Source organism: Streptomyces flavofungini, from assembly GCF_030388665.1.
In the GTDB taxonomy this organism is placed as follows: Bacteria; Actinomycetota; Actinomycetes; order Streptomycetales; family Streptomycetaceae; genus Streptomyces; species Streptomyces flavofungini_A.
The window spans coordinates 7,180,581-7,236,746 of record NZ_CP128846.1; the positions used below are offsets into that span (position 1 = coordinate 7,180,581).

General features: G+C 73.1%; 53 protein-coding genes (2 of these 53 running past the window's edge). 29 read left to right on the plus strand and 24 right to left on the minus strand.

The window, feature by feature from the left end:
- From sufB to QUY26_RS30790, 14 genes are all read left to right on the plus strand, one after another.
- A protein-coding gene (gene sufB, locus QUY26_RS30725) for a Fe-S cluster assembly protein SufB (protein ID WP_289952409.1) crosses the window boundary here: on the plus strand, positions 1–826 show its 3' portion. Its footprint begins 596 nt before the window's first position; the window shows 826 of its 1,422 coding nt (coding positions 597–1,422); its start codon lies beyond the left edge, outside the window; the stop codon is at positions 824–826.
- 69 nt (positions 827–895) lie between these two features.
- Positions 896–2,128 carry a Fe-S cluster assembly protein SufD gene (sufD, locus tag QUY26_RS30730; RefSeq protein WP_289952410.1) on the plus strand — a complete coding sequence of 411 codons (1,233 nt, stop codon included), beginning with the start codon at positions 896–898 and terminating at the stop codon, positions 2,126–2,128.
- Entirely contained in the window at positions 2,125–2,454 is a 330-nt protein-coding gene (locus tag QUY26_RS30735; RefSeq protein WP_289952411.1) for a bifunctional 3-phenylpropionate/cinnamic acid dioxygenase ferredoxin subunit, read from the plus strand. The genes sufD and QUY26_RS30735 overlap by 4 nt, the downstream gene beginning before the upstream one ends.
- Positions 2,455–2,461: 7 nt before the next feature.
- A complete protein-coding gene (gene sufC / locus QUY26_RS30740) occupies positions 2,462–3,226 on the plus strand; it encodes a Fe-S cluster assembly ATPase SufC (RefSeq protein ID WP_289952414.1) in 765 nt (254 codons plus the stop codon).
- A complete protein-coding gene (locus QUY26_RS30745) occupies positions 3,223–4,479 on the plus strand; it encodes a cysteine desulfurase (RefSeq protein WP_289952416.1) in 1,257 nt (418 codons plus the stop codon). The genes sufC and QUY26_RS30745 overlap by 4 nt, the downstream gene beginning before the upstream one ends.
- 101 nt (positions 4,480–4,580) lie before the next feature.
- Complete coding sequence (sufU, locus tag QUY26_RS30750; protein WP_289952417.1) at positions 4,581–5,045, plus strand: Fe-S cluster assembly sulfur transfer protein SufU; 465 nt, start codon at positions 4,581–4,583, stop codon at positions 5,043–5,045.
- Entirely contained in the window at positions 5,042–5,380 is a 339-nt protein-coding gene (locus QUY26_RS30755; RefSeq protein WP_030358830.1) for a metal-sulfur cluster assembly factor, read from the plus strand. Before sufU ends, QUY26_RS30755 begins: the two co-directional genes overlap by 4 nt.
- A gap of 160 nt (positions 5,381–5,540) precedes the next feature.
- A complete protein-coding gene (locus QUY26_RS30760; protein ID WP_289952420.1) occupies positions 5,541–5,861 on the plus strand; it encodes a DMT family transporter in 321 nt (106 codons plus the stop codon).
- The gene (locus QUY26_RS30765) at positions 5,861–6,418 is read left to right on the plus strand and encodes a TetR/AcrR family transcriptional regulator (RefSeq protein ID WP_289952421.1); all 558 of its coding nucleotides are present in this window, start codon (positions 5,861–5,863) and stop codon (positions 6,416–6,418) included. Before QUY26_RS30760 ends, QUY26_RS30765 begins: the two co-directional genes overlap by 1 nt.
- 149 nt (positions 6,419–6,567) lie before the next feature.
- Positions 6,568–7,812 carry an MFS transporter gene (locus QUY26_RS30770; protein ID WP_289952422.1) on the plus strand — a complete coding sequence of 415 codons (1,245 nt, stop codon included), beginning with the start codon at positions 6,568–6,570 and terminating at the stop codon, positions 7,810–7,812.
- Between the two features lie 33 nt (positions 7,813–7,845).
- On the plus strand, positions 7,846–8,844 hold the full coding sequence (dapD, locus tag QUY26_RS30775) for a 2,3,4,5-tetrahydropyridine-2,6-dicarboxylate N-succinyltransferase (protein WP_289952423.1): 999 nt from the start codon (positions 7,846–7,848) through the stop codon (positions 8,842–8,844).
- A 100-nt stretch (positions 8,845–8,944) separates the two neighbouring features.
- Positions 8,945–9,541 (plus strand): hypothetical protein, encoded by a 597-nt coding sequence (locus QUY26_RS30780; protein WP_289952424.1) that lies wholly within the window; start codon positions 8,945–8,947, stop codon positions 9,539–9,541.
- A 115-nt stretch (positions 9,542–9,656) separates the two neighbouring features.
- Positions 9,657–10,211 carry a SigE family RNA polymerase sigma factor gene (locus QUY26_RS30785; protein WP_289952425.1) on the plus strand — a complete coding sequence of 185 codons (555 nt, stop codon included), beginning with the start codon at positions 9,657–9,659 and terminating at the stop codon, positions 10,209–10,211.
- Positions 10,208–11,431, plus strand: coding sequence for a WD40 repeat domain-containing protein (locus QUY26_RS30790; RefSeq protein WP_289952427.1), 1,224 nt, complete (start codon positions 10,208–10,210; stop codon positions 11,429–11,431). Before QUY26_RS30785 ends, QUY26_RS30790 begins: the two co-directional genes overlap by 4 nt.
- Here QUY26_RS30790 and dapA read toward each other — a convergent pair.
- The gene (dapA, locus tag QUY26_RS30795) at positions 11,392–12,375 is read right to left on the minus strand and encodes a 4-hydroxy-tetrahydrodipicolinate synthase (protein ID WP_289952430.1); all 984 of its coding nucleotides are present in this window, start codon (positions 12,373–12,375) and stop codon (positions 11,392–11,394) included. The genes QUY26_RS30790 and dapA overlap by 40 nt on opposite strands.
- A 232-nt stretch (positions 12,376–12,607) precedes the next feature.
- On the opposite strand from dapA, the gene QUY26_RS30800 reads away from it, so the two are divergent.
- From QUY26_RS30800 to QUY26_RS30810, 3 genes are all read left to right on the plus strand, one after another.
- A complete protein-coding gene (locus QUY26_RS30800) occupies positions 12,608–13,402 on the plus strand; it encodes an SGNH/GDSL hydrolase family protein (RefSeq protein ID WP_289952431.1) in 795 nt (264 codons plus the stop codon).
- 129 nt (positions 13,403–13,531) lie between these two features.
- Positions 13,532–14,230, plus strand: a complete 699-nt coding sequence (locus tag QUY26_RS30805) for an antibiotic biosynthesis monooxygenase (RefSeq protein ID WP_289952433.1) — start codon at positions 13,532–13,534, stop codon at positions 14,228–14,230.
- A gap of 107 nt (positions 14,231–14,337) precedes the next feature.
- Positions 14,338–15,216: an SRPBCC family protein gene (locus QUY26_RS30810; RefSeq protein ID WP_289952435.1), complete on the plus strand. Its 879-nt coding sequence runs from the start codon at positions 14,338–14,340 to the stop codon at positions 15,214–15,216.
- A 30-nt stretch (positions 15,217–15,246) separates the two neighbouring features.
- Here the strand turns inward: QUY26_RS30810 and QUY26_RS30815 are convergent, their stop codons facing one another.
- Positions 15,247–17,088, minus strand: a complete 1,842-nt coding sequence (locus QUY26_RS30815; RefSeq protein WP_289952437.1) for an endonuclease/exonuclease/phosphatase family protein — start codon at positions 17,086–17,088, stop codon at positions 15,247–15,249.
- Between the two features lie 392 nt (positions 17,089–17,480).
- On the opposite strand from QUY26_RS30815, the gene QUY26_RS30820 reads away from it, so the two are divergent.
- Positions 17,481–19,025: a hypothetical protein gene (locus tag QUY26_RS30820; protein WP_289952440.1), complete on the plus strand. Its 1,545-nt coding sequence runs from the start codon at positions 17,481–17,483 to the stop codon at positions 19,023–19,025.
- A 325-nt stretch (positions 19,026–19,350) separates the two neighbouring features.
- On the opposite strand, the gene QUY26_RS30825 is transcribed toward QUY26_RS30820, so the two are convergent.
- The 4 genes from QUY26_RS30825 to QUY26_RS30840 form a co-directional block, all read right to left on the minus strand.
- On the minus strand, positions 19,351–19,797 hold the full coding sequence (locus tag QUY26_RS30825; RefSeq protein WP_289952441.1) for a hypothetical protein: 447 nt from the start codon (positions 19,795–19,797) through the stop codon (positions 19,351–19,353).
- A gap of 28 nt (positions 19,798–19,825) precedes the next feature.
- Positions 19,826–20,983, minus strand: coding sequence for a hypothetical protein (locus tag QUY26_RS30830; protein ID WP_289952442.1), 1,158 nt, complete (start codon positions 20,981–20,983; stop codon positions 19,826–19,828).
- A 51-nt stretch (positions 20,984–21,034) separates the two neighbouring features.
- Entirely contained in the window at positions 21,035–21,229 is a 195-nt protein-coding gene (locus tag QUY26_RS30835; RefSeq protein ID WP_051811011.1) for a hypothetical protein, read from the minus strand.
- A 278-nt stretch (positions 21,230–21,507) separates the two neighbouring features.
- Positions 21,508–22,323, minus strand: a complete 816-nt coding sequence (locus QUY26_RS30840; protein WP_289952448.1) for an SDR family NAD(P)-dependent oxidoreductase — start codon at positions 22,321–22,323, stop codon at positions 21,508–21,510.
- Between the two features lie 133 nt (positions 22,324–22,456).
- Between QUY26_RS30840 and QUY26_RS30845 the strand changes: the two genes are divergently transcribed.
- Entirely contained in the window at positions 22,457–23,926 is a 1,470-nt protein-coding gene (locus QUY26_RS30845; protein WP_289952451.1) for an alkaline phosphatase PhoX, read from the plus strand.
- A 124-nt stretch (positions 23,927–24,050) separates the two neighbouring features.
- Here the strand turns inward: QUY26_RS30845 and QUY26_RS30850 are convergent, their stop codons facing one another.
- From QUY26_RS30850 to QUY26_RS30905, 12 genes are all read right to left on the minus strand, one after another.
- A complete protein-coding gene (locus tag QUY26_RS30850; protein WP_289952452.1) occupies positions 24,051–26,603 on the minus strand; it encodes a protein kinase domain-containing protein in 2,553 nt (850 codons plus the stop codon).
- The gene (locus QUY26_RS30855) at positions 26,600–26,851 is read right to left on the minus strand and encodes a hypothetical protein (protein WP_289952454.1); all 252 of its coding nucleotides are present in this window, start codon (positions 26,849–26,851) and stop codon (positions 26,600–26,602) included. Before QUY26_RS30855 ends, QUY26_RS30850 begins: the two co-directional genes overlap by 4 nt.
- A gap of 10 nt (positions 26,852–26,861) precedes the next feature.
- A complete protein-coding gene (locus QUY26_RS30860; RefSeq protein ID WP_289952455.1) occupies positions 26,862–29,243 on the minus strand; it encodes a protein kinase domain-containing protein in 2,382 nt (793 codons plus the stop codon).
- A gap of 229 nt (positions 29,244–29,472) precedes the next feature.
- Positions 29,473–30,705 carry a TerD family protein gene (locus QUY26_RS30865; RefSeq protein ID WP_289956193.1) on the minus strand — a complete coding sequence of 411 codons (1,233 nt, stop codon included), beginning with the start codon at positions 30,703–30,705 and terminating at the stop codon, positions 29,473–29,475.
- A gap of 108 nt (positions 30,706–30,813) precedes the next feature.
- Positions 30,814–31,035 carry a hypothetical protein gene (locus QUY26_RS30870; protein ID WP_289952456.1) on the minus strand — a complete coding sequence of 74 codons (222 nt, stop codon included), beginning with the start codon at positions 31,033–31,035 and terminating at the stop codon, positions 30,814–30,816.
- Between the two features lie 69 nt (positions 31,036–31,104).
- Positions 31,105–32,094, minus strand: a complete 990-nt coding sequence (locus QUY26_RS30875) for a zinc-dependent alcohol dehydrogenase family protein (protein WP_289952458.1) — start codon at positions 32,092–32,094, stop codon at positions 31,105–31,107.
- Positions 32,091–33,002 (minus strand): carbohydrate ABC transporter permease, encoded by a 912-nt coding sequence (locus QUY26_RS30880; protein ID WP_289952459.1) that lies wholly within the window; start codon positions 33,000–33,002, stop codon positions 32,091–32,093. Before QUY26_RS30880 ends, QUY26_RS30875 begins: the two co-directional genes overlap by 4 nt.
- The gene (locus QUY26_RS30885; RefSeq protein WP_289952460.1) at positions 32,999–33,949 is read right to left on the minus strand and encodes a carbohydrate ABC transporter permease; all 951 of its coding nucleotides are present in this window, start codon (positions 33,947–33,949) and stop codon (positions 32,999–33,001) included. Before QUY26_RS30885 ends, QUY26_RS30880 begins: the two co-directional genes overlap by 4 nt.
- Positions 33,946–35,316, minus strand: coding sequence for an ABC transporter substrate-binding protein (locus QUY26_RS30890; protein ID WP_289952461.1), 1,371 nt, complete (start codon positions 35,314–35,316; stop codon positions 33,946–33,948). Before QUY26_RS30890 ends, QUY26_RS30885 begins: the two co-directional genes overlap by 4 nt.
- A 182-nt stretch (positions 35,317–35,498) precedes the next feature.
- Positions 35,499–36,260, minus strand: coding sequence for a DeoR/GlpR family DNA-binding transcription regulator (locus QUY26_RS30895; protein WP_289952462.1), 762 nt, complete (start codon positions 36,258–36,260; stop codon positions 35,499–35,501).
- Between the two features lie 342 nt (positions 36,261–36,602).
- Positions 36,603–37,796 carry an alpha/beta hydrolase family protein gene (locus QUY26_RS30900; protein ID WP_289952464.1) on the minus strand — a complete coding sequence of 398 codons (1,194 nt, stop codon included), beginning with the start codon at positions 37,794–37,796 and terminating at the stop codon, positions 36,603–36,605.
- A 100-nt stretch (positions 37,797–37,896) separates the two neighbouring features.
- The gene (locus tag QUY26_RS30905; protein ID WP_289952465.1) at positions 37,897–38,706 is read right to left on the minus strand and encodes an NAD-dependent epimerase/dehydratase family protein; all 810 of its coding nucleotides are present in this window, start codon (positions 38,704–38,706) and stop codon (positions 37,897–37,899) included.
- 212 nt (positions 38,707–38,918) lie between these two features.
- Here QUY26_RS30905 and QUY26_RS30910 point away from each other — a divergent pair, with 212 nt between their 5' ends.
- The 3 genes from QUY26_RS30910 to QUY26_RS30920 all read left to right on the plus strand — a co-directional run bounded on the left by QUY26_RS30910 (position 38,919) and on the right by QUY26_RS30920 (position 42,481).
- Positions 38,919–39,860 carry a 5-dehydro-4-deoxyglucarate dehydratase gene (locus tag QUY26_RS30910; RefSeq protein WP_289952466.1) on the plus strand — a complete coding sequence of 314 codons (942 nt, stop codon included), beginning with the start codon at positions 38,919–38,921 and terminating at the stop codon, positions 39,858–39,860.
- On the plus strand, positions 39,857–41,023 hold the full coding sequence (locus QUY26_RS30915) for a hypothetical protein (RefSeq protein WP_289952471.1): 1,167 nt from the start codon (positions 39,857–39,859) through the stop codon (positions 41,021–41,023). Before QUY26_RS30910 ends, QUY26_RS30915 begins: the two co-directional genes overlap by 4 nt.
- A 102-nt stretch (positions 41,024–41,125) precedes the next feature.
- A complete protein-coding gene (locus QUY26_RS30920) occupies positions 41,126–42,481 on the plus strand; it encodes a S28 family serine protease (protein ID WP_289952472.1) in 1,356 nt (451 codons plus the stop codon).
- Here QUY26_RS30920 and QUY26_RS30925 read toward each other — a convergent pair.
- Positions 42,456–43,673: an MFS transporter gene (locus tag QUY26_RS30925; protein WP_289952473.1), complete on the minus strand. Its 1,218-nt coding sequence runs from the start codon at positions 43,671–43,673 to the stop codon at positions 42,456–42,458. The genes QUY26_RS30920 and QUY26_RS30925 overlap by 26 nt on opposite strands.
- A 140-nt stretch (positions 43,674–43,813) precedes the next feature.
- Here QUY26_RS30925 and QUY26_RS30930 point away from each other — a divergent pair, with 140 nt between their 5' ends.
- The 6 genes from QUY26_RS30930 (at position 43,814) to QUY26_RS30955 (ending at position 49,245) form a co-directional block, all read left to right on the plus strand.
- Positions 43,814–44,416, plus strand: coding sequence for a TIGR03086 family metal-binding protein (locus tag QUY26_RS30930; RefSeq protein ID WP_289952474.1), 603 nt, complete (start codon positions 43,814–43,816; stop codon positions 44,414–44,416).
- Positions 44,417–44,604: 188 nt separating this feature from the next.
- Positions 44,605–45,561 (plus strand): dihydrodipicolinate synthase family protein, encoded by a 957-nt coding sequence (locus QUY26_RS30935; protein WP_289952475.1) that lies wholly within the window; start codon positions 44,605–44,607, stop codon positions 45,559–45,561.
- Entirely contained in the window at positions 45,558–47,306 is a 1,749-nt protein-coding gene (araD, locus tag QUY26_RS30940; RefSeq protein ID WP_289952476.1) for an L-arabinonate dehydratase, read from the plus strand. The genes QUY26_RS30935 and araD overlap by 4 nt, the downstream gene beginning before the upstream one ends.
- 72 nt (positions 47,307–47,378) lie before the next feature.
- Positions 47,379–48,131 carry a CPBP family glutamic-type intramembrane protease gene (locus QUY26_RS30945; protein ID WP_289952477.1) on the plus strand — a complete coding sequence of 251 codons (753 nt, stop codon included), beginning with the start codon at positions 47,379–47,381 and terminating at the stop codon, positions 48,129–48,131.
- Entirely contained in the window at positions 48,128–48,466 is a 339-nt protein-coding gene (locus QUY26_RS30950; RefSeq protein WP_289952479.1) for a PadR family transcriptional regulator, read from the plus strand. The genes QUY26_RS30945 and QUY26_RS30950 overlap by 4 nt, the downstream gene beginning before the upstream one ends.
- On the plus strand, positions 48,463–49,245 hold the full coding sequence (locus QUY26_RS30955; RefSeq protein WP_289952480.1) for a hypothetical protein: 783 nt from the start codon (positions 48,463–48,465) through the stop codon (positions 49,243–49,245). Before QUY26_RS30950 ends, QUY26_RS30955 begins: the two co-directional genes overlap by 4 nt.
- 75 nt (positions 49,246–49,320) lie before the next feature.
- Here the strand turns inward: QUY26_RS30955 and QUY26_RS30960 are convergent, their stop codons facing one another.
- The 5 genes from QUY26_RS30960 to QUY26_RS30980 form a co-directional block, all read right to left on the minus strand.
- Positions 49,321–50,766, minus strand: a complete 1,446-nt coding sequence (locus QUY26_RS30960; protein WP_289952481.1) for a peptidoglycan D,D-transpeptidase FtsI family protein — start codon at positions 50,764–50,766, stop codon at positions 49,321–49,323.
- An 88-nt stretch (positions 50,767–50,854) separates the two neighbouring features.
- Positions 50,855–51,520: a response regulator transcription factor gene (locus QUY26_RS30965; protein WP_289952482.1), complete on the minus strand. Its 666-nt coding sequence runs from the start codon at positions 51,518–51,520 to the stop codon at positions 50,855–50,857.
- Positions 51,517–52,893 (minus strand): sensor histidine kinase, encoded by a 1,377-nt coding sequence (locus QUY26_RS30970; RefSeq protein ID WP_289952486.1) that lies wholly within the window; start codon positions 52,891–52,893, stop codon positions 51,517–51,519. Before QUY26_RS30970 ends, QUY26_RS30965 begins: the two co-directional genes overlap by 4 nt.
- Positions 52,890–53,954, minus strand: a complete 1,065-nt coding sequence (locus QUY26_RS30975) for a hypothetical protein (RefSeq protein ID WP_289952489.1) — start codon at positions 53,952–53,954, stop codon at positions 52,890–52,892. Before QUY26_RS30975 ends, QUY26_RS30970 begins: the two co-directional genes overlap by 4 nt.
- A 133-nt stretch (positions 53,955–54,087) precedes the next feature.
- The gene (locus QUY26_RS30980; protein WP_289952491.1) at positions 54,088–54,861 is read right to left on the minus strand and encodes an IclR family transcriptional regulator; all 774 of its coding nucleotides are present in this window, start codon (positions 54,859–54,861) and stop codon (positions 54,088–54,090) included.
- A gap of 185 nt (positions 54,862–55,046) precedes the next feature.
- Between QUY26_RS30980 and QUY26_RS30985 the strand changes: the two genes are divergently transcribed.
- Positions 55,047–56,166: the 5' portion of an aldehyde dehydrogenase (NADP(+)) gene (locus tag QUY26_RS30985; protein WP_289952492.1), read on the plus strand. It continues 422 nt past the right edge of the window; 1,120 of the gene's 1,542 nt are visible here — the first part of the coding sequence; the start codon lies at positions 55,047–55,049; its stop codon lies beyond the right edge, outside the window.

The window sequence follows — 56,166 nt, forward strand, 5'->3', positions numbered from 1 at the left end:
CGTGCACGTCGAGATCCCGCTCCAGGCCTACTTCCGCATCAACACGGAGAACATGGGCCAGTTCGAGCGGACGCTGATCATCGTCGACGAGGACGCCTACGTCCACTACGTCGAGGGCTGCACGGCGCCGATCTACAAGTCGGACTCGCTGCACTCCGCGGTCGTCGAGATCATCGTGAAGAAGGGCGCCCGCTGCCGCTACACGACGATCCAGAACTGGTCGAACAACGTCTACAACCTGGTCACCAAGCGCGCCGTGGCCTACGAGGGCGCGACCATGGAGTGGATCGACGGCAACATCGGCTCCAAGGTGACGATGAAGTACCCCGCCGTCTACCTGATGGGCGAGCACGCCAAGGGCGAGACCCTCTCGATCGCCTTCGCGGGCGAGGGCCAGCACCAGGACGCCGGCTCCAAGATGGTCCACATGGCGCCGAACACGTCCTCCAACATCGTGTCGAAGTCCGTGGCGCGAGGCGGCGGCCGCACCTCCTACCGCGGCCTGGTCGAGATCGGCGAGGGCGCGGCCGGATCGAAGTCCAACGTGCTGTGCGACGCGCTGCTCGTGGACACGATCTCCCGCTCCGACACGTACCCGTACGTGGACGTGCGCGAGGACGACGTCTCCATGGGGCACGAGGCGACCGTCTCCAAGGTCTCCGAGGACCAGCTCTTCTACCTGATGAGCCGCGGCCTCACCGAGTTCGAGGCGATGGCGATGATCGTGCGCGGCTTCGTCGAGCCCATCGCGAAGGAGCTGCCCATGGAGTACGCCCTGGAGCTGAACCGGCTGATCGAGCTGCAGATGGAAGGCGCGGTCGGCTAAGACCCGCCCTCTTGAGCAGTCGCCAGATTTCTTGACGTAGTGACGTAGGAAGAGAGCAGACCGACAGCCATGGCTGAGGCTCAGAACGCCCCCAAGTCCTCGACTTCGATCGGACAAGGGGGACCCCCCGCCGCGGGATCCACCACCGCGGGCCAGATCGCGGTGGCCGCCGAGTCCACCGTCGCCACCCGCATGAGCGCGCCCCCGTCCTTCGACGTGGCGGACTTCCCCGTGCCGCACGGCCGCGAGGAGGAGTGGCGGTTCACGCCGCTCGAGCGCCTGCGCGGGCTGCACGACGGCACCGCGGCCGCCACCGGCGACGGCGTGCGGATCGACATCGAGGCCCCCGAGGGCGTCGTCGTCGAGACCGTCGGCCGTGACGACGCGCGGCTCGGCAAGGCGGGCGTCCCCGTGGACCGCGTGGCCGCCCAGGCCTACTCCGCCTTCGAGAAGGCCGGTGTCGTCACCGTGCCCAAGGAGACGGTGCTCAGCGAGCCGATCCGCATCGCCGTGCACGGCGAGGGCGGTGTCGCCTACGGCCACCAGGTCATCGAGCTCGGCGCCTTCGCCGAGGCCGTCGTGGTCATCGACCACACCGGCGACGCGGTCCTCGCGGCCAACGTCGACTACGTCCTCGGCGACGGCGCCAAGCTCACCGTCGTCTCCGTCCAGGACTGGGACGACAAGGCGGTCCACGTCGGCCAGCACAACGCGCTGATCGGCCGTGACGCCACCTTCAAGTCGTTCGTCGTCACCTTCGGCGGCGACCTGGTGCGCCTGCACCCGCGCGTGACCTACGCGGGCACCGGCGGCGAGGCCGAGCTCTTCGGCCTGTACTTCACGGACGCCGGCCAGCACCAGGAGCACCGCCTCCTGGTCGACCACAACGTCCCGCACTGCAAGTCCAACGTCGTCTACAAGGGCGCGCTCCAGGGCGAGCAGGCCCACGCCGTCTGGATCGGCGACGTCCTCATCGAGGCCAAGGCCGAGGGCACGGACACCTACGAGATGAACCGCAACCTCGTCCTCACGGACGGCGCCCGCGTGGACTCCGTACCGAACCTGGAGATCGAGACCGGCGAGATCGTCGGCGCCGGTCACGCCTCCGCCACCGGCCGCTTCGACGACGAGCAGCTCTTCTACCTGATGGCCCGCGGCATCCCGGCCGACGAGGCCCGCCGTCTGGTGGTCCGCGGCTTCTTCGCCGAGCTGGTCCAGCAGATCGAGGTCGCCGACATCGAAGAGCGCCTCCTCGTGAAGATCGACGAGGAGCTGGAGACCGTGTCGGGAGCCGACCGATGACCTTCGCACGCGCCTGTGACCTGAGCGAGCTGGAGGAGGACACCCCGAAGCGGGTGGAACTCGACGGCACGCCGGTCTCGGTCGTCCACACCGAGGGCGAGGTGTTCGCGATCCACGACATCTGCTCGCACGCGAACGTCTCCCTCTCCGAGGGCGAGGTGGAGGACTGCCAGATCGAGTGCTGGCTGCACGGCTCCGCGTTCGACCTCCGCACCGGCAAGCCGTCCGGCCTTCCCGCGACGCGCCCCGTCCCCGTATACCCCGTAAAGATCGAAGGGGGCAGCGTCCTCGTGGACGTAAGCGCCTCCGTCACCCAGGAGTCCTGAGGCACCCATGGCAACGCTTGAAATCCGCGACCTGCACGTGACCGTCGAGGTCGAGAACGGCACCAAGGAAATCCTCAAGGGTGTCGACCTGACCGTGAAGCAGGGCGAGACGCACGCCATCATGGGCCCCAACGGCTCCGGCAAGTCGACCCTCGCCTACTCCATCGCGGGCCACCCCAAGTACACGATCACGCAGGGCACCGTGACCCTCGACGGCGAGGACGTCCTCGAGATGGAGGTCGACGAGCGTGCCCGCGCGGGCATGTTCCTCGCCATGCAGTACCCGGTCGAGGTCCCCGGCGTCTCCGTCTCCAACTTCCTGCGCACGTCGGCGACGGCGATCCGCGGCGAGGCCCCCAAGCTGCGCACCTGGGTGAAGGAGGTCAAGGAGTCCATGGCCGGCCTCCAGATGGACCCCTCCTTCGCCGAGCGCAACGTCAACGAGGGCTTCTCCGGCGGTGAGAAGAAGCGCCACGAGATCCTGCAGATGGAGCTCCTCAAGCCGAAGATCGCGATCCTCGACGAGACCGACTCCGGCCTGGACGTCGACGCCCTGCGCGTGGTCTCCGAGGGCGTCAACCGCGTCCGTGCCACGGGCGAGGTCGGCACCCTGCTGATCACGCACTACACGCGCATCCTGCGCTACATCAAGCCCGACTTCGTGCACGTGTTCGCGAACGGCAAGATCGCCGAGTCCGGTGGCGCCGAGCTCGCGGACAAGCTGGAGGCCGAGGGCTACGAGGCTTACGTGAAGGGAGGCGCATCCGCGTGACACAGCTGCCGGGTCTCCTCGACACCGAGGCGCTCCGCAAGGACTTCCCGATCCTGGAGCGCTCGCTCCACGACGGCAAGAAGCTCGTCTATCTGGACAACGCGGCGACGTCGCAGACGCCGCGCCAGGTCATCGACGTACTCAGCGAGTACTACGAGCAGCACAACGCCAACGTCCACCGCGGCGTGCACGTCCTCGCCGAGGAGGCCACGGCGCTGTACGAGGGCGCCCGTGACAAGGTCGCGGCGTTCATCAACGCGCCCAGCCGCGACGAGGTGATCTTCACCAAGAACGCCTCCGAGTCGCTGAACCTCGTGGCCAACATGCTCGGCTGGGCGGACGAGCCCTACCGCGTGGACCACGAGACCGAGATCGTCATCACGGAGATGGAGCACCACTCCAACATCGTGCCGTGGCAGCTGCTCTCGCAGCGCACGGGCGCGAAGCTGAAGTGGTTCGGCCTCACCGACGACGGCCGGCTCGACCTGTCGAACATCGACGAGGTCATCACCGAGAAGACGAAGATCGTCTCCTTCGTGCTCGTGTCCAACATCCTGGGCACGGTCAACCCGGTCGAGGCGATCGTGCGCCGCGCCCAGGAGGTCGGGGCCCTGGTCCTGATCGACGCCTCCCAGGCCGCCCCGCACATGCCGCTGGACGTGCAGGCCCTGCAGGCCGACTTCGTGGCCTTCACCGGCCACAAGATGTGCGGCCCGACGGGCATCGGCGTGCTGTGGGGCCGCCAGGAGCTCCTGGAGGACCTCCCGCCGTTCCTGGGCGGCGGCGAGATGATCGAGACGGTCTCGATGCACTCGTCGACGTACGCGCCCGCGCCGCACAAGTTCGAGGCGGGCACCCCGCCGGTCGCGCAGGCCGTGGGCCTCGGCGCGGCGGTGGACTACCTCACCTCGATCGGCATGGACAAGATCGCTCAGCACGAGCACGCGATCACCGAGTACGCGGTCAAGCGCCTCCTCGAGGTCCCCGACCTCAAGATCATCGGCCCGTCCACGGCCGAGGAGCGCGGCGCCGCGATCTCCTTCACGCTCGGTGACATCCACCCGCACGACGTGGGCCAGGTCCTCGACGAGCAGGGCATCGCGGTCCGGGTCGGCCACCACTGCGCCCGCCCGGTCTGCCTGCGGTACGGAATTCCCGCGACCACGCGAGCGTCGTTCTATCTGTACTCCACGCCCGGCGAGATCGACACGCTCGTCGAGGGCCTGGAGCACGTACGGAACTTCTTCGGCTGAGGGGCCTGGGACGTGCTGTGTTTTCCCGGGGGGCAACCCCCCGGACCCCCGGCCGGAAAGGCACGTGGCGCGAGGGTCGACAGAGACGCGAGGTTGAGGGCGTGAAGCTGGATTCGATGTACCAGGACGTGATCCTGGACCACTACAAGCATCCGCACGGGCGCGGTCTGCGCCCGGGCGACGCCGAGGTGCACCACGTCAACCCGACGTGCGGCGACGAGATCACGCTGCGCGTGAAGTACGACGGCTCGCGCATCGAGGACGTCAGCTACGAGGGCCAGGGCTGCTCCATCAGCCAGGCCAGCGCGTCCGTCCTGAACGACCTGCTCGTCGGCAAGGAACTGGCCGAGGCGCAGCACATCCAGGGCGTGTTCCTGGAGCTGATGCAGTCCAAGGGCAAGCTGGAGCCGGACGACGCGATGGAGGAGGTCCTGGAGGACGCGGTCGCGTTCGCCGGGGTCTCCAAGTACCCCGCGCGGGTGAAGTGTGCTCTGCTGAGCTGGATGGCGTGGAAGGACGCGACCGCCCAGGCCCTGGGCGAGAGCGTGGAGAGGAAGACGGCATGAGCGAGAACGAGACCCTGACCACGAAGCCCGCTTCGGAGGAAGAGGTCCGCGAGGCGCTGTACGACGTCGTCGACCCGGAACTGGGCATCGACGTCGTCAACCTGGGCCTGATCTACGGCGTGCACATCGACGACGCCAACATCGCCACCATCGACATGACGCTCACGTCCGCGGCCTGCCCGCTGACCGACGTCATCGAGGACCAGGCGAAGTCCGCGACGGAAGGCATCGTCAACGAGCTCAGGATCAACTGGGTCTGGATGCCGCCGTGGGGTCCGGACAAGATCACGGACGATGGGCGCGAGCAGCTTCGGGCGCTGGGCTTCAACGTCTGAGTCCTGCCGCCGCACACCTGTGAAGGGCCCGCACCGAACCGGTGCGGGCCCTTCGCCGTGCCTGCCTCCGAGCCCGCTCTTCCGCGCGCCCGGTACCCTCCGCATTTTTCATGCACGCGCATATGTACAGCCGTACCTATCGTTGTGTACGGTAGTACGCATGGGATACGGACTGCTGGCCGCGGCGATCGCGGCGGAGGTGGCCGGGACTACGGCCATGAAGTACAGCGAAGGGTTCAGCCGGCTGTGGCCGTCGCTGCTCACCGTCGCGGGATATCTGCTGGCCTTCACGCTGCTCGCGCAGACGCTGAAGACGCTGTCGGTCGGGACGGCCTACGCGATCTGGGCGGGGATCGGCACCGCCGCCGTCGCCGGGATCGGGATGCTGTTCCTGGGTGAGTCGGCGAGCCTGGTCAAGATCTCGGGCATCCTGCTCGTCATCGCGGGCGTCGTCGTCCTGAACCTCGGCGGGGCCCACTGATGGCTCGGCGTTACGACCCGGAGCGGCGCCAGCGCATCATCGAGGCGGCGCTGCGGGTCGCGGGCGAGAAGGGCATCGCGGGCCTCAGTCATCGGACCGTCGCCGCCGAGGCCGATGTGCCGCTCGGGTCGACGACGTACCACTTCAAGACCCTCGACGACCTGCTCGTGGCCGCGCTGCGCCAGTCCAACGAGGGGTTCGCGCAGATGGTGCGCGACCGCGGGAGCCTGCGGGACCCGGACGCCGACGTCCCCGCCGAGCTCGCGGCGCTGCTCGGCGAGTGGGCCTCCGGGCGGCGCGAGGCGGTCGAGCTGGAGTACGAGCTGTATCTGTCCGCCCTGCGCCGGCCCGCGCTGCGGCCGGTGGCCGCCGAGTGGTGCGAGGGGGTCGTCGAGGTCCTGCGGGAGCGGACCGACCCCGTCACCGCGCGCGGCCTGGTCGCGGTGATGGACGGGGTCTGCCTCCAGGTGCTGCTCACGGGGGCCGAGTACGACGAGACGTACACCCGGGACCTGCTCGGGCGGGTGTTCAACGCCGTTGCTTCCGCGGGGAGTTGACGCTCCCGGGGTGGCGTCCGCGCTCGCCGCGGTGAAGTCGGCGAGCCGGTCGCGGCGCGTGCGCGACTCCAGCGTGCGTTGACCCGGGGCCTCGTCGGCTGTCATAGTCCGTTCCCAAAAGGAACTCACTCGATGGCGGGGGCGTGACGATGAGCGGGGGAAGCCTGCGGCGCGGGCTGCGAGACGTGCCGAGGACCGTGTGGCTGCTGGCCGCGGGCCAGTTCTTCAACATGATCGTGGCCTTCACCTTCGTGTACTTCTTCGTGTACCTGACCCACGAGCGGGGCCTGTCCGTCGCCCAGGCCGGGGTGATCAGCGGCATCGGCGGCGCGGGGATGGTGGCGGGGAACTTCACCGGCGGCTGGTTCGGCGACCGCTACGGACACCGGCGCGTGCTCCTCGTCGGCTCGCTGGTCAGTGGTGTGGGCGTGCTGTCCCTGCCGGTGCTGCCGGAGACGCCGCTGTACGTCGTGCCGGGCTTGAGCCAGTACGCGGGCGGCTGCGTGCGCGCGGCCACCGGCGCGCTCGTCGCGGTGACCGTGCCGGAGGGGGTGCGGCGGCAGGGCTTCGCCGTCATGCGCTTCGCGGGCAACGCCGGGTTCACCGTGGGGCCGCCGCTGGGGGCACTGCTCATCGCCCAGTTCTCGTACGGCGTGCTGTTCGTCGTGGACGGCGTCGGCACGCTCGTCTTCGCCGCCTACGCCGCGCGCGTGCTGCCCGCGCGAGGTGTCGTCCACGAGGGCGTGGAGGACACCGCGGACGCGCCCGGAGTGTTCGCCGCGCTGCGGGCGCGGCCGACCGTCGTGATGCTCCTCGCCGCGATCCTCGTCACCGACCTCGTCTACCGGCAGCAGTACTCGACGCTGCCGACGGACCTCGCGCGGCACGGGCTCGGCACCGGGTTCTACGGGTGGCTCCTGGCGATCAACGGAGGGCTCATCCTGCTGCTCGAACTGCCGGTGACGCTGGCGCTGCGGGGGCGGCGGCCGTTGCGGATCGTCGGGGGCGGGGTGCTGCTCGTCGGGGCGGGGTACGGGGTGCTGGCGTTCGGGGTCGGCGCGGGGGCCGCCGTCGCGATGATGACGCTGCTCACCGCGGGGGAGATCCTCTACAAGACGCCCGCCACGGCGTTCGTCGCCGATCACGCGCCCGCGCACGCGCAAGGGCGGTTCCAGAGCCTGTACTCGGGGGTCTCGGTGAGCGGGGTCGTCCTGTCGGCGCCGCTCGGCGGGGCGCTGTACACGGCGGCGCCGACGGCGCTGTGGCCCGTCTGCGCGGCGCTGGCCGGTGGCGCCGGGGTGCTGCTCCTGGTGGCGGGGCGGGCGCGCCGGCCGGGGGTGCCCGGCACCGAGGTGGTGCGCCCGGTCCGTGAGACGGGCACCCGCACCGGTTAGCCTCCGTCGCCCCGGCCCGGTTAGGTTTCACTCATGACCGATACGCCTTCTGTTGACACCTCCCGTACGACCGGCGCCGTCGCCGCCGGGCTCGCCACCGTCGCCGCCGACGGCACCGTCCTCGACACCTGGTTCCCCGCCCCCGAGCTCGTCGCCGAGCCCGGCCCCGCCGGGTCCGAGCGGCTCTCCGCCGAGCGCGCCGTGGAACTGCTCGGCGAGGGCGCGGCGAAGGCCATCGGGCCCGACGCCCGCCGTGGCGTGGAGGTCGTCGCCGTCCGCACGGTCATCGCGTCCCTGGACGACAAGCCGCTGGACGCGCACGACGTCTACCTGCGCCTGCACCTGCTCAGCCACCGCCTGGTCAAGCCGCACGGCGCGAACCTCGACGGCATGTTCGGCTTCCTCGCCAACGTCGCCTGGACCTCGCTCGGCCCGGTCGCCGTCGACGACCTGGAGAAGGTCCGCCTGAACGCCCGCGCCGAGGGCCTGCACCTCGCGGTGACCTCGGTCGACAAGTTCCCGCGCATGACGGACTACGTCGCCCCCAAGGGCGTCCGCATCGGCGACGCCGACCGGGTGCGGCTCGGCGCGCACCTCGCGGCGGGCACCACCGTGATGCACGAGGGCTTCGTGAACTTCAACGCGGGCACGCTCGGCACCTCCATGGTCGAGGGCCGCATCTCCGCCGGTGTCGTCGTCGGCGACGGCTCCGACATCGGTGGCGGCGCCTCCACGATGGGCACCCTGTCCGGCGGCGGCAACGTCCGCATCGTCATCGGCGAACGCTGCCTGATCGGCGCCGAGGCCGGTGTGGGCATCGCGCTCGGCGACGAGTGCGTGGTCGAGGCCGGTCTGTACGTCACCGCGGGCACGCGCGTCACGATGCCCGACGGTGAGATCGTCAAGGCCCGCGACCTGTCCGGCGCCTCGAACATCCTCTTCCGCCGCAACTCGGTCACCGGCGCCGTCGAGGCCCGCCCGAACAACGCGGTCTGGGGCGGCCTGAACGACGTGCTGCACAGCCACAACTGACCCCACCGGAACCACCGAAGTGCCCTCCCGGCCCGCCGGGAGGGCACTTCGCGTGCGTATGCTGCGCGGGCACACCGCACATGAACTCGGGGAGGACTGGATGCGAAAGACAGCGGTCGGGTCGATGGTCACGGGCACGGTGGCCGTCGCGGTGCTCGTCGCCTGCGGGCAGAGCGTCGCGCGCAGCGGGGACGCGTCGGCGCACGCGGGGGCGAAGACGGGTGGCCACACCTACAAGCTCCAGCACTCCGACATCCACTGGAGCGGCTCCAAGACCCCCTTCGAGTCGCAGATCAAGCTTCCGGACGGCCGCCGGGTGGCCATGCACTACCTGGAGAAGAAGGGCCTGTACGTCCAGGACTACAGCCCCAAGGCGCGCGGCTGGTCCAAGCCGAAGAACGTCTACCGCACCAAGACCGACGCCTGCCAGGGCATCACGCTCAAGCACCGGGCCGGCACCGTCGCGGCGATCGCCGACTGGGCCACGTACTGCGCCGACGGCGAGCCCCCGCAGGAGTCCCTCGCCGCCGTCGCCACCGGCCGTCTGACCAAGTGGGACCGTCACCTCACCAAGGGCTTCGACGGCTGGGCCAAGGCCGACATCACGAAGAACGGCAAGCAGGTCACGTTCAAGTACCACTCCGACCGGCTGAAGTGGACCAAGGCGAAGGGCTTCCCCAAGAACCCGCTCGACTGACACGGACCACGCTCCGCCCCGGACCCGCGCCGCGCCACAGGCATAGCGGCGCGGGTCCGCGCACGTCATCCACAGCAGAGGGGGCAGCAGGGCCGCCGGAGAAGAGAAGGTGACGATGGATGCCGAGAGCCAGGACCGCTTCCGGGAGTTCGTGGAGAGCAGATCCGCCGCCTTGCTGAGGACCGCCGTGCTGCTGTGCGGCGGCGACCGGCACGCCGCCGAGGACCAGTTGCAGACCGCCCTGGTGAAGGTCGCGGGCCGGTGGAGCAGGGTCGGGGACCCGGAGGCATATGTCCGGCAGGTCCTCTACCGCCAGCAGGTCAGCCGGTGGCGCCTGAAGTGGCCGCGCCGCGAGGTGGCCGTCGCCGAACCGCCCGAGCGGGCCGACGACGGCGGGGAGGGCGCCGCCGAGCTGCGCGTCGTGATGCGGGGCGCGCTCGCCCGGCTCACCCCGCGCCAGCGTTCCGTGCTCGTCCTGCGCTACTTCGAGGATCTGCCGGAGGCCGACGTCGCCCGGATCCTCGGGTGCTCCGTCGGCACCGTCCGCAGCACCACGCACCGCTCCCTGGCCCGGCTGCGCACCCTCGCCCCCGAACTGGCCGGACTCGGCCCGGCCGTCGCCGAGGCCCCGCCGTCCCGTGACATCTCGCCTGTGGAGGTACGTCCGTGAACGTTGACCAGCTGGTGCGCGAGGCGCTCCAGGAACAGGCCGCCGAGCAGGGCGGACCGCGCGGGGACCTGGCGGGCCGGGTGCTCGCCACCAGGCGCCGCCGACGCGCCCGGACGATCGCCGGCGCCGCGCTCGGCACGGCCGCCGCCGTCGTCGTGGGCGTGACCGCCCTCGACTCCGGGAACGAGGACGCGCCCCCGGCGAGCGCGTCCCGCACGGCCGACGTGATCGCGCGCCCCGGCCAGTCGGTGCCCCGCGACTTCGTCGCCGCCGGGAAGACCGGCCTGGCCGGATACTCCGTCAGCCGCGACGTCCCGCAGCGCAACGGCGACCAACTCCTCGTCCGCTCCTACTTCCTGCTGAACCCCACGACCATGAAGTACGAGAAGGCCGACGCGAAGTGGGCCTGGGTCGCCGTCGCCCCCGGCATGCGGACCGCCGCCGTCCTGGAGGGCGAACTGCCCGCACGCCGCGTCGGGATGCTCGACCTGCGCACGGGCCGGGTGACGCGCTGGATCACCCTGGCGCACGGCGTCGCGGGCGTCGAGTGGTCGCCGGACGGCAAGCGTCTGGTGGCGACCGCGTACCGCAAGAACCCGGACCGGAAGGTCGCCGTGCCCGGCAACAGCTCCGTGGGCTGGCCGAAGCACCACGGCAGCCGCACCGGCTACGTCCTGATCGAGGCCGACTCGGGCAAGGTCGGCCCGTTCCGCGACGTGCCCCAGCCCGATCCGGACAAGGAGGGCATGTTCCCCGGCGTCTCGCGCCAGGACCTGCACTTCAACCAGGACGGCACCCGGCTCTACGTCCAGCAGTACGCGCGCCAGGGCAAGAAGGACTACCGCGACTGGTACACCCTGAGCGGCAGGCCGACCACCGCGCCGGCCGCCGAGAAGCACGCGGGTCGGCCCGAGGCCGGGCTCTCGCCCGACGGCAGGTACCTCGCCGACGACGGCAACGCCAAGGGCTCCGCGATCCGCGACCCGCGCACCGGCGAGCAGGTCGCGCGGGTGCCCAGCAGCGAACAGCTCGCCTGGGCCGACAGCAAGCGGCTCGTCGCCCTGGCCTGCGACCCCGCCCGGTGCACCGGCAAGGACGCGGACCGCAAGCGGCTCGTCCTCGTGACCGTCGGCAGCGAGAAGACCGTGCCGCTGACCGCGGTCCGCACCGCGCCCCAGGGCTACAAGCGGGTCTGGACCCCGATGCTCACGGCCCGCTGAACCGCCCCCGCGGGCAGTGCGCCGCCCAGCGCCTCGTACGCCGCGAGCAGCCCGTCGACCGCGTTCCGGTCGGCGGGCAGCAGCGGTGCCCGGACCGGGCCCGCGGGCAGGCCGAGCGCGTCGAGCAGCGCCTTCGCCGTGACCGTGCCGGGCAGCCCGGAGGCCATCATCAGCTCGATCAGCTCGGTGAGCTGCCGCTGCCCCCGTGCCGCGCGGGCCGTGTCGCCCGCGTCGAACGCGTCCACGATCGCCCGCAGGCTGCGCGGCGCCACGTTGGCGACGGTGCTGATGAAGCCCGCTCCGCCGAGCGCGTACAGCGGCAGCGCGAACTCGTCGCAGCCCGCGTAGTAGGCGAGGTCCGAGCCCGCCATCACCTTGGCGGAGCCCAGCAGGTCGTACGCGCAGTCCTTCACCGCCACGATCCGCGGGTGCTCCGCGAGGCGCAGCATCGTGTCCGGTTCGATGCGGGTGCCGGTGCGGCCCGGGATGTCGTAGAGGACCACCGGCAGGCCGGACACGTCCGCGACCGCGCGGAAGTGCGCCTCGACCGCTTCCTGGGGCGGCTTGCTGTAGTACGGCGTGACCACGAGCAGCCCGTCGGCGCCTGCCTTCTCGGCCTGCAGGGCCAGTTCGCCGGTGTGCGCGGTGTCGTTGCTCCCGACGCCCGCGACCAGCGTGGCCCGCCCGCCGACCGCCTCCCGGACGGCCCGCACGAGCGCGCTCTTCTCGGCGTCGGACGTCGTCGGGGACTCGCCCGTGGTGCCGGACAGGACCAGGCCCTCGCAGCCGTCCGTGACCAGCCGGTCGGCGAGGACCTGGGCGCCGTCGAGGTCGAGGGCGCCGGAGGCGGTGAAGGGCGTGACCATGGCGCACAGGGCGCGACCGAAGGGCGCGTGTGCGGAAGGGGTCGCGGGGGGCGTGGGGGGTGCGGAGGCTGCGGTCATAAGGGCAGTCTCGGCGGACCCGTCGTGAAGCTCCACTTAATTCTGCTACGAGATAATGCGCAGGAGTGCTACGAGGTTCGGGGCGTCCGCGCGGGGCTCGGGCCGCCGGTGCTCCGGCGCCGCACCCGTGGGCCGTTGCGCGGGAACACGCGTGGGACGCGGTGTGCAGGAGTGTGCCACGTGCCGCCGAGGCGTCGTTGACGGGCCGGGGCGGGCGCAGGACCCTCGGGCCATGACCACGCATCCGTACGAGCGTTACGTCGCCGTCGGAGACAGCCAGACCGAGGGGATCGGCGACGGCGACGAACGGCACGGCTACCGCGGCTGGGCCGACCGGCTCGCGGAGATCCTCGCCGCCGAGAGCCCCGACTTCGCGTACGCCAACCTGGCCGTGCGCGGCCGCCTGGCGGAGCAGGTCAGGGACGAGCAACTGGCCCCCGCCCTGGCGCTCAAACCGGACCTCGCGACCGTCGTCGCGGGCATGGGCGACCTGGTCAGGCCCGGCTACGACGCCGCCCGCACCGCCCGCGCCGTCGAGGAGATGTTCGCCGAACTCACCTCGGCGGGCGCCCGCGTGGTGACCGTGACCTTCCCCGACATCGGCCGCATCGCCCCGCTGGCCCGCCGCGCCCAGCCGCGCGTCGTGGAGCTCAACGCCCGGATCCGGGCCGCCGCCGACCGGCACGGTGTCGTGGTCCTCGACCTGTTCCCGCAGCGGATCACCGCCGACCCGCGGCTGTGGAGCCGCGACCGCACCCACGCGAGCCCCGTCGGCCACGCCCGCATCGCCGCCGGCGTCGCCGATCTGCTCGGCCTCCCCGGGCACGAGGACTGGGCGCGCCCGCTGCCGCCGCTCGCCCCGGTGTCGGCGCTCGGGGGCGCGGCCCAGGAGGTGCGCTGGCTCGTCGGGGCGATGGGGCCCTGGGCGCGGCGGCGGGTGCGGCGCGGCGGGGGCGCGGGCGGCGCGCACCGGGCGAAACGCCCCGGACTCGACGCGGTCACCCTGCCCGCACCCGAACGGGCTTGACCTGAACCTCACTTCAAGTCGGAGCGTAGAGGGCGTACGCACCGCACGAACAGCGCGTACACCATCACCGCCCCGCGCGCTCGCGGCCGCACCGACGGCCTCGTACGCCCATCGAACGTGGAGATCCCCATGACCCGCCGCGCCCCCGCCCACCCCGACCCGACCCGCTCCGACATCGGCCTCACCTTCTTCAGCACCTGGCACGTCGGCACCCCCGAGCGGCAGCGGGCGGCCGTGGCCGCCATCGCCCACGCCTGGGAGAGCCGCCCCTGGCCGCACGAGGGCCTGCTGGGCTACCACGTGTACGCCGGTGCGGACGGCGCGACCCTGATGCACCACTCGCAGTGGCGGGACGAGGAGTCCTACCAGGACTTCTTCGCGCACGGCCGGGACGCGCGCAACGACGAGATCGACGCGGCGGTGCCCGGCATCGAACGCCTCGGCCTGACCAAGTCCGAGCTGTACCGCAGCGTCACACCGGGCTCCGGGGGCCCCGCGCCCGAGGCGTTCGTGACCGTGCACGTCGACTTCGACGGGCCCGACGCCGGGCGGCAGCGGAAGTGGGTGGACACGGTCCTCGACGCCCTCGCCACCGGGCCCGTCCCCGGCCTGGTCTCGGCGCACTTCCACCTGAGCACCGACGGCACCCAGGTCGTCAACTACGCGGAGTGGGAGACCGCCGAGGCCCATCAGCGGGCGCTGGAGGCCCCGGGCGCCGGCATCGGCACGCTCTCGGAGGAGTGGCGCCGGGTGCGGGAGTTCCCGGGGATCGTGGAGGGGAGGGCGGTACGGCGCTGGCGGCGGGAGTTCGGGGTCGTGCCCGGCTAGTTCGCGCCCGGGGGCTTTACCCGGCGGGCCGTCCGTGGGGTCATGGAGGCGTGAGCGGGACCGGGGCCCGGCGGCCCCGGTCGTCCCGCTCGACCCGAGGAGTCGCCATGACCAAGGACAGCCGCAGGGGCAGGGCCAGGGGCGGCGGGAGCGGCAGGGGAGACGGCGGCGGCAGGCGCGGTGCCCGTGCCGGTGGCGGCACCACTGACTCCACTGCCGCCGCTGACACCACCGGCGCCCCCGGCAGCGGCGTGCGGGAGTTCGAGATCGTCCGGGAGTTCGAGGTCGGCTCGCCGCCGCAGCAGGTGTGGGACGCGTTCGCCACGGTCACCGGCACCAGCGGCTGGCTCTGGCCGATGGAGTACGAGCCGCGCGTGGGCGGCGCCGCGCCGCACGGCGCCGTCGTCACGGCCTGGGACCCGCCGCGCCGGCTCACGGTCCGCTCCGACGGCCCGGCCGTGCTCTTCGCGGAGCGGAGCACCAACCACCTGGAGCACCTGATCGAGCCCCGCGACGGCGGCCGCCGTTCCTGGGTGCGGCACGCGCACAGCGGGATCTTCACCCAGGACTGGGGGAACCAGTACGACGCGGCGGACAAGCACACCGACTTCTATCTGCACACCCTGCGCGAGTACCTGACGTACTTCGCGGGTCGCCCGGTCACCTACACCCACCTCGACGCCCCCGCCGCCACCACGGCCCACGACGCCTTCACCCGGCTCGCGCTCGAACTCGGCCTGCCCACCGACGCCTCGGAGGGCGCCCGCTTCCGGCTGAGCGCCGCCGGTGCCGACCTGGACGCCGTGCTCGACTTCCGCACGCCGTACTTCATCGGCCTGCGCACCGACGACGCGCTCTACCGCTTCTTCGGCCGCAACCACTTCGGCCGTCGGATCGGCGTCAGCGTCCACGACTTCGCGGCCGGCGCGGACGCCAAGAGCGCGGAGCCCGCGTGGCGGGACTGGCTGACGCGCCTCTACGGCTGACGCGGGCTCCGGCTCCGGTCTCGGCCGCGGCTACGGCCGGAAGCGCACCACCTGCGGGTCGTGGTCGCTGTTCTGCTCCGCGAACTCGGCGTTCACGTGCACGCTGTCGTAGTGGAAGCGGCCCACGCCCGGGCTGACCAGGATCTGGTCGAGGACCTGGGAGTTGCCCTGGAAGACGTACGAGTAGCGCTCGGAGCGCGGCAGCGACTTGATCCCGGCGCGCAGTGCGCCGCCCTGCTCAAGGGCCTTCGTCGTGGCGGAGAACTCGAAGTCGTTGATGTCGCCGACCACGAGCACGTCCGCGTCCCGCTGGGTGGCCCTGACCTGCCGGACGAAGGAGTTCACGACCTCGGCCTGACGCACCCGCTGGGTCTCCGAGGAGCGCGCCGGCGGCTGGTGGTGCGAGGTCAGGGACTCGTCGCCGCCCTTGGACGCGAAGTGGTTGGCGATCACTATCACCGGCTTGCCGCGGAAGGAGAACTCGCCGGCGAGCGGCTTGCGGCTGTTGGTCCACGCCGGGTCCGTCGGGGCGATGCGGCCCGGCGAGTGCGTGAGCGCGGCCCGCTTGCCGACGCGGACGACGCCCGTCGGGGTCGTCGCGTCACCGGCGGCGCGGTCGGTGAACGACACGCGCTCGGGGTTGAAGAGGAACACCTGCCGGATGTTGCCGCCCGGCTGGCCGCCGTCCTTGTTGTCCTCGGGGTCGACGGACCGCCACTCGTAGCGGGGGCCGCCCGCCGCGACGATCGCGTCCGTGAACTTCTTCAGGGTCGCAGCGGCGGACACCGTGCCGTCGTTCTTCGCGCCGTTGTCGTCCTGGATCTCCTCCAGGGCGACGATGTCGGGCGTGGCCAGGTTCGTGACCACACCGGCGGCGAGCGCGTCGAACTTCGACTGCGGGTCGCCCGGGTCGAGGTTCTCGACGTTGTACGTGGCCACGGCCAGCTCGCCCGAGCGCTGCGGCCGGGTCCGCTCCCGCTGCAGGCCCTTGCCGCCCTTGCCCTGCGGCACGACCTCGCCGAGCTCCCTGGCGGCCAGCGTGTACCCGCCGAACCGGTTGAAGTCCAGCGGCCCCTCAGTCGCGCCGGTCAGCCGGTCCCCGACGTTCGCCTTCGGGAACGGCTGCTCGGAGACCGGCGCCAGCTGCTGGATCTGGAGCCTGCCGGTGTTCTGGGAGTCGTACGAGCCGTACCGCGCGCCCCCGCGCCGGGTGGGGTTCTCGTGCGGCTTCACGGTCACCCAGAGCTCGTTGTACGGGTCGGTCGCGCCGACGACGCGGGAGGAGCCGACGCGTACGTTCATGCCCTCCAGGGACTCGTAGAGGTCCAGGGCGTAGGAACGGGGCTTCAGGGGCAGCCCGTTGACGCTGTTGCCCGCGGCCGGGTCCCCCTTGGGGGCGTACGCGGCGGGCACGGATCCGGCGCCGATGGTCACCGGGGCGGGCAGGGCGTTGCCGGAGGACTCGACGGTCACCGTCGGCTTGGTGATCTGGGTCAGCGACTGGTTGCCGGACGCGGCGCCCCCGGGCACGTACTCGGTGACGGTGCCGGAGACCCGGACCGCGTCGCCCGTCTTCACCGTCGGCGTCGAGGAGGTGTACACGAACACGCCCTCGCTGGTCGCGCGGTCGTCGTCCGGTCGCGCGTCCTGGATCCAGAAGCCCTTCGAGCCGTGGCCGCGCACGCCGGTGACGATGCCCGGCACGTCGCTGACCTGCTGTCCGGCCAGCGGGGACAGCCGCGTCGTGCCCTGGATGTCGTGCACCCGCACCTGGTCGGCGGACGCGGTGGAGGCGGTGGCGGTGAGCAGCCCGGCCGCGAGGGCGGTGGCGACGAGGGTGCTGACGGCGGCGGATCTCGGTATGTGGGGCATCGGGGCTCCGGAGTGAGGGTGGGGACGGACGCGCGGCCGGGGGAGTGGCGCTCTACGCGCGTCAATCTCTTGTGCGGGCGAGGGAGTTGTCAAGGTTCTTCGGGTGTGCGTGAGCTGTACGTCTCCTGACGGGAGGGTGAAGCCGGGCGGAGTCGGGGCGAGGCGGGCGAAGCCGGGCGGCCGTGCGGGGCCGGTGCGGCCGGTGGGCGGGGCGGTTCGGTACGGGCCCGTCCGGTGGACGGGAGCTGGTCCGGGCCAGTGCGTCCGACGGGCGGGCGGCAAACGGTCAAATCCGTCTAGGCTTCACGCAGCAGACCCGCACGCCCGTCAGGGCGGCAGACCGTACGCCCGCGAGGGCGGCAGACCCGCACGTTCGTCAGGAGAACCAGCCGATGTCCCAAAGCCCCGCCACCCTGCCGCCGGTGCTGCTGCACTCCGAAGCAGAGCTCGCGCGGGACGCGCTCGCCACGCCCCTGCTCGCCCGCGCCGTGCGGCTCGCCCGCTGGGCGGGCCCGGACACACGGGTGGGCGCGGGCGGCGAACTCGTCGACGAACAGCTGCCGGCAGCGGCGGCCGAGCTGGGGCTCACCGGGGGCGCGGACGGGCCCGAGGGGCTGGACGAGGGTGACGCGGCGGCGTACGCCAGCGAGGCGTGGCGGGTCGCCGTCGACACCGGCCTGGTCGAGATCCACGAGGGGCCGGAGGACGCCGAGGGCCCCGAGAGCTCTGAGGGCTCCGAGGGCTCCGAGGGTGCTGACGAAGCCGATGCCGACGACGCCGACGACGCCGACGGGACCGTCACCCCGGGCGAGGAGCTGGGGCTGCTCACCTCCGGGGCGCCGCAGGACGTCCTCGGCATCTGGCTCGCCGCCCTGGAGACCGTGTTCGCCGACGCGACGGTCCCCGACCTGGACGACCTCGTCGACGCCATCGAGGACGGCGGCGAGATCGACTTCGAGGCCCTTGGCTGGGACCCGCAGGGCGAGGCCGACTTCCTGGAGGGCGTCCTCGGCAACCTGTACCTGCTGACCGTCGGGGAAGGCGCCGCGGACGGCGCGGTGCCGCTGCCCGCGCTCGCCGCGTCGATGATCGTGCCCGACGACATGGGGGAGCCCACCGACGACATCCTGGAGCAGGTGTCGGACGCGATGATGCGGCTCGACGACCAGTTCCGGATGCTGGAGCCGATCGGGCTCGTCGAGTACCAGCCCGTCGACGAGGCCCTGATGGCCGACATCGACAGCGAGGAGCCGATGCCGCCCGTCGACGACGAGGACGTCACGCGGTACGGCATGGTGAGGCTGACGCCGCTCGGGCTCTACGGCATCCGGGCGCGGATGCTGGAGGCCGGGCTCGACGCGCCCGCCGTCGGCGACCTCGCCGACAAGGGCGCCGACACGCTCCTCGACGGCACCGCCGCCTTCCCGCAGGGGGCCGCGCAGGCCGAGATCGAGCAGTGGCTGGCCCGGCGGGAACCGCTCGACGCCGCAAGGGAGTTGCTGTCCGCGGCGCGGGGCGGCGACGAGGGGGCGCCTCTGCGGCGGCTCCGCTGCCAGCAGGCGCTGTCCCTCGTCGGGAACGAGGCCGAGCCCGCGCTGCGGGAGGTGCTCGACGACGCGGAGCTCGGCGGGCTCGCCCGGGTGTGGCTCGCCGAGCACGGTGCCGCCGACGTGCCGCCGCCGTCCGAGGGCATGGTCTTCTGGCTCACCATCGACACGGTCGCCGCGCAGCTCGCCGCCGAGGGCAACTCCGAGGAGCTCCAGGCTCTCGTCGAGGGGCTCGCCGCGCAGCACAGCGGGTTCTTCGCCGTCGCGTGGCGCGTGGGGCACCCCGCCACCGCGGACGTCCTGGAGGCGATGGGGCGCCTCCACCCCGACAAGAAGGTCGCGAAGGAGGCCCGCAAGGCCGCGTTCAAGGCCCGCTCCCAGCAGGCCTAGGCCGACGTCCCCTTCGGGTGGGACAGCCTCCCCCGAATCGGCGCTCCGCGCCTCGTCCTCAATCGCCGGACGGGCTTTTCCCCACCCACCCGCCCCTTCCTGCCCTCCGGGCGGGCTGAGAAGTGCCGGGGTGGGCCAGTAGGTCCAGTTCGGGCGGGCGGGTGGGAGAAAGCCCGTCCGGCGTTTGAGGACGAGGCGCGCAGCGCCGATTCGGGGGAGGCAGGGCGCACCCGCCGGTGACACCGGCCTGGAGAGCCCGTCCGGCGACTGAGGACGAGCCGGGCCGGAGGCCGCGACGTACGGCTCCCCGGCCCGGCCCGAGGGCTCAGCACTCGTAGCGCGTCGTGTGCTTGAACGACGAAGTCGCGCCGTCGAAGCCGTACGTGCCGCGGTAAGCGGGCGGGTTCTGGTACTCGCCGACGACGGTGATCCTCGTGGCGCAGGAACCCTGGCCGGCCCGCTTGGCGTCCAGGCGGATCGTCTCGCCGATGAAGCCGCCGGTGATGTCCCAGGGGGCGCCGCAGATGCCGGAGGTGATCTGGCCGCCGGTCACGACGTGCGGGTAGGTGTTGGGGTTGTACTTCACCTCGATGCCGAACGTGACCTGGCCGTTGTGGAGCGTGAGCTTGCAGACGGTGGAGACCGCCTCCGCCGAGACGTCCATCTGCGTGGCGAAGGCCTCGTCACGCGTCTTGACCTCGGCCCCCTGCGGGTTGTGGAAACGGTGCTCCGCGTGGGCCTGGCCCTTCTGCTTGCGTGCCTGTGTGGTCATGGAACCCTCCCTCCGGGAAGTCGTGCCGTCAGGCCAGCTGCTCGGCGATCTCGACGCGCAGCAGCGCGCGGACGTTCTCGATGTGGTTGACGACGGTGACGGTCGAGGAGCCCGCGAAGAGCAGGCCGAGCGCCACGTTGTCGTGCGAGGTCACCAGGGAACCGGAGTCGCCGCCCGCGGAGATGTTCGTGGTCAGGATCTGGTCCTTGAAGCGGGCGGTGCCCGCCGTGCCGTAGTTCACGTCGACCGTCGCGTCCACGGAGATGATCCGGCCGAAGCTGATGTTCGTGGTGCGGCCGGACTTCTTGACGAGGTCGCCGACGGCCACGTTGGCCTTGCGCCGCCAGGCGCGCGGTGCCCCGCTGAAGTACTGCTCGCGGGTCGCGTCCTGGAAGTCCACGGCGCCGAGCGCCGCGTCCACGACGTTGTTGTGCCGCTCCAGCGGGACCTGCGGAGCGAACTGGATCGTGATGAAGCGGTCCAGGGTCGCGATCCGGTCGGCGGGGTCCTGGCCGCCGTCGAAGACGCCGGGCTGCACGATGGCGCTGCCGAGCTGGGCCCGGTTGGAGTCGGCGAGGACGTGGTTGTTGGACAGGATGTAGAACTTCGCGGGTACGCCGAGTCCGGCGCCGGGCGGGTCCACGGACGCGCCGGGCAGGAAGTCGTACACCACGCTGCCGAGGGTGCCCGCGGTCACGCGGACGTTGCCGACCGAGAAGCCGGAGGGGCTCGGCCGCATCCGGCGCTTGAGGAGCTGCGGCTCGAACGCGCCGAGCCCGCCGAGCTCTTCGAGCCGGGGCTGGGACAGGCCGGCGAGCTGCTCGCTGACGCTGCCGTCGGGGTCGTACATCAGCGAGGAGCGGTCCTCGCCGCGCACGGACTTGCGCTGCTGGCGCTGCGCGGCCACATGGCCGACCGCCAGGACGTCGGTGGGGGTGCCGTCGTCCATCTGGTGCGGGATCACATCCCGTTCGGGGAGCAGTGATTCGGGCACCTTCTGGGTGACGAACACGAGCACGGCGGGCTCGCCGGTGGGCTGTCCGTCGCTCCACTTCACTCCGTGACCGAAGCCGACCACGTTCGCGAGCGGCTCTTCGCGGCGCATGAAGTCGGCCATCGCCTGCTGGCGGGAGCTGTCGCTGAGCGTGCCGCCGGTGGGTCCTCGCATCAATTCGGGCTGGCTCACGCCAGACCACCTCTTCCCCTTGTGGTGAAGTCCCGGGTCCCGGAGGACGTCTCAGGCGTCGCCCTGTGCGCCGACGTCGCCGATGGCGAGCACGCGCACGGGCACACCGTCGAGTACGTCCGGAACCACGTCCTCGTCCCGGAGCCGGTCACGGGGCACCCGGTGCGTGACGAAGACGACGATGACGTCAGCGCCCGAGTGCTCGTCCCTGCCCGTGCCCACTCCGGTGACGTTGGCCAGCCTCATCAGCCGGCCCTCATGGAGGCTGCGTGCCTGGTGTGCGTCCACTCCGGCTCGCCTCCCCGCGTGGGTGATGCGGTTCCGCAGGCGTACCTGCGGGATGCGGTACCTGGGTGTCTATTGCCGGGGCCACCGACGGTCAAGGTGTTCTGCGTGAAATCTTGCCTTTGCGGACGGTACGTGCCTGTTGACCTTGTTCACCAAGGCTCTTCCAGGAATGCGAAGTCCCTTCCGACCAGTGACGCGCACGCGACGTACGCCGCTTCACGTAGCCCGGGGCGGGCTCAGGTGCGCAGGTGGGACGCGCCGTTGAGATCCAGGACCGCGCCGGAGGCCCACTCGGCCATCGGCGAGGCCAGCCACACCACCGCCGCCGCGATCTCCTCGGCCGTGCCCGCCCGCCCGAACGGGCTCTGCGCCCGGATCGCCTCGCCCTCCGCCCCGCTCAGCCGGTGCGCGACCCGCTCCGTGGCGAAGAACCCGGGCGCCACCGACGCCACCGCGATCCCGTGCGGCGCGAGCGCCACCGCGAGCGACTGGCCGAGCGCGTGCACGGCCGCCTTCGTCGCCCCGTACGCCGGGTGGTCCGGCTCGCCCCGGAAGGCGCCGCGCGAGCCGATGTTGACGATGCGGCCGCCGGTGCCCTGGCCGATCATGCGGTGCGCCGCGAGATGGCTGAGGTTCGCGGTGGCGAGCAGGTTGACCGAGACGTGCCGCTGCCACAGCGCGGACCAGTCCTCGTACGAGGTGGTGGCGGGCGGGTGCGGCAGGTTCACGGCCGCGTTGTTCACCAGTACGTCGACGCCGCCGAGCGCCTCGGCCGCGCGGTCCGCGACGTCCTCGGCCCCGGCCGGGTCCGACAGGTCGCCGCCCACGAGGGCGTGCCCGGACCCTGACAGCGAGTCGAGCGTGGCCCGCGCCTCCTCCTCGCGCGAGCCGAAGTGCACCGCGACCCGGTCGCCGTTGTCCGCGAACGCCCGGGCCAGGGCGCGGCCGAGTCCCCGGGAGGCGCCGCTGACCAGGACGCGGCGGCCGGTGGCGGGAAAGGCGGGAACGGCGGTGTGCCTGCTCGCGTCGGTGGCCGTGTGCGCGTCGGTCATGGGAGCCTCCTGGCGGAATGTGAGCATCCGGAAAACGACCGCCGAAGTCGGCCTTCGTTCAACCGCCGTTTATACGTGAGCGGGAATCTGTCGCCGACAGCAGGCCCGGTCGCACGCGCCCCCAGGAGAAGACATGCCGTCGCTCACCCGCAGGGACTTCGCCAGACGATCAGCGATCACCGGGGCGGGCGTCGCCCTGGCGGGCAGCGTCGGCGCGCTCGCCACCGCGCCCGGCGCCCTCGCCGCGGAGGACCCCGAGGTGGCGGGGCCCGAAGGGCCCGAAGGCCAGGACGAGTACGGCCACGGCCACGGCGCGCCGGGCTACGGCCCGCTCCTGCCCGACCCGAAGGGCCTGCTCGCCCTCCCCGCCGGATTCTCGTACCGCGTCATCACCCACAGCGGCAGGACGAAGCTGGACACCGGGGAGTTCACGCCCTCGAACCACGACGGCACCGCCGCCTTCGAGGGCCCGCGCGGGGTGACCCTGCTCGTCAACAACCACGAACTGGGCGGCCCCCGCACCCGCGTGAAGTACCCGGTGCCGCTCACCGACGGCCTCGTCTACGACCCGGCGGCGGCCGGCGGCTGCACGGTCGTCGAGGTCCGGCGCGGCGGCGAGGTCGCCGAGTGGGTCGGCGTCGCGGGCACCGCCACCAACTGCGCGGGCGGCTCCACCCCGTGGGGCACCTGGCTCACCTGCGAGGAGACCGAGGACCGGGCCGGCCAGAACGGCATGACCAAGGACCACGGCTACGTCTTCGAGGTCGACCCCTGCGACCGGCGCGCCAACCGCGACCCGAAGCCCCTCAAGGCCCTCGGCCGCTACGCCCACGAAGCAGTCGTCGTCGACCCCAAGCGCGGCCACCTCTACCTCACCGAGGACGCCTCCGGCCCCAACGGCCTGCTCTACCGCTGGACCCCGCCGCACGGCTTCCGGCACGGCCGCGGCAAGCTGCGCGCGCTCGCCGACGACGCCGGTGTCCTCAAGGCCCTCAAGTGCTACGACTCCGGCGGCCGCTACGTCGACGACCTCGCCCGCGCCACGCGGATCGGCACCGTGTACGGCGTGGACTGGGTGGAGGTCGAGGACCGCGACGCGCGCGCCGTGCCGGTCCGCAAGCAGTTCGGCGCCGGTGCCGTCACCCGCGCCCGCAAGCTCGAAGGCATGTGGTGGGGCGACGGCGGCGCGTACATCGTGTCCTCGTACGCCCGCGCCGAGAGCCCCGAACAGCACGACGGGCAGGTGTGGTTCTACCACCCCGGCCGCCGCACCCTGACCCTGAAGGTGCTCATCGGCGTGAACCCCGACCCCGGCAAGGACGGCGCGTACGACGGCCCCGACAACATCACCGTCTCGCCCTACGGCGGCCTCGTCATCGCCGAGGACGGCGACGGCATCCAGCACCTGTTCGGCGCGACGGAGCGCGGGCGGACGTACCCCATCGCCCGCAACGAACTGAACGTGGGCACCCCGGAGAAGCCGTCCTACAGCGAGTTCGCGGGCGTGACCTTCTCGCCCGACGGCAGGACGCTGTACGCCAACATCCAGACGCCGGGCATCATGCTGGCGATCAGGGGGCCGTGGCGGCGCCAGCGCCCCTGACCGGCGGCAGCGTCCGTGCGATCGGGGGCGGTGTGTCCGTGCGACCGGGGGCAGTGCGTCCGTACGATCGGGGGCGGTGCGTCCGTGCGATCGGGGGCGGGCTCGCCCCTGCCTCACCCTCCGCTCACCGCGCGGGCGCGTTGACGGCGCGCGCGGACGTACCGTCGACGATCGCGTACCACCCGCCCGTGTCGGCGGCGAGCGCGGTGGCCGTGCCGTCCAGGCGCCACCGCGCCCGCCGCTCGCCGTCGCGCAGGCCGAGGGCGCGGACCTCGCGGCCCGCCGTGACGTAGACGGTGTCGCCGCCGACGGCGGGCGGCTGCTGGCCGGTCGCCTCGAACGACGCCGTCCACAGCGGTTCGCGGCCGTCGCGCACGTCGACGGCCGCGAGGGTGGTGGTGTCCGTCCAGTGCACCAGGACGCCGTCGGCCGCCACCGGCCCGCGCGCGCCGCCCGCCCGACGCGGCCAGCTCGCGTCGAGGCCCGCCGACGCGTGGCTCCACAGCCGCCCGCCGTCCCGGGGGTCGAAGCCGACGATCCTGCCGCCGCCGAGCACCAGGCCGACCCCGGCGGCCTGCCCCAGGGCGGTCGTGCCCCGCCCCGCCTCCAGGCCGAGCCGCCGCCGCGCCAGCCGCTCGCCGTCCCCGACGTCGACGAGGTGCAGCTCGGACTCCTCCGTGAGCAGCGCGAACCGCGCGCCGACAGAACCCTTCCGAGGAAGCGTCACGGGGGCCGCCACCGCCCGGTCGTCGCCGCTGGGATACCGGTACGTCCAGCGTGCGCCGCCGGTGCGCGCGTCCACGCAGGACGCCCCCTCCACCAGCTCCGCGGGCTCCGGCGCGAGCAGCAGCGACGACCCGAGGACGGCGGGGGCCTGCCAGGCGGGCACGTCCTTGTGGACTCCGGGAGCGGTGCCGTCGGGCAGCGTGCGCAGCCGCAGCTCCGGGTCGTTCGACGAGCCGGTCACGTGCAGCGTCACCAGCCGCCCTGCCGCGACCGCGAACCACCGGGTGGTCCCCGGCGACGGCCAGGCCTCCCGCACGGGCCACGGCTTTCCCGTGCGTACGTCGACCGCCTCCGCGAGGACGTCCGGCGCGATCAGGAGCCCGTCGGCCACGCCCCACAGCGCGGGCTCGGACCGCGTACCGCCATCCCGCCGCCACCGCTCGGTGCCGTCGGCCGCCCGCACGGCGTGGACGGTGCCGTCGCCGAGCGTGGTGCCGCGCTTCGGCCCGCGCACCAGCACGGTGGTGCCCGCGAGCAGCAGCGCGTCCAGGCCGCCGCCGACCGCGTCGTCCAGGGTCAGGGTCCACCGCGTGGCGCCGGGGGCGCGCTCGCCCTTCCGCAGGCGCAGCGCGTTCTCCGCCGCCGGGTCCCGCGGCCCGGAGCCGGGCGGCCCGGTGCTGATGGCCCAGCCCATCAGCGCGGCGAGGCCGCCGCCCGCGACGGTGAGGGCGGAGCGGCGGGCGAGGGTGCGGCGCCGGTGGGCCCGGTCGGGGGCGGGGCGGTCCTGGGCGGTGAGGAGGGTGGGCGGCTCTGAGCGGGCCGCCGCGCGGGTGGGCGCAGCGCTGGGGGCGACGTCACCTTCTGGACTCGCCGGACCCTGCGGATCTTCCTGCGCCTCCGGACCCTTCCGCGCCTCCGGACCCTTCCGCGCCTCCGGGCCTTCCTGCGCCTCCGGGCCTTTCTGCCAGTCTGGGCCTTTCTGCCCGTCTGGGCCCGCTGGAGCTTCCTGCCCCTCCGGCTCCGCTGGACCTTCCTGCTCGTCCGGATCCTCCAGCCCCTCCAGCCCCTCCGGCCGCACCGCGGCGGCGACGAGGGACCGCAGGGGCTCGTCCCGCCACCACAGCGGGCTGCCGGGCCGCGCGGTCCGGCGCAGGACGTCCCCGACCTCGGGCCGCTCGGAGGGATCACGCCGGAGGCAGGACGCGACGAGCGCGCGCAGCCCCGCCTCCTCCGGGACGCCCCCGAGGTCGGGGTCCTCGTGGGCCGCGCGGTACAGGAGGACGGCGACCGGGCCCGCGCCGAACGGCCCCGCGCCGGTCGCCGCGAAGGCGAGGACCGCGCCGAGGGCGAACACGTCGGTGGCCGGTCCCGTCGGGCCGCCGAGGATCTGCTCGGGCGCCATGTAGCCGGGCGTGCCGAGCATCGACCCCGTCGCGGTCAACGGACCGTTCCGCGCGTGCTCGCCCGTGGCCCGGGCGATGCCGAAGTCGATGACGCGGGGGCCGTCCGCGGTGACCAGGACGTTGGACGGCTTCAGGTCGCGGTGCACGATGCCCGCCGCGTGGATGCCGGCCAGTGCCTCGGCGAGGGCGGCGGCGAGCGCCCGGACGACCTCGCCGGTCAGCGGGCCGCCGGCGGCGACGGCCTGGCGCAGGGTGACCCCCGGCAGGTAGGCGGTGGCGAGCCACGGCTGGTCGGCGTCCGGGTCGGCGTCCACCACGGCGGCCGTGTGGGCACCGGTGACGGCCCGCGCGGCGGTCGCCTCCCGCCGGAAGCGCTCCCTGAACTTCGCGTCGGCGGCGAGGTGTTCGTGCACCGTCTTCACGGCGAGCAGCCGCCCGCCCGGGCTGCGGGCCAGATAGACCTGGCCCATGCCACCCGCGCCGAGCCGGGACAACAGCCGATGCCCGCCCAGGGTCCTGGGGTCCTCGGAGAGGAGCGGGGAGGTCATGCGGGGGCACCTTTCGAGGGGCGAGGGCTGGTGTTGGTGCTCGCATTGGTGCTGGTGCTGGTGCTGGTGCTGGTGCTGGTGCTGGTGTCGGTGTCGGTGTCGGTGCTCGTGGTTCGAGGGGCGCGGGGGCCCACGGGGGCAGCGGGGCTGATCCGATCGACGGCGCCGATCGGATCAACGGCCCCGATCCGGCCGGGGGCGCCGATCCGGCCGGGGGCGGTCCTCGTGCTGCCGACGGCGGTCCTCACGCTCGCTCCCTCACGTCCGCTCCGGGGGTGCTATCGCCACGACCGTCCCGTCCGCGTACACGTGGACCACGTCCGGCGCCGCGGCGGCCGCCTTCACCGTCCTGAGGCCCTCGGAGCGTGCCGCCCAGGCCGTGCGGCCGGTGCGGACGTCCAGGGCGTGCAGGCCCCAGCCGGGCTCGCCGGTCGTGCCCGGCTGGGGCCCCACGACGTACGCATGGCCGTCCGCAGTCAGCAACGAGCCGTCGGCGGCGGTGAGTTCCTCGACGTCCGTGCGGGTCCACCGCGGCTCGCCGCCGGATTCGGCCGCGTACCCGCTGAGGCCGTCGGACGTCGCGGCGAGCAGCATGCCGTGCGTCGGCACCGGTGTGACGGCCGTCGGCGAGTCCAGGCGGCGGGTCCAGCGGACGCGGCCCGTGGTGAGGTCGACGGCGTGGATCGCGGTGCGGCTTTCGTAGCACGCGATGCCCTTCGCGCCGGGGTGGGCGCGGGGGTATCGCGCCCCGCCGCGCACCGTTCGCTCCACCTTGCCGTCCGTCGCGCGCAGGACGACCAGGGGGTCCCGGCGCGCGTAGTCGTCCGTGCCGCTCATGCCGGGGTTCGGGGACACGGCCACGGCGATGCGTCCGCCCGCCCCGTCGACGCCGATCACCCCGGCGGCAGTGCCCTCGTGGAACCACAGGGCCTCGCGCGTCCGCGCGTCGAACCCGTACGCCCGCCAGCGCCGACCCCAGGAGCTGCGCCGCGCCCACATGGTGTCGTACGGGGCGTACGTCAGGAAGCACAGCACGTCCCCCGCCAGCACGAACGTCCCCTGGTTGCCTTCGAGCGCGCTGCTGCCCGCGTCGAAGGAGGGCAGGCCCGCGGCGCGGCGCTCGGGGTTGAGGCGCGGGGACGGGGACGTCCACACCTTGCGGCCGGTGGCGGCGGTCAGCGCGTGCATCTCGGGTTCGAAGAGGTCGTCGCGGAGGACGTAGACCGTGTCGCGGTGGCGGTCCACGTTCTGCAACCGCTCCGCGGAGTACACCCAGCGCTCGGTGTTGGAGCGGGCTTCGAGGCAGGTGAGGGAGCCGGAGGCGAGCAGGTAGAGGTCGTCGCCCCGGCGCACCAGGCCGTCGGCCCGGAGCTCCCCGACGTCCCGGCTCCACAGCACCCGCCCCCGGGCCGTCGCGTCCGGCGACCGCTTCCGCGAGCCCGCGCCTTCCTCGCCCGCGCCCCGGCCCCCGTCCCGGAGAGCGATGGCCGCACCGGTGACGCCCGCGGCGGCGGCGAGGGCACCACCGCCCCAGAGGAGCAGCTTGCGGCGGGAGGGACGTCGGTCGGCAGGGGGCGCGGTGGGGGGTGTGTCGGTAGGGGCAGGGGTGTCGAGGGGAGGGACGGCGGTGGGAAGGGCGTCGGCGGGAGGGACGTCGACGGGAAGGGCGCGGGTGGTTGAGGCACCGGTGGGAGGGGCGTCGGTGGCAGAGACCCCGGTGGGAGGGGCGTCGGTGGTCGTAGGCTCCAACAGCCGCGCCAGATCATCCTCATGACGCTCTATCAGCTCGGCGACGCCTCCCCGCTCCCACCACGGTGACCCGGCCGCTCTCGCCGCGCACCAGGACAGGACCTGTTCGACCGTGGGGCGGTCGGCCGGGTCGCGGGTGAGGCAGCGGGCGAGGAAGGCGCGCAGGGCGGGGTCCGGTACGCCGTCGAGGTCCGGTTCCTCGTGGAGGGTGCGGTACAGGACGCGGGCCGCGCCGTCCGCCCCGAAGGGGGCGCGCCCGGTGACCGCGAGGGCGAGGAGGGCGCCGAGGGCGAACACGTCGGCGGGCGGTCCGGGCCGGGCGTCGTCGGTGCCGCGCGCGAGTTGCTCGGGGGCGATGAAGCCGGGGGAGCCGATGGCTTCGTCGGTGGCGGTGAGGCTGTCGTCGGCGGCGCTCTTGGCGATGCCGAAGTCGAGGACTCTGGGGCCGTCGCGGGTGACGACGACGTTGGACGGCTTGAGGTCGCGGTGGACGAGGCCCGCCGCGTGCACGGCGGCGAGGGCTTCGGCGAGGGAGGCGCCGAGCGCGGCGAGGTCGGCGGTGGAGAGGGAGCCGTGCGCGCAGACGGCGTCCGTGAGGACGGGGCCCGCACAGAACTCGGTGGCGAGCCAGGGCTGTTCGGCGTCCGGGTCGGCGTCGAGCACGGCGGCGGTGTACGGGCCGGTGACGGCGCGGGCGGCCGCGGTCTCGCGTCGGAAGCGCTCGCGGAACTCCGGTTCGGCGGCGAGGTGCGGGTGCACGGTCTTCACGGCGACGGGGCGCCCGGACGCGGAGCGCGCCAGCTGCACCTGCCCCATGCCGCCCGCCCCGAGCCGGGCCACGATCCGATACCCGCCGACCTCGACGCCCACTCCACGCCCGGCCCCAGCCATGCCCCGCGCACCCCCCTCACCCCACCGGCCCGCCCGGCCCCCGCACCCGGCCGAACTCTGCGACGCCTGCGGGGCATCGTACGGTTGCGCGAGCCACGGAACCGGCGCCTCACCGCCTCACGAAGGGCCCCGCCTCCCCCTCGCACGCCAGCGGCCCCCGCGGCACTCAAGCTGCGGGGGCCGCTGTTCGGCGTCGGGCGGGGGAGAGCCGGTCGAGGCGCGCCGCCCGTTACAGCGCCTGGGCCGCGGGCTTCACCATGCCCCGCACCGTGCGGGACTTCACGAAGTCGCCCATCGCCGTCATGTCCCACTCGCCCGTGAACTGGCGGATCAGCTTGGCCATCATCACGCCCGTCTGGGCCTCGGCGTTCGTCAGGTCGAAGCGGACCAGCTCCTCGCCCGTGGCGCCGTCGATCAGGCGGCAGTAGGCCTTCGCGACCTCGGTGAACTTCTGGCCGGAGAAGGAGTTGACGGTGAAGACCAGGCCGGTGACCTCCTGCGGGAGGGCGCCGAGGTCGACCGTGATGACCTCGTCGTCGCCGCCGCCCTCACCCGTCAGGTTGTCGCCGGAGTGCCTGACGGCGCCCTTGAGGATCTTCAGCTTGCCGAAGTAGCAGCTGTCGATGTGGTTGCGCTGCGGGCCGTACGCGATGACCGACGCGTCCAGGTCGATGTCCTTGCCGCGGAACGCGGGCTCCCAGCCGAGGCCCATCTTGACCTGGGAGAGGAGCGGGCGGCCGCCCTTGACCAACGACACCGTCTGGTTCTTCTGGAGGCTCACCCGGCCCTTGTCCAGGTTGATCTTCCCGGCGCCGGGGGCGGGGGCCGCCGGGGCGGCGGGCGCGGGCGGGGTCGGGGGCTGCTGGGCGAGGCGCGGGTCAGCCGCCGGGGGCGGCGGCATCTGCACCGGGGGGCCGGCCGGCGGGGCCATGGGGGCGGCGGGCTGCGCGGGGGCGGGGGCCGGGGCGGGCTCCTCCACCGTCACGCCGAAGTCCGTCGCGATGCCCGCGAGGCCGTTGGAGTAGCCCTGGCCGACCGCTCGGGCCTTCCAGGCGCCGTTGCGCAGGTAGACCTCGACGATCACCAGCGCCGTCTCCGCGCCCAGCTGGGGCGGGGTGAACGTCGCCAGGACCGCGCCGTCGTCCGCGTTGCGGATGGTGGCCGTGGGCTCGATGCCCTGGAAGGACTGGCCCGCCGCGTCCGGGCTCGCCGTCACGACGATCTTCTCGATGCCCGGGGGGACGGCCGACGTGTCGACCGTGATCGCGTCGGGGGACGTGCCGCCGCCCGAGCGGTACGTCACGCCCGGGCCCGCGGGCTGGTTGTAGAAGATGAAGTCGTCGTCGGAGCGCACCTTGCCGTCGGCGGTGAGCAGCAGGCCCGATACGTCAAGACGCACGGGGGCGGTGACGTCCACCGTCACGCGGGCCGCGGTCAGGGGGATGTTCGAGCCAGGGGTCATAGCTGTCATGCCTGGGGTAACGAGCGGGGGGACTTTGCCGTTCCCTTACCGGGGGAAAATTCGGTGGCCGAGGGTAGGCACGGGACGGCCGGCCCTGGATGCGGGTGCTCAGCGTGCGTTCCGCGGATGTCCCCGCGACGCCCTCTCATTGCCCCGCTTGTAGTTCCCCGTCCAGCGCGCCATCACCAGTTGGGCGTCGCCGGACTGGGTCTCCGCAAGGAACTGTTCGGCGCGGGGGCCGCGCAGGGTCGCCGCGGTGCGGGTGCCGTGGGTGATCACGACGGTGCCGTCGGCGCGCTGCTCGTACTGGAATCCATGGGGTCGAGGCATGACCGGGATGGTAGATCCTGGTCATGCCCCGGCGGTACGGATTTTGGGGCGGGCCGGTACGGGCTCAGCTCACGGCACCACGACGATCTTGCGGCCCTCGCCCGCCGCGAACTTGCCGAGGGCCTCGGGGTACGCGGACAGGGGCAGGCGGTCGCTGATGAAGACGTCGGGGTCGAGGACACCGGCGGCGAAGAGGTCGGCGGCGCGTTCGAAGCTGTGCAGGACGGCCATGGAGCCGGTGATGGTGATTTCCTGGTTGTAGATGCGGTACGGGTCGATGGTGACGCGGGTGGCGTAGTCGGCGACGCCGAACTGGAGGAACGTGCCCGCCTTGGCGACGCGGTCGAGGCCGTCCTGGATGGCGGCGGCGTTTCCGGTGGCGTCGACGACGATGTCCCAGCCGCGCGGGCGGTCCAGCTCGTCCGGGCTCGCGCCGGACCCGCTCACGCCGAGGCGCACGGCGGTGGCGAGCCGGTCGGGGTTGAGGTCGACGACGTCGACGCTCGCGGCGCCGGTGCGCTTGGCCAGCTCCAGCATCATCAGGCCCATGGTCCCGGAGCCGTAGATCAGGACGCGGGCGCCGAGCCGGGCACGCAGCACGTCGTAGCCGCGGACCGCGCAGGACAGCGGCTCGATGAGGGCGGCGTCCTGGGGGCGGATGTGCTCGGGCAGCCGTACGCAGTTGGCGACCGGCGCCACCGCGTACTGCGCCGCGCCGCCCGCCGTGGTCACGCCGATGGCGGCCCACCGCTCGCACAGGTTGTTGTGGCCCTCGCGGCAGTAGCGGCATTCGTGGCAGTACAGGGAGGGGTCCACGGCGACCTGGTCCCCGATCGACACCTCGATGACGTCCCTGCCCACGCCGACCACCTGGCCGGCGAACTCGTGCCCCGGCACCACCGGCAGCGTCGGCGCGAACTCGCCCTGCAGAATGTGCAGATCGGTGCCGCACAGGCCGCACGCGGCGACCTCCACGACCACGTCGCGCGGCCCGGGCGTGGGGTCGGGGACCTCGCCGACCACGGCCTTGCCGACGGACTCGATGATGGCGGCTTTCACTTGACGGCTCCCAACGACAGGCCCTGGACCAGTTTGTCCTGGGCGGCGAACCCCGCGGCGAGCACCGGCAGGGAGATGACGAGCGACGCGGCGCACACCTTGGCCAGGAACAGGCCCTGACTGGTGATGAAGCCGGTCAGGAAGACGGGTGCCGTCTGGGCGACCACGCCCGTCAGGACCCGGGCGAAGAGCAGTTCGTTCCAGGAGAAGATGAAGCAGATCAGGGACGTCGCGGCGATGCCGGGCAGGGCGATGGGAGCGACGACCCGGGCGAGGATCGTCGGCAGCCTCGCCCCGTCGATCTGCGCCGCCTCGATGATCGCCACCGGCACCTCGGACAGGAACGACTGCATCATCCAGACGGCGATCGGCAGGTTCATCGACGTGTAGAGGATGACCAGGAGCCAGATGTTGTCCAGGAAGTCGGTGTTCTTCGCGAACAGGTAGATGGGCAGGAGACCCGCGACGACCGGCAGCATCTTCGTGGAGAGGAAGAAGAAGAGGACGTCCGTCCACTTCTTCACCGGGCGGATCGACAGGGCGTACGCCGCGGGCAGCGCCAGGACCAGGACGAGCAGCGTCGAGGCCGTGGACGCCACGAACGAGTTGATGAGCGAGGGCCAGGGGCTCGCGCCGCCGCCCGCGCCGAAGAACTCCCGGTAGCCGTCCAGGGTGAGGGACGCCGCCACCGAGGGCGGGTTCGTCGCCGCGTCCTCCTCGGAGTGGAAGGACGTCAGGGCCATCCAGGCGATGGGCAGGAAGAACAGCAGCCCGGCGAGCCAGGCGGCGAGCGTCAGGCCCGCGCCCCGGGTCCGTACCCGGAGCACCTTCGGCGGCCTGGCGCCGGGCCGGGAGCCGTTCACGGGTGCGGGGCCCGTACGGATGTCGTGCACGCGGGCGTCGCTCATGCGCGGGACACCTCCTCACGGAAGAGGGACGACACCACGCGCAGCGCGAAGGTCGCGATGATGATCGAGCCGATGACGACGAGGACACCGGCGGCGGACGCCAGGCCGTTCTCGTGGGCCTGGTAGAAGCTCTGGTAGACGGTGTAGGGCAGGTTCGCGGTGCCGAGGCCGCCCGAGGTGATCGTGAAGACCGCGTCGAAGTTCTGCACGATGTAGATCGAGCCGAGCAGCGCGCCCAGCTCCAGATAGCGGCGCAGGTGCGGGAGCGTGAGGTGGCGGAACACCTGCCAGTTGTTCGCGCCGTCCATGCGGGCCGCCTCGATCAGCTCGGTGTCGCGGCTCTGCAGCCCGGCCAGCAGGATCAGCATCATGAACGGCGTCCACTGCCAGATCAGGGACAGCTCGATGGCGAGCAGCGGCGTGTTGGAGATCCAGTCGGGCTGGCTCGCGCCGTCCCCGCCGACCCAGTGCAGGACGCCGTTGAACAGGCCGTACTCGGGGTTGTAGAGCACGTGCTTCCACAGCAGCGCCGCGGCCACGGGCACGAGGAGGAACGGCGCGATGAGCAGGGTGCGCACCACGCCCCGGCCGCGGAACCTCCGGTCGAGCAGCAGCGCGAGGCCGAGGCCGATGACGAGGCTCGCGAGGACGACCGTCGCGGTCAGCAGGATCGTCGTCCACACCGACTTGCGCAGGTCGGCGTCCGTGAGGACCTCGTGGTAGTTGGAGAGGCCGGTGAAGCTGCGGGCGTCCGGGTAGAGCGCGTTCCAGTCGAAGAAGGAGATCACCAGGGTCGCCACGAACGGCAGTTGCGTCACGGCGATCATGAAGATCAGGGCGGGCAGGAGCGGGGCCCGGGTGGCCCAGGCGCGCAGCCGTCCCGGGGGACGTGGCGCGGAGGTCCGTTCGGCCGCGCGCGGGAGCGGGGTGCTGGTCGTGGCGGTCATCGTCCCTCGTACTCCTCGGAGATCTTCTCGGCGAGATCCTGGGACTTGTCCAGCGCCGACCCGACGGACTGGCGTCCGGCGATGGCCGCGCTGATCTCCTGGGAGACCCGGGTGCCGAGGTCGGTGAACTCGGGGATGCCGACGAACTGGATGCCCGGCGCGGGCCGGGGCTGCACCCCGGGGTCGCGCGGGCGCGCGTCGGCGATGGCGGCGCGCATGACGCCCTGGAAGGCGGCCGCCTCCTCGCGGTAGCGCGGGTTCTCGTACGTCGAGGACCGCTTGCCCGCGGGCACGTTGGACCAGCCGATCTTCTCGCCGACCAGCTCCTCGTACTCCTTGCCGGACGCCCAGGAGATGAACTTCCAGGCCTTGTCGGGGTTCCGCGAGGACTTCTGCAGGCCCCACGCCCAGGTGTAGAGCCAGCCGGAGCTCGCCGTCTTCTCCACCGGCGCGGCCACGTAGCCGATCTTGCCCTTGACCGGGGACTTGGCGGCCTCCAGGGAACCCGCCGCGGCCGTGGCGTCGTACCACATGGCGGTCTTGCCCTGGGTGAGGTTGTTCAGGCACTCCGCGTACCCGGACTGGGCCGCGCCGGACTCGCCGTGCTTGCGTACGAGGTCCACGTAGAAGCGGGTCGCCTTCTCGAACTCGGGGGAGTCGAGGCGCGCCTTCCAGTCCTTGTCGAACCAGGTGCCTCCGAAGGTGTTGACGACCGTCGTCAGCGGCGCCATCACCTCGCCCCAGCCGGGCAGGCCGCGCAGACAGATGCCCTTCATGCCCTTCTCGGCGCCGTCCACCTTCGCCGCGAGGTCCGCGACCTGCTGCCAGGTGGGCTTCTTCGGCATGCGCAGGCCCGCCTTCGCGAAGACGTCCTTGCGGTACATCAGGAACGACGACTCGCCGTAGAAGGGCTCTCCGTAGAGCTTGCCGTCCTCGCCGGTGAGGGACTGGCGCATCGGCGGCAGGATGTCGTCCTGGTCGAAGGCGCGGTCCTTGCGGGCGTACGGGCCGAGCTCGCGCAGCCAGCCGTTCTTGGCGTAGATCGGGATCTCGTAGTTGCTGAGCGTCGCCACGTCGTACTGGCCCGCCTGGTTGGCGAAGTCCTGGCTGATCTTGTCGCGGACGTCGTTCTCGGGCAGCACGGTGAAGTTCACCTCGATGCCCGTCTCCTTGGTGAAGTGGGCGGCGGTGAGCTTCTGCAACTCCACCATCTGCGGGTTGTTCACCATCAGTACGTTGATGGAGTCGCCGCCGGAACCGGACCCGCCCGCCCCGGCCCAGCAGCCGGAGAGCAGCGGGGTGAGCAGCGTCCCTGCGGCGGTCGCGGCGAGCAGCCGCCGCGACCGCCATCGGCTCTGGGTTCGCATGAATCGCTCCTGAACGAAGGGGAGAGGGGGGAGAGGGGAGGGAGGGGAGGGAGGGGAGGGAGGGAAGGGGCCAGCGGGGTGGTCCGGCGTTTTCGGGTGTGCGGTGCCGCACCGGCGGCCCTGTGTCCGCCGGTGCGCGGGAGCGGGAGATCAGTTGTCGGGCTGTGGCCCGGGGCGGGCGGTCAGGCGCGGATGACCTGCGGCCCGCGCAGGGAGTAGCGGTGCGCCTCGGAAGCGGGCAACTGCACGCTGGTGACGATGGACTCCAGGTCGCCCACGCTCGCGAACCGGCAGAAGCTCGCCGCCCCGAACTTGGTGTGCACGCCCGCGAACACGGTGCGCCGGGAGGCCCGCATGGCCTGCGCCTTCACCTCGCTGACCGCGGGGTCGGGGGTGGTCAGACCGTGTTCGCGGGAGATGCCGTTGGCGCCGATGTACGCCAGGTCGATCACGAAGCCCGCGAGCATCCGGGTCGTCCAGTGGTCGACGGTGGCGAGTGTCCCGGACCGGACCCGGCCGCCGAGCAGCAGGACGGTCACGTGCTCGGACGCGGCGAGCGCGCCCGCCGTCGAGAGCGAGGCGGTGATCACGGTCAGCGGGCGGTTCTTGGGCAGCGCCTCGGCGATGAGCTGCGGGGTGAAGCCCTCGTCGATGAAGACGGTCTCGGCGTCGCCGAGCTGCGCGGCCGCCGCGGCCGCGATCCGCCGCTTCTCGGGCACGTGCATGGTCGTACGGAAGGCGAGGGTCGTCTCGAAGCCGGCGCTCTCCACCGGGTAGGCACCGCCGTGGGTGCGGCGGACCAGGCCGTGGTCCTCCAGGGCGCGCAGATCGCGGCGCACGGTCTCCTTGGCGACGCCGAGCTCGGCCGCGAGCACGGACACGTCGACGGATCCGGAGCGGCGTGCCGCGCGCACGATCTGCCGCTGACGTTCCTCCGCCGACATGGGTGCCACCTCTTCCCACAGACTCCACTGCGATGTTCTGCCCGTTCGGGCCCTGTGGGGAAGTTCTACAGCGGGGGGAAGTCGGTGACCAGGCGCGCAACGACCAGGATGATGCCCGAATCCGCCCGTTCACCCGGGCGATGTCCTGCGCGGCAAGGCGATCATGTGCCCGTTGATCGGCTCACGGTGCCCGTTTCCCGCCCGTTTCGCGTGCGGGCGGAGGGCGGGGCGAGGCCGGACGGCTGGAAATGAACGCTCGGAAAGGGACGGCCGTGGGCCTGCCGTCGGCCGGGACCGCCCGGGGCGGGACCGGGGCGGGGCGGCGGCTGGCCCACGGCCGCGTCAGGGCCGGTGGAAGCCGACCTCGGGGTGGGCGGGCGTCGGCCCGTCGAGCAGCGGCTGCCCGGTCCCGCGCAGGTGCCGGTCGTAGAACGCGGCGACGTAGGCGCGGGTGATCTGCTCGGACCGCCGCCCCGAGAGCGGCACCGCCGGGTCGTGCTCGCCGAGCCGGCCGAGGACGACCGGTGTGTCGGTGAACGTGAAGTGCCCGGCCCCGGTGACCGTCAGCCAGCGCTTCCAGCCCTTCAGGCGCGGCCAGGCGGCGCCCCAGTCGTAGGGGTCGCCGGCCTGGACCGTGGTCGTGGTGCCGAGCAGCAGGAAGGGCCGGGCCACGCCGGCGGGCGTGGTGTGGAAGCCGCCGTCCATGTTCACGCCCGCGCGCACCCGCGGGTCGGTGTCCATCAGGGCGGCCGTGGCGGCGCCGCCGATGGAGTGTCCGCCCATCCCGATCCTGCGGGCGTCGATCATCCCGGAGTGCCGCCAGGTGGCCTTGCCCGACCTGCCGCCGACGAGCCGGTCCAGGACGTACGACAGGTCCTCGGCCCGGCCCGCGGTGATCCGCGGACCCGAGTCGCCCCCGCCGTCCACGCAGCCGACGCAGGGCGGCACGCGCCCGCCGTCGAACTCCGCTCCGGCCGCCTCGTGGGCGTGGTCGACCGTCGCGACCACGTACCCCCGGCTCGCCAGGTCCTCGGCGAGGTGCGTCAGCGTCGAGCGCGGCGCGGTGAAGCCGGGGGAGAGCACGACCAGCGGGAACCTGCCCCGCGCGGGATGTGCCCCGGTGCGGGCGTGGGTGCGCGTGGAGCCGTAGTCGGCGGCGGAGACGCGCCCGTCGAGCTCGTTGTACGCGAGCAGTTCCTGGGCCGCCTTCTCGGAGGTGTACGCGGTGGGCCGCCCGCCCGTGCCGCGCGCCGGGTAGTACAGCGACAGCATCAGCTCCCGCGCCTCGGTCGGCACCCAGGGGTCCTTGCGGCTCTCGTCGACCAGGTGCAGGGTGTCGCGGCCGACGGTGAACCGGCCGGTGGGGCGCGGGAGTTCGGGCCGGGTCGTGGGCGCATCGGCGGCGACGGAGGCGGGCGCGGTGTCGGTGGCGGGTGCGGCCTGGGCGCTCGCCGTGGCCGCGAGGGGCACGGCGAGCGCCAGCGCGAGCACGGTGGCGACGGCGCGCCCGCGCGGGGTGTTCAGGGTGCGAGTCATGACAACTCACGCTAGCCAGCGGCGTGTTGTCGCACGTCGCCCCGCGGGCTGACCCGTACCGGACCGCAGGCGTACGGAACCGTCAGCTCCAAGGACGACCTCAATACGGCCACACTGGCGGGTTCGTGCAGAAGTGGCCGCCCAGGTGCGCGTGGTCGGGGTTGGCGGGGTCGAGCTCGCCGTGCTCGGCGATCAGCTTCTCCGCGTACTGCTCGGAGTCGTCCTGCGGCTCGTACCCGAGCGCCCGCGCGGGCCCGAGGTCCCACCACAGGCGGGTGTTGGCCGACGAGCCGTACACGACGGTGTGCTTGACGTGCGGCGCGGTCAGCGCCGCGTGGAAAAGGCGGGCGCCGTCGCCGGGCGACATCCACACCGACAGCATCCGGACGTTCGCGGGCTCCAGGAAGCAGGAACCGATCCGCACGGACACCGTCTCGATGCCGTGCTTGTCCCAGTAGAACTGCGCCAGGTCCTCGCCGAAGGACTTCGAGAGGCCGTAGAAGGTGTCGGGCCTGCGCGGGGTGTCGACGGGGATCAGCGGGTCGTCGCCGACGGGGCGCGGGGTGAAGCCCACCGCGTGGTTGGAGGAGGCGAAGACGACCCGCGGGACGCCCTCCTCGCGCACGGCCTCGTAGAGGTTGTGCACGCCTTCGATGTTCGCCTTGAGGATCTTGTCGAAGGTGGACTCCAGGGAGATCCCGGCGAGGTGCAGGACGGCGTCGACGCCGCGCACCGCCTCGCGCAGGGCCGCCCGGTCGGCGAGGTCCACCGTGAGGGCGTCGGGCTCGCCGTCGACGGGACGCAGGTCGAGCAGCCTCAGGTCGTATCCGTACGCGGGCAGGAGCCCCCGCATCAGGGTGCCGAGGCCACCGGCGGCGCCGGTCAGCAGGACGGTGCGGGGAGCGGGCATGCGGTGATCTCCTCGTACGCGTTCATGTATGAGATTCACATTCGTGGACACGCTAGGGAGCGTGGCGTGCGACGTCAAGTGGGGCGCGGAGTCCGTGAATCCGGTCCTGAGTTGCGGGTTCGCGCGCTTGACCGGCCCGGCTTCGCGGCTTAGCGTGGGCGCGTTCAGGGATATGGATGTGAATCATAAACGTGTACGCTAAGGGAGAGCCCGTGACGTCAGCCCCCCTCGCCGCCAGGCTCCGCGTTCCCAGCGGGCCGCTGTTCTTCCCGGTCACGCCGTACGCGGCCGACGGCTCCGTCGACATCGAGGCCTTCCGCACGCATGTGCGCGGGGGCGTGGAGGCGGGCGCCGCCGCGGTGTTCGCGTGCTGCGGCACGGGTGAGTTCCACGCGCTCACCCCCGAGGAGTTCCAGCTGCTCGTCACGGCCGCCGTCGAGGAGACCGCGGGCCGCGTCCCGGTGGTCGCGGGCGCCGGGTACGGCACCGCGCTCGCCGTCAGGTACGCGCGCATCGCCGAGGCGGCGGGCGCCGACGGGCTCCTCGCCATGCCGCCGTACCTGGTGGTCGCCGCCCAGGAGGGCCTGCTGCGGCACTACACCGAACTGGCCGCCGCCACCTCCCTGGACGTCATCGTCTACCAGCGCGACAACGCCGTCTTCACCCCCGAGACGGTCGTCGAGTTCGCCCGCGCGGACGGCATCATCGGCTTCAAGGACGGCCTCGGGGACCTCGACCTGATGCAGCGCGTCGTCAGCGCCGTGCGCGCCGAGGCCCCCGGCGACTTCCTCTACTTCAACGGCCTGCCCACCGCCGAGCTGACCGGCCTCGCCTACCGCGGCATCGGCGTCAGCCTCTACTCCTCGGCCGTCTTCTGCTTCGCGCCCGACCTCGCGCTCGCCTTCCACAAGGCCCTGAACTCCGGCGACGACGAGACCGCGGAGCGCCTCATCGACGGCTTCTACCGGCCCTTCGTCGAACTGCGCAAGGAGGGCCGCGGCTACGCGGTCTCCCTCGTCAAGGCCGGGGTCCGCCTCGCCGGGCTCGACGTCGGCGGGGTGCGCCCGCCGCTGCACGAGCCCTCCGACGAGCACGTCAAGCGGCTCGCCGAACTCGTCGAGCGCGGCCGGGCACTGCTGCGGGAGGGCACGTGAGAGCGTCCGCGTTCCTCTACCCCTGGGACGTCGTCGGCGACCCGCGGGCCGCCGCGCGGATCGCGGACCTCGGCGTCGCACAGGTCACCCTCGCCGCCGCCTACCACTCCACCCGCGCCCTCACCCCCCGCCACCCCCGCCACCGCGTCGTCACCGCCGAGCACGCCGCGGTCCTGTACGAGCCGGACGACCGCTGGGCGGCCCGCGCCCTGCGCCCCCGCCCGGCCGGAGCCTGGGCCCCGGGCGACACCTACCAGGAGGCCGCCGACGCGCTGGCCGCCGCCGGGCTGGACGTGCACACCTGGGTGGTCCTCGCGCACAACTCCCGTCTGGGCGCCGAGCACCCGGACACCTCCGTCGTGAACGCCTACGGCGACCGCTACCCGTGGGCGCCCTGTATCGCGCAGCCCGCCACCCGCGCCTACCTGGTCGACCTCGCCGCGGAAGCCGCCACGAGGCCCTGCGCGGGCGGCACCGAACTGGAGTCGTGCGGCTGGTACGGCCTCGCGCACCTGCACGCCCACGACAAGATCGCGGGCGTGGGCCTCGGCGAGGCCGGGCAGTACCTGATGTCGCTGTGCTTCTGCGGGGGCTGCCGCGCCGGGTACGCCGGGCACGGCCACGACCCCGACGAACTGGCCGCCGCCGTGCGCCTCGCCCTGGAGCCGGTGTGGCGGGGCGCGGCCACCGACCCCGGCTGGACCGGCGTGGAGAAGCTCCTCGGCGCCGAGGCGGCGGCGGTCACCCGGGCCTGGCGCGAGGGGTGCGCCCGCGCGCTCCAGGAGGCGGCGGTCGGCGCGGTGCGCGCGGCGGCTCCCGACGGCTTCCGGGTGCTGCTGCACGCCGACCCGGTGGCCCACCACTGCGGGGCCAACGCCGGAGTCGACCCGCGGCACGTCCTGTCCGTCGCCGACGGCGTGGTCGTGCCCTGCGCCTCCGGCCCCGGCCTGCTCGCGCCGTTCGCCGCGCACGCCGGTCCCGACACCGTCCTCGCGGCCAACCTCACGGTCGTGGCGGGCATGGGCGGCAGCCCCGCCACACTCACCGCCGACGCCCGCGCCGCGGCCCGCCACGGCGCCACTGAACTGCGGCTTTACCACGCCGGGTTGGCATCGGACGACGATCTGGCGCTGGTCGGGGCGGCCCTGTCGCAGATCGACTGACAACGGCTACGATCCGCGCACCACACGCCGCGAACAGGCGAGAACAGGGTGAACCCACCCGCTCGCCCCGCGGCGGGACTCATCGTCAGACGAGGAGACAAGGTGCGCAACAAGGGGATATCCGCGCTGGTCTGTGCCGGCCTCACGGCGGGCGCGGCGGTGCTCGCGACCACGGCGCCCGCGGCCGCGCAGACCGCGCAGACCGGCCCCCGCCCCACCGGCACGGCCGACATCCGCGAACAGCTCGAGAACATCCCGGGCATGACGGTCGTCTCCGTCACGGAGAAGGAGGGCCACCCCCTCTACTCCCTGACGTACCGCCAGCCCGTCGACCACCACCGCCCCACAGCCTCCGGGACCTTCACCCAGCGCCTGACTCTCTGGCACAAGGCCACCGACAAGCCGACCGTCCTCTACACCGGCGGCTACACCCTCGCCTCCGGCACCACCGCCCTCACCAAGCTGATCGACGCCAACCAGGTCAGCCTGGAGCACCGCTACTTCGAGCAGTCCCGCCCCGCCGGCGCCGCGGGCAAGGACTGGTCCAAGATGACCGTCCAGCAGGAGGCGGCCGACGAGCATCGCATCACCAAGGCCCTGCGCACCGTCGAGAAGGGCAAGTGGCTCGGCACGGGCGCCAGCAAGGGCGGCATGACCGCCACGTACCACGAGCGCTTCTACCCGGGCGACCTGGACGCCGTCGTCGCCTTCGTGGCCCCCAACGACGCGAACAACAAGGACGACAGCACCTACGAGCGCTTCTTCAGGACCGTCGGCACCAAGGAGTGCCGCACCGCCCTGAACGCCGTGCAGCGCGAGATGCTGGTGCGCCGCGACGCGCTCCTGCCCAAGTTCGAGGCGGACGCCAAGGCCAACGGCCAGACCTTCCACGAGACGCTCGGCACCACCGACCGGGCGTACGAGTTCGCCGTCCTCGACCAGGTGTGGAACTTCTGGCAGTCCGGCACCGCCGCCGACTGCCCGACCGTGCCCGACGCGAAGAAGGCCAGTGACGACGAGCTCTACGACTGGTCGAAGAAGCACGGCCTGAGCGTCTACCACGACGCCGAGCTCGGCGAGAACGGCACCGGCCCCTACTACCGCCAGGCCGCCACCCAACTCGGCTGGGCCGACCTGAAGTTCAAGCACCTCAAGGACGTGCGCCACTACCCGGACATCTACCAGCCGAACTCGGTGCTCCCGCCCGCCATGCGCGGCTCGTACGACAACAGCACCATCGCCGACGTCGACCGCTGGGTGAAGACCCGCGGGCAGCGGATGATGTTCGTCTACGGCGAGAACGACCCGTGGAGCGCGGAGCGGTTCACGCCGAGCCACCGCGACTCGTACCTGTACGAGGTGCCGGGCGCCAACCACGGCGCGAGCATCGCGAAGCTGCCCGAGCCGCAGCAGTCGCGGGCCGTCGCCACCATCAAGCGCTGGGCCGGCGTGCGGTAGCGCGCCCGGCCACGGACCGGAGCAGGGGCGTGGCGATCAGCAGCCGCGCCCCCGCGAGGGCGTACAACGGCAGCCGGTGGTCGACGAGTTCGACGAGCGCCGCGCCCAGGGCGATGCCCGCCGCCGTCGGCGCGAACATCAGCGTGCCCGCGGTCGCCGCGACCCGCCCCACCAGCTCCTGCGGCGCCTCGCGCTGCACGGCCGTCAGCGCGGCCACGAGCACGCACGGCAGCCCCACCCCGTTCGCGAGGCTCCCCGTGAGCACCAGCGCGTCCCACGGCAGAGCGAGGAGCACCGCCGACACCGCGGTCAGCGCGATCCCGCCGCCCGCGAACCGCCGCTCGCCCACGCGCCGCATCAGGGCGCCCGAGGCGATCCCGACGGCGACGGACCCGGCGCCCTGCGCGACGTACAGCGCGCCCGTGTACGCGGGGGAGTGGCCGAGCGCCTCGACGATCGCGTAGACGAGCGCGCCGCTGACGCCCGACGACAGCATGGTGAGCCCGCCCGCGACCACCAGCGGCCGCAGCCGCCCGTCGCCCCACAGCAGCCGGGCGCCCCGCGCGGTGCCCGCCCGCCACCCCTCCGGGTCCGGCGCCGGGCGTGCCTCCGCCACCCGGAGCAGCGCGAAGAGACCACCGGCAAGGACGAACGTGACGGCGTCGAGCAGCGCCACCCGCGGTCCGCCCCAGGCGGCGAACACCGCGGCCCCGGCCAGCGGCGCCACCAGCTTCATGCCCTCGTTCGCGGACATCCGCAGCCCGTTGAGGTCCCCGAGCAGGTCCTTGCCGACGGCCCCCGCGACCAGGGCGGCCTCCGCCGCGTCCGTGACCACCCCGCACGCCCCGTACACCACGAGCACGGCGAACAGCAGCCACAGCCCCGCCGCACCGCCCACGCGGTCCACCCACAGCAGGGACAGCAGCAGCACCCCGAGGCCCACGTTCACGGCGACCAGCAGGGGCCGGCGCCGGGTGCGGTCGGCGAGGGTGCCGAGCAGGGGGCCGAGGAGCAGCGGGGCCCAGAGGGCGAGCGTGCACAGGGCCGCCAGGCCGTCGGAGCCGGTCAGCTCCTTCACCCAGATGCCCGACACCAGCGTCATCGCGGAACTCCCGAACCCGGAGACCACGACCGCCGTCAGGTACAGGCCCGCGTTGCGGTCCCGCAGGACACGTCCGATCGTCGTTGCCATGTGCCCGAGGCTGGTTCTGAGGCCGCGCGCAGGGCATCGGGCAGATGCCCTACGCGGCGGCGATGAGTTCGGCGCGCCCGGGGAGTCGACCTGAGGAGAAGGCCTTACCAGGGCCTCGTACGCGGACGAAGGAGAACCCCATGCCGGACGACACCGAGGCCCTGCTGCCGGACTTCGGCCCGCAGACACAACTCGTGGCGCGGCTCGCCGGAGCCGTCAAGGACGACCAGCTCGACGGGCCCACGCCCTGCCCCGACTACGCGGTGCGCCACCTCCTCGGCCACGTCGTCTTCCTGACCCTCGCCTTCACCGAGGCCGGCCGCAAAGAGCTCGGGGAGATCACGGGCACCGACCCGGGCAGCGCCCTGCCGGACCTCGCCGAGGGCTGGCGGGAGGCACTGCCGGGGCAGCTCGCCCTGCTCGCCGAGGCGTGGCGGGACCCGGCGGCGTGGACCGGGGACACCCGGGCGGCCGACGTCGACCTGCCCGGCGACATCGCGGGCACCATCGCCATGAACGAACTCGTCCTGCACGGCTGGGACCTGGCGCGCGCCACGGGCCAGGAGTACGCCCCCGACGAGGCCGGCCTCGCCGTCTCCTACGCCATGGTGTCCGCCACGGCGGCGGAGCCGCCCGAGGCCCGGGGAAACCTCTTCGGGCCGCCGCTGCCGGTCCCCGAGGGCGCCTCGCTCCTGGACCAGGTGGTGGCCCTGAGCGGGCGCGACCCGGCGTGGCGGCCCTGACCCGGGATGACCGGGCTGACCCGGTGCGACCGGGCGACCGGGAGCGACAGGTGCGCCCGGGAGTGACGGGGCGGCGCAACGACCGGTCGTCGCACAGCCGTTGACGCGGCCCGTGCGGCGCGCCTAGCTTCATCGCGTCGTACTTCATGCGTCATATATGAGACGCGATACGCGAGAGGCGCGCGCCCATGACTCCAGCGACCTCAGGAACCTCGGCCTCAGGGACGGCGGAGCCCCCGTGGGACGCATCGGACCCGCGCCGCGCCGCCCTCGCCGACGTCGTGGCCATCCCCGTCACCCCGTTCGCCGCGGACGGCTCCCTCGACCGCGCGGCCCACCGCGCCCTGCTGCGCCGCCTGCTCGACACGGGCGTCCGCACGCTCACGCCGAACGGCAACACCGGCGAGTTCTACGCCCTGAGCCCCGAGGAGCGGCGCGCCGTCACCGAGCTGACCGTCGCCGAGGCCGGGGAGCGGGCCGCCGTCGTCGTCGGCGTCGGGCACGACCTGGCGACCGCGACGGCCGACGCCCGGCACGCCGCCGAGACGGGCGCGCGCCTGGTGATGGTCCACCAGCCCGCGCACCCGTACGTCTCCGGCGCCGGCTGGGTCGCCTACCACCGGGCCGTCGCCGAGGCCGTGCCCGGTCTCGGTGTCGTGCCCTACGTACGCGACGCGGCCCTGCCGGGAGCCCGGCTCGCCGAACTGGCCGACGCCTGCCCGAACGTCACCGGTGTGAAGTACGCGGTGCCGGACGCGGCACGCTTCGCGGCGTTCGCGCGGGACGCGGGCGCCGAGCGGTTCGTGTGGGTGGCGGGCCTCGCGGAGCCGTACGCGCCCGCGTACTTCTCGGCCGGGGCGACCGGCTTCACCTCGGGCCTGGTCAACGTGGCGCCGCTGCTCTCGTTCGCGATGCTGGGGGCGCTGCGGGAGGGCGACCACGGCACGGCGATGGCGGTGTGGGAGCGGATCCGCCGCTTCGAGGAACTGCGGGCCGCCGACGGCTCGGCGGCCAACGTGTCCGTGGTGAAGGAGGCGCTCGCGGTCCTCGGCCTGTGCCGCCGCGACGTACGCCCGCCGAGCAGCGTGCTGCCGGAGCCGGTGCGCGCGGAGGTCGCGCAGATCGTGGCGGGGTGGGGCCGGTGAGCGGCGGGGGCATACCGGAGGGCACGCCCGGCCTGCGCAGCCACCAGTGGTACGGGTCCGGCGTCTCGGCCGGCCTGCGGTCCTTCTCGCACCGCGCCCGCACCCGCCAGCTCGGCTACCTCCCCGAGGAGCACCTGGGCAAGCCCGTCGTGGCGATCCTCAACACCTGGTCGGACATCAACCCCTGCCACGTCCACCTGCGCGAGCGCGCCCAGGCGGTCAAGCGCGGGGTCTGGCAGGCGGGCGGCTTCCCCCTGGAGTTCCCCGTCTCGACGCTCAGCGAGACGTTCCAGAAGCCCACGCCCATGCTCTACCGCAACCTCCTCTCCATGGAGACCGAGGAGCTGCTCCGCTCCTACCCCGTGGACGGCGCGGTGCTGCTCGGCGGCTGCGACAAGTCGACGCCCGCGCTCCTGATGGGCGCCGCCTCCGTCGACCTGCCGACCGTCTTCGTGCCCGCCGGGCCGATGCTGCCGGGCCACTGGCGGGGCGAGGTCCTCGGCTCCGGCACGGACATGTGGAAGTACTGGGACGAGCGCCGGGCCGGTCTGATCGGCGACTGCGAACTGGCCGAGCTGGAGAGCGGCCTGGCGCGCTCCCCGGGCCACTGCATGACGATGGGCACCGCCTCCACGCTCACCGCCGCCGCCGAGGTCCTCGGCGTGACCCTGCCCGGCGCCTCGTCGATCCCGGCCGTCGACTCCGCGCACGAGCGCATGGCCGCCGCGTCCGGCCTGCGCGTCGTCGAACTCGTCCGCACGGGACGCACGTTGTCGCACCTGCTCACCCCCGACGCCTTCCAGGACGCGGTGACGACCGTCCTCGGTCTCGGCGGCTCCACGAACGCCGTCATCCACCTGATCGCGATGGCCGCCCGCGCCGGGGTCCGCCTCACCCTCGACGACTTCGACCGCACGGCACGCCGGGTGCCGGTGCTCGCCGACGTGCGGCCGGGCGGCTCGACGCACCTCATGGAGGACTTCCACTTCGCGGGCGGCCTGCCCGGCTTCCTCACCCGCATCCCCGACCTGCTGCACCTGGACCGCCCCACCGTCGCCCACGACACCCTGCGCGAACAGCTCAAGTCCGCCCGGGTCCACAACGACGACGTCATCCGCACCCGTGACGACCCCGTGGCCCCCGAGGGCGGCGTCGCCGTCCTGCGCGGCAACCTCTGCCCCGACGGCGCCGTCATCAAGCACATCGCCGCCGAGCCCCGGCTGCTGCGGCACACCGGCCCCGCCGTGGTCTTCGACGACTACCGCACCCTGCAGCGCACCATCGACGACCCGTCCCTCGGCATCACCGCCGACCACGTCCTGGTGCTGCGCGGCAGCGGCCCCCTGGGCGGTCCGGGCATGCCCGAGTACGGCATGCTACCGATCCCCGAGCGGCTCCTGAAGCAGGGCGTGCGCGACATGGTGCGGATCTCCGACGCCCGGATGAGCGGCACCTCGTACGGCACCTGCGTGCTGCACGTCGCGCCCGAGTCGCACGTCGGCGGCCCGCTCGCCCTGGTCCGCACCGGCGACTCGATCACCCTCGACGTGCCCGCCCGTACCCTCCGACTCGACGTCCCCGAAGAGGAGTTGACGCGCCGCCGCGCCGCCTGGACCCCGCCCCCCGTCCGCCACGAACGCGGCTACGGAGCCCTGTACGCCGCCCACGTCACCCAGGCGGACACCGGCTGCGACTTCGACTTCCTGGCCAGGCCGGGAGCCGTGCCCGACCCCTACGCAGGATGACTGGCTAGGTTGCATTCCTAACTAGGTCGTTCTACGGTCTGGGCAGTTCACAAGACCGGGGGGCGCACGACCATGTCATCCATCCTCACGCCGGACTTTGCACCGGAGTTCTCCGGCGCCGCCACGGCCCTCGCGGGCGCGCTCGGCGCCTACCTGCTGCTCGTCGAGCCGTGGCTCGGCCGCCGCATGTACGCCTCGCTGGCGCGCCGCCGCGCGAGCGAACCACGCGCGCTCGTGCGCTACTTCACCCTCTCCATCAGCCTCTGGTGGGCGTTCGCCGCACTGGCGGTGACGACCCTGCTGCTCTCGCCGGACGCGAGGGCGACGGACTTCGGCATGGCTCTGCCCGAGGACCCGCTCTTCTTCGTCCCCGTGGTCCTCCTCTTCGCCGCGATCGCCGTCGCGTCCGGGCGGGCCTTCCGGGACATGGCCAAGGAGGGCAAGCACATCCCGGGCCGCGCCGCGATCGAGGCGATGCTGCCGCGCACCGGCGCGGAGCGGCGGCTCGCGATCGCCGCGGCGGTGACCGACGGCATCTGCGCGGAGCTGGTCTACCGCGGCCTGCTCATCGCCTTCGGCGTCGGCGCCCTCGGCCTCGACCCCTACCTGGCGGCGGCGCTCGCGCTCGCCGTGTACGCGCTCGCGGGCTGGTACCAGGGCGGTGCCGGCATCGTCGTCCTCGCCCTCTTCGGCGCGCTGCTCACCGGCCTGTACCTGGCCACCGGCAGCCTGCTCCTGCCCATCGCCGTGCACGCCATGATCAGCGTGCGCGACCTGCTGATCCCCGCGCCCGAACTGCCCCGGACCCAGGGCGGCACGGCATGACCGCGGACCGGCGCGCCAGCTGGTTCAAGGGCGTGCTCGACCTCCTGGTCCTCGCCTCCCTCACCGACGGCGAGAGCTACGGCTACGAGATCGCCAAGCAGCTCGGCGCGGCGGGCTTCGGGCAGATCAAGGGCGGCACGCTGTACCCCGTCCTCAACCGCCTGGAGGAGGCGGGCCTGGTGGCGGCGGAGTTCCGCGCGACGGAGAAGGGGCCGGGCAGGCGCTATTACACCCTCACCGCCGGGGGCCGCGAAGTCCTCTCCTCCCAGGGGGCGTTGTGGCTGGCCTTCGACGGTTCGGTACGTGAGGTCCTGGCGAAGGCGGGAGTGCGATGAACTCGGCGGACACGGCTGCTTCGTACCTGGACGGACTCGGTGCGAGGCTGCGGGAGCAGGGGCTGCCCGCCGAGCACGTCCGGGTGACCGTCGCGGACCTCGCGGCGCACCTGGCGGAGTGCGGGGGCACGGCGGAGGAGGAGTTCGGGCCGGTCGAGGAGTTCGCTCGCGAGCTGGCACCCGGGGCGATGGGGGTCCCCCCTGCTCGAGCGAAGCCGAGAGCTTGGGGGAGGGAGGCCCCGCCCCGGGCAGAGGGGGACTCCCGGACCGAGGTCTGGCGGTGGACCGCCGACACGTTCGTCGACGAGGAGCTCATCGGCCGGTTCGGCGACGAGGGCTGGGAGATGCGGCGGGTCGACGCGGTCGGCCGGTTCGTCTGCCACCGGGACCTCGACCGCCCCCAGCGGTGGGAGTACCGGCGGGAGCTGGTCACACGCGGCCGCGAGGGCCTTGACGAGCGGCTGGCGCCCGAGGGCTGGGAGGCCTGCGGCGACTGGGTGGTGTACGCGTGGTTCAAGCGCCCGCGCGCGGCGAGCCTCGGCCCCGCCGCGGAACTGTCCACGATCCCCGCACCCCCCACCCGCCGCACCTACTTCAGCCCCCGCTTCTACGCTCTGCTGGGCCTGTTGGTGATCGCCCTTGCCGCGTCCGGCGTGACCATCGCACTCCGGGACGGGGAGGCGTCCTCCGGCCTGGGCTATGTGGCGGGCCTCCTGGCCGGGGCGGCGGTGCCGGTGGCCCTGTTCGTGGCCTGGCGCAGGTGGCGCAACCGTACGTGAAGGGCACGGCTCGGCCGGGGCGTGGCGCCGCGGGGGCGGGGCGACGGCGCGCAGCGCCGGGACAGAGAGTCCCGGCTAGCGCAGAGCCGCTCGCATCATCGCCGAAGCCACCGGCGCGGCCAGCCCGTTCCCGCTGACCTCGGACCGCGCGGCGTCCGACGACTCCACGATCACGGCGACAGCGACCTCCTTGCCGCCCGCGCCCTTGGCGTACGAGGTGAACCAGGCGTACGGCGTCTTGGAGTTGTTCTCGCCGTGCTGAGCGGTACCGGTCTTGCCGCCGACGACGGCTCCGTCGATCTTCGCGTTGGTGCCGGTGCCCTCCTCGACGACCGTCCGCATGGCGGACTGCAAGCCCTCGGCGGTCCCGGCACTCATGACCCGCTTCGAGCCCCCGTCGCCGTAGTCCCGCAGCACGTTGCCGTCCGCGTCGGTCACCTTCGACACCATGTGCGGCGAGGCCAGCTCCCCGCCGTTGGCGATGGCGGCGGACACGAGGGCCATCTGCAGCGGGGTGGCCGTCACGTCGAACTGCCCGATGCCGGTGAGCGCGGTCTGCGCCTTGTCCATGCCGGAGGGGTAGGAGCTCTTCGCCGCCCGCACGGGCACGTCCAGCTTGTCGGCGTTGAAGCCGAACTTCTCGGCCTGGGCCTTGACCTTGTCCTGCCCGAGGTCGACGGCCATCTTGGCGAAGACGTTGTTGCAGGAGTAGCGCAGGGCCGTGCGGATGGTGGCGTCCGCGCAGGGCGCGGAGGCGTTCTCGTTCTTGAGGACGGTGCGCGTCCCGGGCAGCGTGTACGGGTCGGGGCTCGCGGTCTTCTCGTCGACCGACCCGTAGAGCCCGCTCTCCAGCGCCGCCGCCGCGACGACCAGCTTGAACGTCGAACCGGGCGGCAGCGGCTGGCGCAGCGCGCGGTTCACCATCGGCTTGTCCTCGTCGGAGGTGAGGGCCTTCCACGCGTCGCCGTCGGTGGAACCGCTGATCTTCGACGGGTCGTAGGACGGCGTGGAGACCATGCCGAGGATCTTCCCGGTCTTCGGGTCGACGGCGACGGCCGCGCCCTTCTTGTCGCCGAGCGCCTTGTACGCGGCCTTCTGCACGGCCGGGTCGATGGTCGTGAGGACGTCACCGGGGTCGGCACGCTTGTTGGTGAGCGTGTCGAGGGGGTTCTTGAGGCGGTTGTCGGTGCCGTCGAGGACGTCCTTGTAGATGCCCTCCAGCTGGGTGGCCCCGTACACCTGTGAGCTGTAGCCGGTGACGGCGGAGTACAGCGGGCCGTCCTTGTAGGTGCGTTTGTACGCCAGGTCACCGCCCTTCGTGCGCTTCGAGCCGGTGACGGCGTCCCCGGCCACGATGATGTCGCCCAGCGGGTACGCGTACTGCTCGATCACGTTGCGCCGGTTCAGCTTGTCGTCCGCGAGTGCCTTGGAGTCGTGGAACTGCACCCAGGTCGCCCGCACAAGCAGGGCGAGCACCAGGAGCAGCACGAACACCGAGGTGTGCCTGATCGTCTTGTTCATCTCACGGGAGGACGAGCACGCCACCGCCTCGCGTTCCCCACTTGCGCCGATGTGTCCGTTTTCTCAGGAACTCCTCATGAACCCGGCCTCACGCATTCCGCATGAACCCGGCCTCGTACGCCGCGATCACCGCCTGCGTCCGGTCCCGCGCCCCCGTCTTCGCGAGGACCGCCGCCACGTGCGTCTTCACCGTCGCGGGGCCGACCTCCATCCGCTCGGCGATCTCCGCGTTGGTGAGACCGCCCGCCATGTGCCGCAGCACCTCGCTCTCGCGTGTGGTGAGCCGCGCCACCCAGGGCGCCTGCGCGGTCTCGGCGCGCGCGTGCTCGGCGGCGAGGGCGCGTACGGCCGCGGGGAACAGCAGCGAGTCGCTGCGCGCCACGAGCCGCACCGCCTGCACCAGCGCCTCCGCCTCGGCCCGCTTCAGCAGGAAGCCGGACGCCCCGGCGCGCAGCGCCTCGTACACGTACGCGTCGTTCTCGAAGGTGGTGACGACGACGATGCGGGGCGGCTCGGGCATCGTCTGGAGGATCTGCTCGGTGGCGCGGATGCCGTCGATCTCCGGCATGCGTACGTCCATGAGCACCACGTCGGGCTTCAGCTCGCGCACCACGGACACCGCCTCGGCGCCGGTCGCCGCCTCACCGACGATCTCCAGGTCGGGCTCGGCGGCGAGGATGGCGCGCAGCGCGGTGCGCACCATCCGCTCGTCGTCGGCGAGGACGATGCGCAGCGGGGCGGCGGGGTCGGTCATGGGTGTCCCTTCAGGGGCAGTCGTACGTGGAGTCGCCAGGTGGTGGCGGCCGGGGCTGTGGGCGTGCCGTCGGCCGGGGCGGCGGCATCGGGCGGGCCGTCGACGGGTCCGGCCCGGGCCGTGCCGCCGAGGAGGCGGGCCCGGTCGGCGATGCCGCGCAGGCCGTGGCCGCCGCCCGTGCGGGTGGGCGCCGCCCCGCTCCCGCCGGCGGGCAGCGTGTTCTCGGCGACGATCTCGAGGCCGGAGCCGTCGAGGGCGACGCGCAGCGTCACGACGGTGTCCGCCCCCGCGTGCTTGAGCGCGTTGCTGAGGGCTTCCTGCACGATGCGGTAGCCCTCGCGGGACACCATCGGCGGCAGCGCGTCCGCGTACGCGGCCCCGGGCCCTGAGGTGCCGAGGACCTCCGGGTCGATGTCCGCGTCGACGCGCAGGCCGCCCGCCCGGGTGCGGTCGATCAGCCCGGCGAGGTCGCCGCCGAGCGTGGGTGCCGGTGCGGTGGAGCCGCGCTCGCCGCCCTCGCGCAGCACACCGAGGACGGCGTCCAGCTCACCGACGGTCCGCCGGGTGGTGTCCTCGATGGCGGCCAGGGCCTCGCGGACGAACTCGGGGTCCCGGTCGAGGACTTTGCGGGCCGCGCTCGCCTGGAGCGTGACGGCGCTCAGCGCGTGGCCCACCGAGTCGTGCAGCTCGCGGGCGAGCCGGTTGCGCACGGCCAGGTCGGCGGCGCGGCGCTCGGCGTCGGCGAGGCGGTCGGCGGGCGTGGGCCCGAGCAGCAGCGGTGCCCAGCGCGCGAGGAGGGCACCCGCACCCGCCACGCACCCGGCGAGCGCGGCGAGGAACAGGGTGCCCGTGACCGGCGCGAGCGCGAGCACCCAGGGTTCCCGCAGGTTCTCGGGGAGCCCCAGCCAGGAGTCCCCGAGGACCACGAAGACCGGCAGGAGGAGCTGGAAGGTCGCGAACGGCACGAGTCCGAGCGTCATCCCGCTGATGATCCCGCCGAAGCCGAGGTGCAGCGTGAACCAGGCGACGGTCCGCCCGCGCGCGGCCCGCGACCGCGGCGGCCCGTCGGCGAGCGACGCGTCGGGGACCTGGCACAGCGCCCGCACCGCCGCCACCGACATCGGCCGGGTCAGCGGGAACAGCGCGGTGATCGCTGCCAGCGGCAGCCCGAACGCGAACGACAGGAGCTGGGAGGTGAACGAACCGAACATCATCTTCTCGCCGAGCAGCGGCCCGGCCATCGTCGACCCGACGAAGACGTACGGCATCGCGAGCGCGCCGCCGAGGATCAGATGGATCCACCGCCGCCGCGTCCGCCGCCCGACGAGGACCGTGGCGAGCCGCCGCGCACCACCCGAGGACGGTCGTCTCACGCGGACTGCCGTGGGCTCTGCGGGGCGACCCGGGGGGTGGTGGGCGTGCCCCTGGTGCGCGCCGCCGCCCGCTCCCCGAGGAAGCGCACCCCCGTGGCGGCCACGAGCGTTCCGATGATCATCTGCACAGCGTAGGACAGGACCATCGCGGACGTGGGCTGCTCGGCCACGTCCCCGGAGCCCGCGAGCGTCGCCGCGAACAGCCACCCGCCCCAGCACGCCACCGCGCCGGACCCGCCCCAGGCGAGCGCGAGCGGCACCTTCACGGGCAGCGCGGGCAGCCGCCGGAAGGCGAGGACCAGGGCGCCGACCACGGCCGCGGCGAGGTAGCCGAACTCCAGGGCCGACAGGACGTGGAAGTCGAAGGTGCGCTCGGCGACACGTGCCTCGTTCAGGCCGGACGTCGAACCGCCCGCCCACAGCAGCCGCAGCCCGGCCGGGTACAGGGCGAGCACCGCGGCCGCCACCGCGCACACCCGCGCCGCCCGCCCGCCCGGGCCCGCCTTCGGCAGGTCCCACATCCGGCCCCGCCACAGGTGCCCCCACCGGTCGCGGGCGTACAGGACGAACAGGAGCCCCAGGCTGAGCCCTTGGAGGATGAACCCGCCGTACACCACCCCGAACACCCACTCGTCGAGGAACGCCTCGCGGCCGGTCCCCCCGGCGTTGTTCACCGACCCGCCGAACGCCCGCACCGCGAGCTGCGCCGGGAACCCGCCCATGATCGGGAGCAGAAGGCCGGTCGCGGCCCACATGGGCAGGCCGAGCAGCCAGGCCGGTACGCGCCGCCCCCAGGGCCGGGTCAGGAGCAGGGCGAGGACGATGACGGCGCCGTCCATGAGGACGGTGACGCTGTTGGCGACGGCCATCAGACCGCGGTGGTCCAGGAGGGAGCTGCCGTCCGGGATGCCGATGCGGCTCCCGGCGATCCAGGCGACCTTCAGGGAGAGGTAGGGGAGGCAGGCGGCGACGGCGACGGCGCGCAGCAGCGGCCGGAGCCTGCCGGTGAAGGGGCGCGCGCCGCGGTCGGCGGCCGGGGCGAGGACGGGAGTCTGGCTCATGCCCCCCACGCTCCCGCCGTGGCCCCGCCCGCCGCCTCCTGCCTGTCGGTGAACCGCCTCCGCCGCACGGGGGAGGGAGCACCGGCCCGCGAGGAGGGGCACGGGGGAGCCGCGCGGCGGGTGCGGGTGGGCCTCAGAGCCGCCGGGTGGCCAGGGTGAGCCGGTCCCGGGCGTCGAACAGCGCGTCCTTGACCATCTGCTCGTGGGCGGGCGTGAGCCGGGCCACCGGCACCGAGCAGCTGATGGCGTCGCGCGCGGGGGTGCGGTAGGGGATGGCCACGCCGAAGCAGCGCAGGCCGAGGGTGTTCTCCTCGCGGTCCACGGCGAAGCCCTGCTCGCGCACCGCGTGCAGCTCCTCGATGAGCTTCTCGCGGTCGGTGATCGTGTTCTCGGTCAGCGACGGCAGTGTCTCGGGGAGCATCTTGCGGACCTGCTCGTCGGTGTGGGAGGCGAGCAGCGCCTTGCCGAGCGACGTGGAGTGGGCGGGCAGGCGCCGGCCCACGCGCGTGAAGGGGCGCAGGTAGTGCTGGGACTGGCGGGTGGCCAGGTACACCACGTTGGTGCCGTCGAGGCGGGCGAGGTGGATGGTCTCCGTGGTGTCGTCCGAGAGCCGGTCCAGCGTCGGGCGGGCCGCGGCGACGACCTCGTCGCCGTCGATGTACGACGTGCCGACGAGCAGCGCCCGCACCCCGATGCCGTACCGCGTACCGGTCGCGTCCGTCTCGATCCAGCCCAGCTCCACGAGGGTGCGAAGCAGCATGTAGAGGCTGGACTTCGGGTACCCGACGGCCTCCTGGACCTCGGCGAGGGCGTGCATCCCGGGCCGCCCCGCGAAGAACTCCAGCAACTCCACCGTCCGCACCGCGGACTTGACCTGCGCGCCCCCGCCCGTCTCCCCAGCCGACATCGCCCTTGACCCCTCACGTCCGACAGGAAATAGTCTCCACTGTCCCCCACGATTCATCATCGGGGACGGCGTTCAGCATATCGAACGCCCCTGGTGAGTGGCAGCAGATCCGACGCACGGTGAGCGGCTCGTGACATCCGGGCCGCGGACACCGGCTTCGCACGGCAACCCTGGAGGAACCCGCGGTGGCAGCAGCACCAGTCTGGAGTGTGGACCCCCGAACCGGGAAGCGGCGCGCACAGGTCGCCGCCGAGGCCACCGCGCAGGACGTGGACCGGGCCGTCACGGCCGCGCACGCGGCGCGCGCCGCGCTGGCCGACCGCACCGTCCGCGCGGCCTTCCTGCGCACCGCGGCCGACCTCCTGGAGGCCGCCGAGGACGACCTCGTCGCGACCGCGGACGCCGAGACGGCCCTCGGCACCGCCCGCCTGACCGGCGAACTGGCCCGCACCCGCTACCAGTTGCGGGCCTTCGCGGACCTCGTCGACGAGGGCGCCTACCTCGGCGTCGTCATCGACCACCCCGACAGCGCCGCCACACCCCCCGTCCCCGAGCTGCGCCGCTACAAGATCCCGCTCGGCGTCGTCGCCGTCTACGCCGCCTCCAACTTCCCCTTCGCCTTCTCCGTGCCCGGCGGCGACACCGCGAGCGCCCTCGCCGCCGGCTGCCCCGTCGTCGTCAAGGCGCACCCCGACCACCCCGACACCTCCGAGCGCGTCGCCGCCGTCCTGCGCGCCGCCGCCGCGCGCCACGAACTGCCCGAGGCCGTCGTCGGCCTGGTGCACGGCTTCGACGCGGGCGTCGACCTGGTCCGCCACCCGCTGGTCGCCGCCGCGGGCTTCACCGGCTCGGTGCGCGGCGGCCGGGCCCTGTTCGACGCGGCGGCCGCGCGCCCCGTGCCGATCCCCTTCCACGGCGAACTCGGCTCCCTCAACCCGGTCGTCGTCACCGAGGCCGCGGCCGCCGAGCGCGGTGAGCAGATCGGCACCGGCCTCGCCGGGTCCATGACCCTCGGCGTCGGCCAGTTCTGCGTGAAGCCCGGCCTGGTCCTCGCCCCCGAGGGCGCGGGCGGCGACCGCCTCCTGAAGTCCCTGACGGAAGGCCTCGGCGCCACCGCCGCCGGGGTCCTCCTCGACCACCGCATGCGCGACAACTTCGTCGCCGGAGTCGTCGAGCGCGCCCAACTGCCCGACGTGAGCGCCCCGGTGGCGCCCGGCGCGGCCGACGAGCACACCGTCACCGCCGGCTTCCTCGCCGTCCCGGCCGCCCGCCTCGCCGCCGAGGGCGTCCACGACCTGCTCCTCG

Bases quoted from the DNA above. Each gene is read 5' to 3' on its own strand.
- sufD (WP_289952410.1), top strand. From the start codon at position 896: ATGGCTGAGGCTCAGAACGCCCCCAAGTCCTCGACTTCGATCGGACAA.
- QUY26_RS30735 (WP_289952411.1), top strand. From the start codon at position 2,125: ATGACCTTCGCACGCGCCTGTGACCTGAGCGAGCTGGAGGAGGACACC.
- sufC (WP_289952414.1), top strand. From the start codon at position 2,462: ATGGCAACGCTTGAAATCCGCGACCTGCACGTGACCGTCGAGGTCGAG.
- QUY26_RS30755 (WP_030358830.1), top strand. From the start codon at position 5,042: ATGAGCGAGAACGAGACCCTGACCACGAAGCCCGCTTCGGAGGAAGAG.
- QUY26_RS30760 (WP_289952420.1), top strand. From the start codon at position 5,541: ATGGGATACGGACTGCTGGCCGCGGCGATCGCGGCGGAGGTGGCCGGG.
- QUY26_RS30765 (WP_289952421.1), top strand. From the start codon at position 5,861: ATGGCTCGGCGTTACGACCCGGAGCGGCGCCAGCGCATCATCGAGGCG.
- QUY26_RS30770 (WP_289952422.1), top strand. From the start codon at position 6,568: ATGAGCGGGGGAAGCCTGCGGCGCGGGCTGCGAGACGTGCCGAGGACC.
- dapD (WP_289952423.1), top strand. From the start codon at position 7,846: ATGACCGATACGCCTTCTGTTGACACCTCCCGTACGACCGGCGCCGTC.
- QUY26_RS30780 (WP_289952424.1), top strand. From the start codon at position 8,945: ATGCGAAAGACAGCGGTCGGGTCGATGGTCACGGGCACGGTGGCCGTC.
- QUY26_RS30785 (WP_289952425.1), top strand. From the start codon at position 9,657: ATGGATGCCGAGAGCCAGGACCGCTTCCGGGAGTTCGTGGAGAGCAGA.
- dapA (WP_289952430.1), bottom strand. From the start codon at position 12,375: ATGACCGCAGCCTCCGCACCCCCCACGCCCCCCGCGACCCCTTCCGCA.
- QUY26_RS30800 (WP_289952431.1), top strand. From the start codon at position 12,608: ATGACCACGCATCCGTACGAGCGTTACGTCGCCGTCGGAGACAGCCAG.
- QUY26_RS30805 (WP_289952433.1), top strand. From the start codon at position 13,532: ATGACCCGCCGCGCCCCCGCCCACCCCGACCCGACCCGCTCCGACATC.
- QUY26_RS30810 (WP_289952435.1), top strand. From the start codon at position 14,338: ATGACCAAGGACAGCCGCAGGGGCAGGGCCAGGGGCGGCGGGAGCGGC.
- QUY26_RS30815 (WP_289952437.1), bottom strand. From the start codon at position 17,088: ATGCCCCACATACCGAGATCCGCCGCCGTCAGCACCCTCGTCGCCACC.
- QUY26_RS30820 (WP_289952440.1), top strand. From the start codon at position 17,481: ATGTCCCAAAGCCCCGCCACCCTGCCGCCGGTGCTGCTGCACTCCGAA.
- QUY26_RS30825 (WP_289952441.1), bottom strand. From the start codon at position 19,797: ATGACCACACAGGCACGCAAGCAGAAGGGCCAGGCCCACGCGGAGCAC.
- QUY26_RS30835 (WP_051811011.1), bottom strand. From the start codon at position 21,229: ATGAGGCTGGCCAACGTCACCGGAGTGGGCACGGGCAGGGACGAGCAC.
- QUY26_RS30840 (WP_289952448.1), bottom strand. From the start codon at position 22,323: ATGACCGACGCGCACACGGCCACCGACGCGAGCAGGCACACCGCCGTT.
- QUY26_RS30845 (WP_289952451.1), top strand. From the start codon at position 22,457: ATGCCGTCGCTCACCCGCAGGGACTTCGCCAGACGATCAGCGATCACC.
- QUY26_RS30850 (WP_289952452.1), bottom strand. From the start codon at position 26,603: ATGACCTCCCCGCTCCTCTCCGAGGACCCCAGGACCCTGGGCGGGCAT.
- QUY26_RS30860 (WP_289952455.1), bottom strand. From the start codon at position 29,243: ATGGCTGGGGCCGGGCGTGGAGTGGGCGTCGAGGTCGGCGGGTATCGG.
- QUY26_RS30865 (WP_289956193.1), bottom strand. From the start codon at position 30,705: ATGACCCCTGGCTCGAACATCCCCCTGACCGCGGCCCGCGTGACGGTG.
- QUY26_RS30870 (WP_289952456.1), bottom strand. From the start codon at position 31,035: ATGCCTCGACCCCATGGATTCCAGTACGAGCAGCGCGCCGACGGCACC.
- QUY26_RS30880 (WP_289952459.1), bottom strand. From the start codon at position 33,002: ATGAGCGACGCCCGCGTGCACGACATCCGTACGGGCCCCGCACCCGTG.
- QUY26_RS30885 (WP_289952460.1), bottom strand. From the start codon at position 33,949: ATGACCGCCACGACCAGCACCCCGCTCCCGCGCGCGGCCGAACGGACC.
- QUY26_RS30890 (WP_289952461.1), bottom strand. From the start codon at position 35,316: ATGCGAACCCAGAGCCGATGGCGGTCGCGGCGGCTGCTCGCCGCGACC.
- QUY26_RS30895 (WP_289952462.1), bottom strand. From the start codon at position 36,260: ATGTCGGCGGAGGAACGTCAGCGGCAGATCGTGCGCGCGGCACGCCGC.
- QUY26_RS30900 (WP_289952464.1), bottom strand. From the start codon at position 37,796: ATGACTCGCACCCTGAACACCCCGCGCGGGCGCGCCGTCGCCACCGTG.
- QUY26_RS30905 (WP_289952465.1), bottom strand. From the start codon at position 38,706: ATGCCCGCTCCCCGCACCGTCCTGCTGACCGGCGCCGCCGGTGGCCTC.
- QUY26_RS30925 (WP_289952473.1), bottom strand. From the start codon at position 43,673: ATGGCAACGACGATCGGACGTGTCCTGCGGGACCGCAACGCGGGCCTG.
- QUY26_RS30930 (WP_289952474.1), top strand. From the start codon at position 43,814: ATGCCGGACGACACCGAGGCCCTGCTGCCGGACTTCGGCCCGCAGACA.
- QUY26_RS30935 (WP_289952475.1), top strand. From the start codon at position 44,605: ATGACTCCAGCGACCTCAGGAACCTCGGCCTCAGGGACGGCGGAGCCC.
- QUY26_RS30945 (WP_289952477.1), top strand. From the start codon at position 47,379: ATGTCATCCATCCTCACGCCGGACTTTGCACCGGAGTTCTCCGGCGCC.
- QUY26_RS30950 (WP_289952479.1), top strand. From the start codon at position 48,128: ATGACCGCGGACCGGCGCGCCAGCTGGTTCAAGGGCGTGCTCGACCTC.
- QUY26_RS30955 (WP_289952480.1), top strand. From the start codon at position 48,463: ATGAACTCGGCGGACACGGCTGCTTCGTACCTGGACGGACTCGGTGCG.
- QUY26_RS30960 (WP_289952481.1), bottom strand. From the start codon at position 50,766: ATGAACAAGACGATCAGGCACACCTCGGTGTTCGTGCTGCTCCTGGTG.
- QUY26_RS30965 (WP_289952482.1), bottom strand. From the start codon at position 51,520: ATGACCGACCCCGCCGCCCCGCTGCGCATCGTCCTCGCCGACGACGAG.
- QUY26_RS30975 (WP_289952489.1), bottom strand. From the start codon at position 53,954: ATGAGCCAGACTCCCGTCCTCGCCCCGGCCGCCGACCGCGGCGCGCGC.
- QUY26_RS30980 (WP_289952491.1), bottom strand. From the start codon at position 54,861: ATGTCGGCTGGGGAGACGGGCGGGGGCGCGCAGGTCAAGTCCGCGGTG.